Source organism: Xanthobacter sp. (assembly GCF_041911315.1).
In the GTDB taxonomy this organism is placed as follows: domain Bacteria; phylum Pseudomonadota; class Alphaproteobacteria; order Rhizobiales; family Xanthobacteraceae; genus Xanthobacter; species Xanthobacter aminoxidans.
This window is the reverse complement of record NZ_JAYRPE010000093.1, coordinates 1-55,078: the sequence shown is the minus strand read 5'-3', so window position 1 is coordinate 55,078 and position 55,078 is coordinate 1. Positions and strand designations below refer to the sequence as shown.

The following is a 55,078-nucleotide window of genomic DNA, read 5'->3' as shown; positions in this document are numbered from 1 at the left end:
CGGCATGGCCGCGCAGATCCCGGTGAAGGGCGATGCGGAAGCCAACGCCGCCGCCTTCGCCAAGGTGAAGGCCGACAAGGAGCGCGAGGCCAATTCGGGCTGCGACGGCACCTGGGTGGCCCATCCGGACCTCGTGCCGGTGGCCATAGAGGTGTTCAACCGCCTGATGCCCGCCGCCAACCAGCGCGACGCCAAGCCGAGCGACGTGGCCGTCACCCGCGACGACCTGCTGGAGGTGCATCAGGGCACCCGCTCGGAAGCCGGCCTGCGCGAGAACATCCGCGTCGGCGTGCAGTACATCGAGGCGTGGCTGCGCGGTCGCGGCGCGGTGCCGCTCTACAATCTCATGGAGGATGCGGCCACCGCCGAGATCAGCCGTGCGCAGGTGTGGCAGTGGATCCACCTCGGCGCCACGCTGGACGACGGCCGGGCGGTGACGCCCGAGCTGTTCCGCGCTCTGCTGGACGACGAGATGGCGAACCTGCGCTCGGTGCTCGGCCCGGAGGTCTACGATTCCGGCCGCTTCCCCGAGGCCATCAAGCTGTTCTCCGACATGACGCTGGCCGACAGCTTCGAGGAATTCCTCACGCTGCCCGCCTACCGCCTGATCGCCTGAGGGCTTTCCCTTCCGGCACCCGCACCACCGTCATCGCCCGCCTCGTGCGGGCGATGACACTTGCGTGCCCCCCGTCCGCGTGTCCGTGTCGCAGGCCATCGCAGCGCAACGACGCGCAAGCCGCCGCACCGCGCCCTCCCGCGCAAAACCCGTTCCGCATTGCAGCAACGATTCCTGCTGCGCGGGAAACGGCAGGGCTTGCGCCGTCCCTCCACATGATTAAACAATCCCTCCATTGACTTGCGTGCGGGGAAACAACCGCGGCGTTCCCTGAGCTTCCTCTGAAGCTTAGGGGCGAAGCCACCCGCTTATGTTTCCCTTTGGCACGGAGCTGACCCATGGCGGATTCCGCCTCTATTCCCCCCATTCTCCACATCATCACGCCGCTCGCGCATGTGAGCCCGTTCGACGTGAACATGGCGGCCGACGCCGGCTATCTCACCATCGCGCAATACTCGCGGGTGAAGCCGGAGGAAGTCCGCGACCTGACGCAGGACATGATGTTCTCGCGCGCCCCGCAGGCGGCACCGCGCACCGGCCTGTTCATCGGCGGCAAGGATGCGGCGCTGGCCTTCGACATGGCCAATGAGGCGAAGGCCTCCATTTTCCCGCCCTTCGAGATTTCCATCTTCCCCGATCCGGCCGGCTCCTTCACCACCGCCGCCGCCATGATCGCCAAGGTGGAGCAGGCCCTGGTGAAGGTCCGCGCCGACGGCCTCAAGGGCGCGAAGGTGCAGATCTACGGCGCCACCGGCGTGGTGGGCTCGGTGGCCGCCGTGATCGCCGCCAGCGCGGGCGCGGACGTGACCCTCGTCAGCCATCGCGAGGTGGCCGCTGTGGAAGAGAAGGCGCGGGACATCAAGACCCGCTTCGGCCTCGACGTCTCCTGCACCGCCGCCGTGACGGATGCGGACAAGGCGGCGCTGGTGCCCTCCGCCGAAGTCATCCTCGCCACCGGCAAGGCGGGCGTGCAGATCCTCAACGCCGCGCACCTCGAAGCGGCGAAGAACCTCATCGTCGCGGCGGATGTGAACGCCGTGCCCCCCGCCGGCATCGCCGGCATCGGCGCCCACGATGCGGCGGCCCAGTTGCCCCACGGCATCGGCATCGGCGCGCTCGCCATCGGCAATCTCAAATACGCGGTCCAGCACACCCTGCTGAAGCGCATGTGCGAGACCACCACCCCGCTCTTCATCGACCTTCCGGTGGTGTTCGAGCTGGCGAGAACCCTGGACGCCTGAGCCCCATGCGCACGATCATCTCTTCTCCCCGCCGGCTCCGCGCCTGCTGCGCGGGGATCGCCGCCGTTTGCCCCGCGCGAGAGGTGCGGCCATGACAAAATCTCACGCCCTCGCCGCCGACATGCCCCTTCCCGGCGGCATCAGCCTCGCCCATCAGGTGGCGCCCCTCGTGGAGGCGCTGGTGGCCGACGCCACGCAGCTGCGGCTCGCTGTCTCCACCGGCCCGCTGGGCTGCCGCATCGTCGATGCCGGCATCGACGTGCCCGGCTCGCTGGAGGCCGGACGGCGCATCGCCGAAATCTGCCTCGGCGGCCTCGGCAAGGTGGCCCTCGTGCCCGGCGGGCGCTTCTCGCCCTTCGACACTTTGGTGAGCGTCACCACCACCGATCCTGTCACCGCGTGCCTCGCCAGCCAGTATGCCGGCTGGAGCCTCGCCCACGGCGACTTCTTCGCCCTCGGCTCCGGCCCCGGCCGGGCCATGGCGGCGGTGGAGCCGCTGTTCGCGGAACTCGGCTGCCGCGACCATGGCGATCATGTCGCTCTGGTGCTGGAGACCGGCGTCGCCCCGCCCGCCGAGGTGGTGCAGGAGGTGGCGAGCCGCTGCGGCGTGGCGCCCACGGCCGTCACCTTCATCCTCACCCCCACCTCGTCGCTGGCCGGCACGGTGCAGATCGTCGCCCGCGTGCTGGAAGTGGCGCTGCACAAGGCGCACGCGCTCCATTTCCCGCTGGAGCACATCGTGGACGGCATCGGCTCCGCCCCCGTGGCGCCGCCCTCGCCGGATTTTCTCACCGCCATGGGCCGCACCAACGATGCGGTGCTCTATGGCGGCGACGTGCAGCTCTTCGTGCGCGGCTCGTCCGAGGCCGCGCAGGATCTCGCCAAGCGCCTGCCCTCGCTCGCCTCGCGCGATTATGGCCGGCCGTTCGGCGAGATCTTCGCGGGCTATGACTGCGACTTCTACAAGGTGGACCCGCTGCTGTTCTCCCCCGCCCGCGTGACCGTGACGGCCATGGAGCAGGGCACGAGCTTCACCGCCGGCGGCTTCGACGCCAACCTCATCGCCCGCTCCTTCGGGGTGTGAGGTGGCCGGCTTCGTGATCTTTGCCGAGCGGGTGGACTGGCACACCCGCTCGCTGGTGGCTGCCCTGAAGGCGCGGGGCGTAAAGCCCCGCATCGTCTCGCTGCGCGCCTGCGGCTTCGCCGTGGGCGAGACGGCGCACGGCCTGCTGCTGCCCGGATTCGGCGACGATCTGCCGGAGGCCTGCTTCGTGCGCTCGGTGCCCGCCGGCACGCTGGAGCAGATTACCCACCGGCTCGGCGTGCTGCACGCGCTGGCCGCGCTGGGGGTGCGGGTCATGAACGATGCCCGCGCCATCGAGCGCTGCGTGGACAAGAGCGCCACCACCTTCCTGCTCGCCCATGCCGGCCTGCCCACCCCGCGCACCCTTGTGCTGGAAGAGGCCGCCACCGCGCGCATGCTGGTGGACTCGGCTCCGGGCGACAGCGTGCTGAAGCCCCTCTTCGGCGCGCAGGGTCGCGGGCTGGAGCGCATTCCCCCCAAGGGCGCGCTGCCGGAGCCCGAGGCGGTGGGCGGGGTCTATTACCTGCAGGATTTCGTGGCGGCGCCGGCCCAGGGCGGGCCGGATGCAATCCACGAGGATTTCCGCGTGTTCGTGGTGGGCAGCCGCGCCGAGGCGGCCATGGCCCGCCGGGCCAAGGGCTGGATCACCAACATCCACCAGGGCGCCACCGGCGCCGAGGTGGCGGCCGAGGGGCTTCTGGCGGATTATGCGGTGCGCGCGGCCGCGGCCGTGGGCGCCAGCTATGCCGGGGTCGACCTCATCCGAGACGCGGAGGGGCGGCTGAAGGTGCTGGAGGTGAATTCCATGCCGGCCTGGCACGGCCTGTTCGACGCCACCGGCCGCAACATGGCCGAGCCGCTGGCCGCCTGCCTCGTGGGCGAGACGGTGAGCGCCTGACCGGCGCCGGAGACCGACATGCGCGTTCTGGTGCTCGAGTATGTGACCGGCGGCGGCATGCGCCGCGAGACGCTGCCGCCGAGCCTCGCGGCCGAGGCGGCGCTGATCCGCGATGCCATGCTGGCCGACCTCGCCGCGCTACCGTCGCCGCCCGAGATTCTCACCACCTGCGACGAGCGCCTCCCCCTTGAAGGCGCGATCCCGGTGGGGCTCCACGCCAGCGCCTGGGTGCTGTGGCGGACGCTGGCCGACGACGCCGACCTCATCTGGCCGGTGGCGCCGGAGACGGGGGGCATCCTCGCCGATCTCGTGCGCATGCTCGCGGCGACGGGCAAGCCGGTGCTGGCCTCCACCCCCGAGGCCATCCTCATCGCCACCAGCAAGCTGGAAACCGCCCGCCGCCTGGCGCTGGCGGGCGTGCCGCACGTTCCGACCTATCCGCTGGCCGAGGCGCCCGAGATTCCCGGCGCCCGAATCACCAAGCCGGACGACGGCGCCGGCTGCGACGCCACCTTCCTCTGGCCCCCCGGCGTACCCGCCACCCCGGAGGCGACGGAGGGCGTGGTGATCCAGCCCTATGTGGAAGGAGACGCGGCGAGCCTCACCGTTCTGGCGGTGGCGGGCGAGGCGCACCTCCTCACCGTAAACCGCCAGCACATCACCGTGCGCGACGGCCGCCTCTCCCTCTCCGGCCTGACCGTGGGTGCGCAGGCGGACGACGGCCGGCTGGCGTCCCTGGCGCGGGAGGTGGTCGCCGCCTGCCCGGGCCTCGACGGCTTCATCGGCATCGACATCATCCTGACCGCGGCGGGACCGGTGGTGGTGGAGATCAATCCCCGCCTCACCACTGCCTATGCCGGCCTCCGGCAGGCGCTGGGCCGCAACCCGGCCACCCTCCTCCCCGCCCTTGCGGCAGGGGCCGGCGAGGCGCCCCTTCATCCCGCGCCCGTGGAGCTGGCCCTGGCATGAGCGACCTCCTGATCGGCTGGGACGTGGGCGGCGCCCATCTCAAGCGGGCAGTCCTGGGACCGGACGGCGCGCTGGTATCCATCCACCTGGCGCCCTGTGCCCTCTGGCAGGGTCTCGACCGACTGCGGGAGGCGATGGCGACCATGCCCCCCACGTCGGGTCGCTCCGTGGTGACGATGACGGGCGAACTTGTCGACCTGTGGCCTGACAGGGCAACTGGCGTCATCGATATTGCCACCGAACTGGGGGGGTTACTGGGGCCTGACACCCGCATTTATGCGGGCAGAGCCGGCTTTGTCAGTCTCTCGGAAGCTCATCTGAATACCACCGACATCGCTTCAGCCAACTGGCACGCCACCGCCGCGGCGCTGGCCGCCATTGCGGGCGATGGCATCCTCGCGGACATCGGCTCGACCACCACCGATCTCATTCCCTTTGCCGGCTCGCAACTTTGCTTTCGCGGCTATTCGGATGCCGCGCGGCTGGAGACCGGGGAGCTGGTCTATACCGGCGCGGCCCGCACACCGGTGATGGCGCTGGCGCAGGCCCTGCCGTTTCGCGGGCGGCTCGTTCCCCTCATGGCGGAGTATTTTGCCACCACGGCCGACGTGCATCGGCTGACCGGCGAATTGCCCGATGGGGCCGACCTCCACCCCGCCGCCGATGGCGGCGACAAGACGTGCGACGCCAGTGCCCGCCGGCTTTTGCGGATGGTGGGGCGCGATCTCGGCCCCTCAACCATGGAGGAAGCAAAGGCCCTCGCGGCGGCGGCGGCGGAGGTGCAGATGCACCGCCTCCACATGGCCCTGGCCCAGGTCTCGTCCGCCGGAGGTGTCGCGCCCGATGCCCCTCTGATCGGGGCCGGTGTGGGTCGTTTCCTGGTGGGGCGGCTGGCGCAACGAACGGGGCGCCCCTACCGTCATGCCGGACTGCTGCTCGCCGGCGACACCCGCCTCGCGGGCCTAGCGGCCGACTGCGCCCCGGCCGTGGCCGTGGCGCGTCTCGCATTCAATTAGCCGGCTATAGCGTCACTTGCTGCCGTCGGGCTTGAACTGGGCGAGGAAGGCGATGAGGTCCGCCCGCTCCGACTCGCTCTTGACCCCCGCGAAGGCCATTTTCCCCTTCGGTGCCAGATGCTTGGGGTTCTCGATATAGTCGTTGAGGGTGGCCACGTCCCAGACCTTGCCGGCGGCGGCGCCGTCCTTGATATCCTGGGAATAGGCGTAGCCCTCGAAATGCCCCCACTTGGCGCCGACGATGCCGTTCAGCGGCGGGCCGACCTTCACCTTGGCATCCGGGCCAATGGCATGGCAGGCCATGCATTTCTTGAAAACGGTCTCGCCCTTGGCCACGTCCGGATCGGCATAGGCCGAGCCGGTGGCGGCGGCGAGGAGGAGAGCGGAAACGAACAATGTGCGCATCGGGGCGTTCCTCTTCTGGTTTCTTGATCTGATATTTCGCCGGCTCAGCTCAGGACGAGAATTTCGCCTTCCCCGCCGGCCAACCGGTTGCCGACAAGGCGCACAGCCCGGCCGGACAGTTCTCCTCCGAACAGCGCGGCCAGCTCCGGCACGCGCCGCGCCAGCAGCCTCAAGGCCACGAAATCCTGCGGTCCCGCCTCGGCAAAGCCAGGGGCCAGAGCCTCCGGCGCCGAGGAAACGAGGATGGAGCCGCGCTTCATGCCACGTCCGGCGCCGGGACCGAGCCGACCCGCCACAGCAAGTGTGCCGGCTAACAGACCATCCGCCGCACCCGCCCCGGCATCGCCGGCCACCAGGATCAGGCCACCGCGCAACCGCGCGCCGAGGCCATCCCCCACCCGGCCGGCAATGGAGACGACACCGCCGCGCATGCCCTGCCGCTCACCCGGCCTCGGACCGCCGACATTCTTGCCGGCATTGCCGAAAACCTCGATCCGTCCGCCGGTTAGGCCAGCCGCCAGGCCGTCGCCGGCGTCGCCGGAGATCACCAGACGCCCACCGCTCATGCCCGACCCGGCGGCCGCGCCGACGCTGCCCTCCACGCGGATCTCACCTGCGGCAAGGCCCGCGCCCACATGGTCGAGCCGGGGGTCGCCGGAAAGAACCAGCGCATCGCCTTCGCTGGCGGCGACTTCAAACAGGTCCCCGACCAGAGCGACGCCCGTGCCGAAGGGAACCGTGCGTGCGGCGACCTCGGCTGCGTTCGCACCTGCAAATGCAGCAGGCAGAAGGCCCGATGCATCAACCCGCGCGGTGAGCGGGGCCTTCAATGTCAGGCGGAAGCCACTCATCGTCCCGCCTCCTGCGCCATCAATTGATGCAGCTTGAAATGGAAGGGCCCGAGGTTGCCGCCGTAATTGCCGGCATCCACTGCCACCACGCCGCCCGCGGCGCCAAGGCCGCACACCGCCGTGATGCCCGCGCGCATGCTGTCCGCCACCTCGCCCTCACTGAGTCCGTCGATGACGATTTCCAGCACGCTCTCGACTTCAGCCGGCAAAGCAGTCTTGGCGATGCCCCGCAGCGTCGGGCAGTAAGCGTCATTGGAGGAGGCGATCAGGCCGGCATATTTGGAGCCGACCTTGGAGCCGGACCGCACCACCCCGCCCGGGAAGGGCATGATGGCCCCCCGCACCTGCCCCATGGCCGCCACCGCCGCCTCCGCCGCCGCCAGCGCCGCCGGGCGCGAGCGGGCGAGGATGAGGAAATTGCCGCCGCCCACCGCCGCCGTCGTGGAGCCGACGATCTCGTCGCAGACGAACTCGCCTTCCATCACGGGAATGCGCCAGATCCTGCTGCCGCCGAGGTTTTTCGACATCTGGTGGCCGTCGCCGAAATAGCGCAGCGCCTTACCGAGCGGGACGGCGGAGCCGCCTTCCAGGCCGGAATAGAGCGCCGAGGTGGGCGAGGTGAGCACGCATTGCCCGGCCCGGAGCGGCACGATCTTCTTCAGGTCCTTCAGCGACATGGCGAAGATGAGCACGGCATAGCCGGGCCGTCCGTCCGGGGTCTCTTCGGCCGGAATCTCGCGTTCGATAGCCGCCTCACAACCGCAGCCGATCACCGAGGTGGCAAACCCGGTGAGGCTCGCCGCAGCGGTGTGCGCCCAGCGCGGCGTATCGGCGGTGATGATGAGACGCGTTCCCGCCATGGGAAACGCTTCGGCGAAGCTGTCGCGGATTTCGACGCCGTTGATGAGAAGGGGGGCTGGTGCGCTCACGGCTTCAGCTCCACGATTTCAGGGCCTTGGCCGCCACGAATCTCCCCGTCGGCGATCTGGTAATGGCTGGATTTCAGGCCGACCGCCTCGTCGAACCAGCGCTCCAGCCTCTTGTCCATCAAGGGGTCGGAGGGGGGATGCACCGCATAGGTGCGCCCCTCGGTGAGGGCGACGATCTCGCCGTTCACCACCACCACCTCGCCGTCCTTCATCACGATGCGCGGGTGGGCGAACATGGCTTCCCGGTCCGGCTGATCCTCATAAAGCACCACATCCGCCCGCGCGCCGGGGCCGAGATGGCCGCGATCCTTGAGGCCCAGGGTGCGGGCCGGCGCGGCGCGGGTGACGACGGCGATCTCCTCCAGCGTGTATTCGCGGGAAATGCTTTCGAGCCGGGTATGGGACCGCGCCGCCTTGTGAATCTGCCTGAGGTGATGGTCCCGGAAGGGCTTGTCCATCAACAGGCGGATGAGGTGCGGGTAGGAAGTGAAAGGACCGCCGTTGGGATGGTCGGTTGTGAGATAGACTCGCCAGGGATCCTCAATGAGGAGGAACAGCTCCAGACCGATCGCCCATTGCAGCGCGTTCACGAAGGACGTGTCGCGATAGTTGAACGGCACCACGCCGCAGGCCGCGTCCATCTCGATATCCATGCCGATCCACTTCTTGGGATCGGCGATGGAGTGGTTGCGGTACTGGGACATGAGGTCGGCCGAGGCGGTCACGGTCTGGCCGAACATGATCTGCCCCACGTCCACCGAGATGTGCGGCATGGCGTTCACCGCCTCCGCGATCTCGGCCGCGCCGGAGGAGAAGTGCCGGTCGCCCTCGGTTCCATAGGAGTGGAACTGGATGTGGGTGAGATGGAGGGGGAAGCCCTCCGTCGCGCCCATGGTGGCGAGCGTGGTCTTCACGTTGCCGGGAATGCCGAGGTTGCAGCCGTGCAGGTGGATCGGGTGGGGCACGCCCAGCTCCGTCACCGCCCGCTGCAGCGTGTTGAGGATGCGGCGGGGCGTCAGCTCGTAGAACGGGCCGGCCTCGTCCAGATCCAGGTTGCGGCCGTTGAACTTGAAGGCGTTGATGCCGCCGGGATTGACGATCTTGATGGCGCAGCTCTGGGTCGCCTTGAGCATCCAGGCCACGTAGTCATTGATCGCCTGCTGGCCTTCGCCCATTGCGATGAGGCGCAGCAGGAAGTCGTCGTTGCCGAGCACCAGAAAGCCGCCGGTGTCGATGTTCGGGATGTCCGCCATCTCGAGATGCGCATGGCGGGCATTGGCGCCCACGACCGCGGGCTCGAACACCGCCGTGTAGCCCATCTGCGAATAGCGACAGCCGGTGGCGTGGGTGGTCGGCGCCGCGCGCCCGCCACCGCAGCCGCAGAAATCGCCGAACGGCTCGGGGAACAGCGCCCGGTCCTCGTTCATGAGGAGGCGGCCGAGGTTCACCTTGCCGCCGGCGATGTGGCTGTGGAGGTCGATGCCGCCGGCGAGCACGATGCAGCCGGAGGCGTTCACCACCTCCTCGCTGCCGCCCGGCCCCGGATCGGCGATGATGCGCCCATCTTCAAGCACCACGTCGCGGACCTGATCGATGATGCCGTTGGCGGGATCGAACACCCGCCCCCCGGTAACGCGCTTTCTCATGCGCCCCTCCCGAAATTGGCGAGGATGGCGGAGGCCGCCTCGGCGAGGCTCGGAAGCTCGGCCGGGCGCAGGCCCTGGAGCGGCAGGCAGACGACGGAATCCATGCGGAAGACATGCCCCGGATGATCGACGCCGGGCGTTCCGACGGGGATGAACACGTCCGGCTCGCGGGCAAACGACGTGTCGGGATGGGCGAGGGCGATCACCGGACCGGCACTGAATTCGGGCGGTGGATCAGGGCGGAAGGCGCTGGCATGGAGCAGCAGGTCGCCGTCCTTCAGGGCCGCGGCCGTGGCGTAGAGATCGGGCGCATGGCGCGCTGTTCCGACGCCGATCGCCGTGCGTAGGGGATAGCCGAAGCGCCAGAGCGCGAGCTGGTGCGCGCCGGTGACGTTGTCGCGGCCGCCCAGCGGCAACACCGCCGCGCGGGTGGTCGGCGACAGCAGGTCCACGGCCTCCGAGGCCGAGCCGGCGACTGCGGCGGCATCCGCCTGCGGCAGGGTCGCGGCGTTCCAGGTGAAGACGCTGTAGCGCGCGGCGCGGAGCAGGTCGTCAAGCTCCGCCAGCGAGGCACCGGCCGTGCCCGGCAGCACGTCCACGGCACCGATATCGCGTCCCGCCAGGGCCGACGCCAGCAGCGCGGCGGCGGTGGCAACCTGTTCGGGCGGCAGCAGGATCTCGCTCAGCTCGTGGCCGGCGAGGACCTTGCGCGAAGCGTCGGACAACGGCGCTCCGATCATCACCACACGCCGGCCGGAGGGCGCGAACAGGGGGGCCGCGTCGCCGCCCTCCCCCGTACGCACCGGCATGATGCGCTCGAACAGGCGGTGGAAGCTCGCGGTAGGGTCGTCGCCGAACACCACCAGCAGGTCGCAGCGGTTGCGCACCTCGGCGAGGGTCGCGGCGATCCAGCCGCGGCGGGCGAGGCGGTCGAGATTGGCGAACAGGCCGCCCGAGGCGGAATGGTCGATGCTCGCCCCCGCCACCATGGCGATATCGTAGAGCCGCCGCAGCCCTTCGAGATCGGCGCCGAGGCCGGAGAAGACGGAGGACCGAGCCGCCTTCAGATGGGCGGCCGCGGCGGAGGCCGCCTCGGCGAGGCTGGCCGGCGCGCCATTGATGCGTGGCGAGGGCGGAGGCGCATCGCCACGCGCCAGCAGGCGGGCGGCATCGGCGCAGGCCTTGCGCGGTGTCACCACGCGGCCGGCGACGGCCACCTCAATGTCGTCGCAGCCGAGGCCGCAGAAGCCACACACCACGTCTCGCACGATGCGGGGAGCACCGGCTTCGGTCGTTTCACCCGATGACATGAGGCTCACCCCTGCGCGGAAGAGAGGCCGCGCGGCAAGGCCGGCAGACAAAGGGCGCGCGGCGGCGCGAAGCCGGCTCCAGAACGTGGGACAAGTGGAGAGAGAACGGAACTCAAGCGGTAACTGGCCATGGCTTTGCCTTGGGGATTGACGGACCCAATCAAGACGCCGCGGCGGTTGCCCGCTTGTCGTTGCAGTGCGCTTCGGAAAAATCCGTGCGCCATGCGTCTGTTCTTGGCGGGGAAGCTAACACAGTGAAGCGGGGCCGAAAACCCGTCACATGTGCGGCGCCTGCGAGAATGATTTGTGCGACGCGAAATCGCTCTACTTAAAGCAGGTGATTTCTGCTTCTGCCTGCGCCCGGCGCAGTTCTGCAATCGTGTCGTCATATTGGGGCGTGTTGCGGAAGATATTGGCCGCCTGCCCCACGCCCTGCCGCATGGAAAGGATCGTCTCGGCCGCGACATAGTGATCGTAAGGCAGGATCGAGGCGAGGGTGTCCACGGAGCAGGAACAGCGGGCCATGGCCTCCCGGGTCTGGCCGTTGGCCGCCATGCAGCCGAACACGTAATCGACGCGGGCGGAGGTGGGGTAGTCGTTGTCGCTGGCAGTCGCCGCAGCCGCAGCCCCGCCGAGGGCGAGCAGCAGGGCGCCGGCCTCAATGGCTCGTCGGATCATAGGCGATGCTCTCCTCCCACAGGGTGCCCCCTGGCGCGTCGGCCTTGATGTCCATGCGCACGATCTGGCCCGGCACGTCCGGCGACACCTCGAACGTATAGGCGAGGGTATCGAGCCCCCGCATCCGCACGGCATTGGGATCGCCCTTGAACGGCGTCACCGTGACGCGCCAGCCCTTCACCGTCTGGCCGCCGACGGTGAGATCAGCCGCCGTCACGGTGGCTGCGTCGCGCAAGGCGGTGCGGATGGCGGTCTTGAAATAGCGCGGATTGCCCTTGAGCCGACCGGCAAGGTCCCCGAGGTGGTTCTCCAGGAACAGGAGCAGCATGGGATTGGTCGTCACGCCCTCGAACGGGCCGGCGGCGTGGTGGCGCTCGGGCGTGAAGAAATCGACCCTGACGTCGCGGGCGTCGCCGCTGCTGCTGGCGCTCGCCGCGATCATCAGCACCACGCGATCCTCGAAGCTCGCGCCGAGTTCCGGATCGGCCACCTTGCGGGAATATTTATAGGTGAGCGTCTGGCCCGCCTTGGTGTTGGCCAGCTGCGGGGCCTCGAACAACAGCGTCGCCGCATCCGGGGTAGCTGGCTGGGATGCGGCCGGCGCCTCGGCCGCGCTCGCCGCCTGGGGCATGACGAGGGCGCCGCCCGAGAACAGGGCGGCCATGAGGACGAGCCAGAGGCCCAACGCGTGACGCAGGCTCACGATGCGGCTCCTTCGGACGCCTTCCCGGGCGCTCCGCCGATGGTGCGATAGATGTAGTCCGGCGCGACCGCCGCGGCCTCCTCCGTCGCCAGCGCCTCGACACGGGCATGGAAGGGCGAGAGCGAGCAGGCCGGGTCGGTCGCTGCCGCATCGCCGGCCAGCGCCATGGCCTGGCAGCGGCAGCCGCCGAAATCCATCTCGCGCCGGTCGCAGCTGCGGCAGGGCTCGCGCATCCAGTCGGTGCCGCGGAAGGCGTTGAACGCCGGCGAGGACCGCCAGATGTCGCCCAGGGCACGGTCGCGCACGGACCAGAATTCGAGGTTCGGGATGCTTTCCGCCGCATGGCAGGGCAGCACCCGGCCGGTGGGGGTGACATTCAGCGTCCGCCGCCCCCAGCCGCCGGAGCAGGGCTTGGGATAGCGGGCGTAATAGTCCGGGATCACCATGTCGATGACGAGGATGCCCTCAAGGCGCCGGCGCGCCTCCTCCACCAGGGCCACCGAGTGATCCACCTCGGGACGGGCGGGCATCAGCGCGGCGCGGTTCACATAGGCCCAGCCATAATACTGCGTGTGCGCCACCTCCAGCCGGCGGGCCTTCAGCGCCACGGCGAGGGCAATGATGTCCTCCACCTCGTGGATGTTGCCGCGATGGATGACGGCATTGAGCGTCAGCGGCAGGCCGAGGTCCGTGACCTTCCGGGCAAATTCCAGCTTCGCCGCATGGCCGCCCTTGTAGCCGCCGATGCGATCCCCGGTCTCGGCACTCGCGCCCTGCACGGAGAGCTGCACGTGGTCGAGCCCGGCCTCCGACAGCGCGTCGATCATGCCGGAGGCACGGCCGATGCCGGAGGTGATGAGATTGGTGTAGAGCCCCTCGGCGGCGCAATGGGCGGTCAGCTCCACGAGGTCCGGGCGGGCGGTCGGTTCGCCGCCGGAGAGATGGACATGGAGAATGCCCAGCGCGGCGGACTCGCTCAGCACCCGCTTCCAGGTGGCGGTGTCGAGCTCCGCCTCGCGGCGCTCCAGCTCCAGCGGATTCGAGCAATAGGGGCAGCGGAGCGGGCAGCGATGGGTCAGCTCGGCGAGGATGCCGATGGGATGGCCGACCGGAGGCGCCGCCACGGGCTGCGGGGGCTGCCTCGTCTCCATCTCGGCCACGGTTTCGCTCATGTCTCGATCACCCGGCGCGCGATCAGGCCGCCGATCATATCCTTGACGTCATCGGCGATGACCTCGCGCTTCTCGTCGTAACGGGCGGCGAGGGCGTCCACGATCTCGGCGCAGGTGCGCTTTCCGTCCACCAGCTCCAGCACGGCGGCGGCGGTCTCGTCGATGTCGAACGCCCGCTCCGGCGCCAGAAGCACATGGCGGGCGCGCACCTGATCGTATTTGAGCTTCACGCCCCGCGGCAGGCGCGGGACGTCGGTTTCCTCGGCGCGCATCTCATTCCCCGACGATGGCGACGCCCGGTCGCCAGGCACCCGGCGCGGGCCAGCCCGGCGCCACATAGGCGAGATAGAGCGCGTCGAGCTGCGCCCACAGCACCTCGGTCTTGAAGGTGAGGGCGCGGATGACGGCGCGCTGCTCGGCGGCCGTGCGGGCGTGCTGCTTCACATAGTCGAGGGCGAAATCGGCATCCTTCGGCGCCTGGTCGAGGCGGCGGCGGAAATAGGCGACGACTTTCTCGTTGATGAAGTCGTAGTGCTCCAGCATGCCGGAGATGCGCTCGGCATGGATGCCCGGCGCGAACAGCTCGGTGAGGGAAGAAGCCACCGCCTCCAGCAGCGTATTCTCGGCGACGAAGCGCACATAGGCCTCCACCGCGAACTTGGTGGCGGGCAGGGCGCCTTCTTTCGAGACGACGTAGGCCCGGTCGAGGCCGAGGCCGTCGGTGAGCACCAGCCAGCGCTCGATGCCGCCCGAATCCTCGCCGAAACCGTCGTGGTCGGTGATGCGGTGCAGCCACTCCCGGCGCAGCTCGCGGTCGTCGCAGCGCGCCATCAAGGCCGCATCCTTGCGGGGGATGGCGGACTGGTAGCAGTAGCGGTTGAGCGCCCAGGCGCGCACCTGATCCCGGTTCAGCCGGCCGGAATGCAGCAGCTTATGGAAGGGGTGGAGGTTGTGATAGCGCGTCGCGCCCACGGCGCGCAGCGCGGCCTCCAGCCCCTCCGGCGACAGGGGCTCCTGCGGCGAGGGCAGGGCAGGGAAATCGGTGGGAAGGTCAGCGGCCTCGGCCAGCACCCGGACGGCGGCTTGCGCGCTCATAGGGAGAACTCCATTCCGTCCCGGGCGACCGTCCAGCCAGCCGCTTCCACGGCGCGGTGCTCCTCGGAGCCATCGATCAGCGCGGGATTGGTGTTGTTGATATGGATGAACACCCGGCGCGCCACCGGCAGGTCGGCGAGCAGCGCCACCGTGCCGTCCGCGCCGGACATGGACAGGTGCCCCATGCGGGCGCCCGTCTTGGTGCCGATCCCGGCCGCGATCATCTCGTCGTCGCGGTAGAGCGTGCCATCGAAGAACAGCAGGTCGGCGCCGGAGATGCGCTGACGCAGCGCGTCCGTCACGGCAGCGCAGCCGGGCACGTAGACGAGGCGGCTGCCGGCCGAGGTGATCGTCACGCCCACCGTCGAGCCTGATTCCTCGCCGATGACGAGGGAGGCATCCTCGCGCCAGAGCGGCACCTTGCCGGGCACGGTGAAGAATTCCATGGTCAGCCCCGGAACCGGCGAGAACGGGACTTCGAACGAAACCGGCTCCCGGCGCACCAGCGCCTTGGAAACCACGTCGAAGACCTGATTCTGTTCGATCAGCGCGAGCGTGTCGGCCGTGCCGTACACCTCGAACGCCTGCTGCTCTCGCAGCGTCAGCAAACCGGCTATGTGGTCCACGTCACCATTGGTGAGGACGACGGCGCGAATGGGGCTGTCGCGGCCATCCACCCGGGGCTGAAGTGCCCGGGTCGCGGCGATCTGGGCCCGAAGATCGGGCGAAGCGTTGAGGAGTACCCACGAGGCGCCGTCCTCCGAGACGGCGATGCTCGACTGGGTTCGGGGCGTGACCCGTGGATCACCCTTCCAAGCCAGTTGGCACACCGGACAGCGGCAGTTCCACTGGGGAACGCCGCCGCCGGCCGCTGAACCGAGAACGATCACCTGCATGATGCGACGGACGCTCCTGCCAATCGTTCGCGGCTCCCGACCTCCGTCGATCAGAAATCGGCCGGCAGGTAAGCGGTGACTTCCATGCCGACGCAGACTTCGCAAACCTGAGGCTTGTTCCAGCGCATGATGCTTTCCTCCTGAGTTCTCTCATGACCTTCATAAGAAGATCATAAGAAATTGAAGTAACGAGGTTTTTCGCTACAACGGAGTCAAATATTGGCAGCCGAATCGGTTCCCGCAAGTGAAATCTTTTGCTGCATTGCAATACTTCTAGAGCTCATCAATGAGCTGACGGTGCGGAGAGGTCGAGCATGAAGCCGCGCCCCCGCACGGTCGCCACCTGGGGGCCGCCGGCGCGCCCCACCGGCGCGAGCTTGGTGCGCAGGTAGCCCACATAGACGTCCACCACGTTGAGCGAGGCGCCGCCCTGGCTGGCCCAGAGCCGGTCGAAGATCTCGCCCCGGGCGATGGGACGATTCGGGCTGGCCATGAGCAGGGCCAGGAGATCGGCCTCGCGCTCGGTGAGCCGCACATGCACCTCGCCGAACTTCGCGGTGCGGGTGGAGGGGTCGAGCACCAGCCGCCCTGCCATGACGCGGTCGGAATGGCTTTCGCCGAGGCGATGCAGAAGATGGGTGCGCAGCCGCGCCACCAGCTCGCCGAAGACGAACGGCTTGACGATGTAGTCGTCCGCCCCGGCGCCGAGGCCTTCCGCGCGATCGTGTACCTCGTCCTTGGCGCTGAGGAACAGGATGGGGCCGGAATGGCCGGCGCCGCGCAGCGCCCGGCACACGTCGATGCCGGAGCCGTCCGGCAGCATCATGTCGAGCACCACGGCGCAGGGATTGTACTGGCGCGCCGTCTCGAGGGCCTCGTCGGCCCGTCCCACGACGGTCACGTCGAACCCCTCGGCGGAGAGGCCGCGGCTCAGCATGGCGCCGATGTCGCTGTCGTCTTCCACCACCAGGATGTTCATGGTTCCTCCTGTGCCCGTTCGGGCTGTCCCGGACCGCGTCGCGGCCCGCAGGGCCTGTCGGAAATGCCGGCGTTGGGTTGCCGGTCAGATCGCGGGGCCGGGCTCTGCCGCGGGTTCGCTCGCCCCGGCCGCTGCGGCCTGCGGCAATGCGATCACCACCCGGGTGCCTCCCGCCTCGCCGTCCTCCAGTGTGATACGTCCGCCGTGCCGCGTCACCACCCAATCGGCGAGCGCCAGCCCCAGGCCGAAGCCCGAGGCATCGCCGAGCCGGCCGCCGCGTGCGAAACGCTCGAACAATCGGGCTCGGGCCTCGGGCGGAATGCCGCATCCATCGTCCGTGATGCTGATGATGTCGACCGCATGCCCCTCCGCATCGGCCCCGTGCCCGACCGAAACGGTGACGCGGGTGAGGGGGCGACCGTGACGCAGGGCGTTGTCGATCAGGCCTTCCACCACCTGCCGGAGCCATTCGCGATCCGCATGCACGACGAGGCCCGGCTCCGGTGCGTGAAGCACCAGCGCGACGCCCTGTCGCCGCGCCACCGGCTCCAGCCCCGCCACGGCATCGGCCAGAAGGGGCGCGAGGGGGGTGTCCTGGAATACCAGCTCGATCTCGCCGCTCTCGGAACGGGCGACCCGCAGCAGATCCTCCACCCGGCGGTGGAGCATGCCGGCGCGCTTGCGGATGGTGGTGAGCACCGCGCGGCTCACCGATTCCGGGATGGCCGGCGCCCGCTGGGTCACGTCGCATTCGCCGATGATGACGGTGAGCGGCGTGCGCAATTCGTGGCTCACATCGGTGAAGAAGCGGCGCCGGGACGCATCGATGGCGCCAAGACGGGCGTTTGCCTCGGTGAGGTCCGCGGTGCGGTCCGCCACCGTCTTCTCCAGTCCCGCCCGGTCCTGCGCCACCTTTCGCTCGCGGCGCGCCAGGAGGGCGGCCATGCGGTTGAAGCGGGCCATCAGCACGCCCAGCTCGTCCCGCTGGCCGATGGCGAGGCGGGCGGAGAGATCGCCGCGGCCGATGGCGGCGGCCGCGCGGTCGATCTCCTTGAGCCGGCCGAGCAACGGCTGGGCCAGCGCGCGATACAGCACCAGCGCCGCGGCGAACACCGCCAGCGCAATGGCCACCGCGCCGATCCGCAGCCGATCCGCCAGCGCCACCGCCTCCTCCCGCGCAGCCGTGACACCGCGCCGCTCGCTTTCCACCAGCAGGGAGAGCGTCGGACCGGCCGAGGCGGCGAAGGCGTTGAGGGAGCCGCGCACTCGGTCGCCCCGACGCACGGTATCCGGATCGCGGGTCGCGGCGGTGATCTGCCGGTCGAGGGAAATGAAATCCGCCCTGAGACGGGCCAGCAGGCGTTCCTGCGGCCTGAGGCCGCTCGACGCGTCGGGCGCCGCCTGGACCGCCTTCACGGTCGAAGCTTCGAGCAGGGCCGAAACGCGCGAACGCGCATCCTCAAGCCGGCCGGCGCCCGCGGTGGGGCTTTCGGTGGCGGCAATGGCGGCAAGGCCGTACTCGGAGAGGCGGGCGGAAATCTCGGTCAGCACATCGAGCCGCTGCTGGGCCGACACCGCCGCCTCCAGCGCCCCGTCCACGGCGCGCAGGGCGATCAGCACGCTGAAGCCCGCAAGCACCGCGAGAATCGCTGTGGCGCCCGCCAGCGCGGCCAGCTTGAAACGGATGGATCGCATCGCCGCGCCCGGAATGCCTCCCGCGCCCCCGCGGCGCCACCACTGGCGCCGCTCCGGCGCGGCGGAGCCTGCCACAATGACGGGCGCGGGCAAAAGGAAAAGGACCGCACGAAAAAGCCCGCCGCCGCAGGCGTCTGGCGCTGCGGCGGCGGGCTCTGTCGAAGATCAGGTCAGGGCGAGGCTCAGGCCTGGCCGGCCTGGAGGCGCTCGGCTTCCGCCTGCAGACGCTGCTGGTAGAGCGCGGCGAAGTCGACCGGATCGATCATCAGGGGCGGGAAGCCGCCGTTGCGCACCGCGTCGGCGATGATCTGGCGGGCGAACGGGAAGAGCAGGCGCGGGCACTCGATGAGCACCACCGGCTGCAGGCTCTGCTCCGGAATGTTGAGGATGCGGAACACGCCGGCATAGACCAGCTCGAAGGCGAACAGGGTGTTGCCTTCGATGCTGGCGCCGCCGTCGATCTTCAGCTCGACCTCAAACTCGCCATTGCCGCCCGGCTTGGCGTTGACGTGGATCTGGATGTTGACGTCGGGCTGGCTCGGAGGAGCGGCGAGGGAGCGCGGCGCATTGGGATTCTCGAAGGAGAAATCCTTGATATATTGCGCGAGCACATTCAGCGACGGCGCCGCATTCGGGTTGGGGCCGCCATTCTGCGAGGCCATGCGCATCTCCATCCGTGGGGTGTTGGGTCGGCCCCGCGGGCACGACCGGAAAGCGCGGCGCTGCTAGCATGCTTTCCGCGGTGGGTGCAAGGTTGCGAACGGGTGAGGTAGGCCGATCCTCAACCGGAAGGATGCCTTGCGCCGTGTTTGGAGACGGGACCATGGACGAGGACAAGACGGAGCCGCGCAAGCCCCTGAGCGAGGCAGCCAAGCGCGCGCTGGCGGAGGCCGAGGCCCGTCGTGCGGCCATCGACGCCGCGCAGAAGGACCGGCCGAAGGAGATCAACGGCCGCGACGGCCCGGAGCCCGTGCGTTACGGCGACTGGGAAGTCGGCGGCATCGCCACCGACTTCTGAGGCCGCCTCAGCCGACCAGCGCGAGGCCGATGAGGCCGGCGATGCCCACCGCGATGCGCCACCAGCCGAATGGCGCATAGCCGTGCTTCGACACGAAGTCGAGCAGCGACTTCACCACCACCACCGCCGCGCAGAACGCCGCCACGAAGCCGATGACGATGAGCAGGCCATCGTCCATCGAGAGGTTGCCGCGGTTCTTGTAGAGGTCGTAGGCGAACGCGCCGAACATGGTGGGCAAGGCGAGGAAGAACGAGAATTCCGCCGCCGCCCGCTTGTCCACACCCATCAGCATGGCGCCGACGATGGTCGAGCCGGAGCGCGACATGCCCGGGATCATGGCCAGGCACTGGAAGAAGCCGATGATGAGCGCGATGTGCCAGGGCAGGCCCATGGCGTTGTTGTAGCGCGGCGCCGGCACCACCTTGTCGATGAACAGGAGGATGATGCCGCCGAAGATCAGCGTGCCGCAGATCAGCACCGGCGTCTCGAACAGCACGCTCTTGATGAAGCCGTGCGCCGCCGCGCCGATCACGGCCGCCGGCAGGAAGGCGATGAGGACGCCGATGACGAAGCGCCGCGCCCCCGGATTTGTGGGCAGCTGCTGGGCGACGCGCAGGAAGCGCTGGAAATAGACGGTGAGGATGGCAAGCACCGCGCCGAGCTGGATCAGCACCTCGAAAGTGTGGCCATTGCTCTCGAAGCCGAGGAAATGCCCCGCCAGCAGGATGTGGGCGGTGGAAGAGACGGGGATGAATTCCGTCAGCCCTTCCAGCAGGCCGAGAACGAGCGCTTCGAGCATGTCGCCGAGAGTCATGGGTGAGAAAATCCGGGAGGCGGGAACAAGACGGGCGCCATCCTCTCCGCTTGCCTTCGCGGGTGCAACGTGGTGCGCCGCAACGGAAGGGGAGGGCCGAGGCCGCCGGCGCTTTTCAGGCCAAGCTGTGGCCGCGTCGCAACAGCCTGGCAAATAACCTCAGGGCAAGGGATTGCTGCCTGCACCGCGTCGTTAACGATCCGCTCACCATGATCGAAATGCGAAATGCGACAGCGACAGGGCGTCGGCACGCGCTGCAGCAGGGAGGAACCAATCGGAAAGGTTCGGCTTCTAATCATAGGACACGCCGGGTGCCTCGCCCCCTCCCTTCGACCCCCGGCGAAATCGGCCCATGTACCTGCATCATCATCCCTTCTGCCCACATTCCCGATTCGTCCGCCTGCTGCTCGCCGAGTACGGCCTGGAGCCGGAGCTGGTGGAGGAGCGCGTGTGGGAGCGACGGCCGGGATTCCTCGCGCTCAATCCGTCGGGCGAGACGCCGGTGATCGTGGAGGAGATGGCGGCCTCGGTGCCGGGCGCCTTCATCATCGCCGAATATCTCGATGAAACCCGGGGCCTCGCCCTCGGCACCCACCGGCTTCTTCCGGAGGACCCCGCCGGCCGCGTGGAGGTGCGCCGGCTGACCCAGTGGTTCAACGAGAAGATGTATGTCGAATCGACCGAGCCGCTGGTGCGCGAGCGCATCCACAAGCGCTACATGACGCGCGAGCAAGGCGGCGGTTCGCCGGATGCGACCTCGCTGCGTATGGCGCGTGCCAATCTGCGCTATCATCTGAAGTACATCGGCTGGCTGGCCAAGGCGCGCAAATGGCTCGCCGGCGAGAAGCTGAGCCAGGCCGACCTTGCCGCCGCCGCGCATCTCTCGGTGGCCGACTATCTGGGCGATGTACCGTGGGACGAGGACGAGCACGCGAGGGACTGGTACGCGAGGATCAAGTCGCGCCCGACCTTCCGCGCCCTGCTCACCGAGAGCATCCCGGGGATGCCCCCCTCCAAGACATACGCGGACCTCGATTTCTGACCGACGCGGGCGGGCTGGAGGAGATCGTCCGCCGCCTCGGCCGTGAGGAAGGGTTCGATGCCGTGGGCATCGCCCGGCCCGAGGCCGCCCGGCCCGCCGGAGAGAAGCTCCGTGCCTGGGTCGCGGACGGCGCATACGGCGACATGGGCTGGATGGCCGAGACGCTGGACCGCCGCGCCGATCCCCTGACGCTGTGGCCGGACATGCGCAGCGTCATCCTGCTCGGCCTCAATTACGGTCCCGCCGAAGACCCCCGCGCGGTGCTCGCGCAGAAGAGCGCCGGCGCCATCTCGGTCTATGCCCGGGCCGAGGACTATCACGACATCATCAAGCCGAAGCTCAAGCGCGTCGCCCGCGCGCTGCTGGCGGAGGCCGGACGGCGCGGTGTCACATCAGACGTGAAGGTGTTCGTGGATACCGCACCGCTCATGGAAAAGCCGCTCGCCGCCGCCGCCGGGCTGGGCTGGCAGGGGCGGCACACCAATCTGGTCTCGCGGGAATTCGGCTCCTGGTTGTTCCTCGGCGCCATCGCCACCACGCTGGAGCTTCAGCCCGACGCGCCGGAGAAGGACCATTGCGGCTCTTGCCGCGCCTGTCTCGACGCCTGCCCGACCGCAGCGTTTCCCGCGCCCTACGTCATCGATGCGCGGCGCTGCATCTCCTACCTCACCATCGAGCACAAGGGGCCGATCCCGGCCGAGCTGCGCCCGCTCATGGGCAACCGCATCTATGGCTGCGACGACTGCCTCGCCGCCTGCCCCTGGAACAAGTTCGCGCAAATGGGCCAGGAGGCGAAGCTCGCCGCCCGCGCTGAGAACGACGCCCCGCCGCTTGCCGAGCTGGTAGCGCTGGACGACGCCGCCTTCCGCGCCCGCTTCCCCAAAAGCCCGATCAAACGGATCGGCCGCGACCGCTTCGTGCGCAACGTGCTGATCGCCATCGGCAATTCGGGAGATGCCGACCTGCTGCCGCAGGTAGAGGCGCGGCTGGCGGATGAATCCGCCCTGGTTAGAGGTGCTGCGGTGTGGGCGTTGGGGCGGCTTTCGGATGCCGCAGCGGTCACACGGCAGGCCACGCGACGGGTACCTGTGGAGACCGATCCAGCGGTCCTCGCCGAGTGGAGGGCAGCCGCATCAGCCGACTAAGACCCGCCGCCCATTTCCATCGGCCCGGTTTGCCGGTAGGATCAAAGCCTCACGGAACCATCAAGGGGGCGACAAGAGCTGGCGTCACGATCGCGTCGCGCCCACACGCGAAGATCGACGGCGACAGAACAGGCGACATGCACGAGCCCCGCAAGCTTTATGTGAAGTCCTTCGGCTGCCAGATGAACGTCTACGATTCCCATCGTATGGCGGACACGCTGGCACGCGAGGGATATGTGGAGACGCAGGACCCGGCCGAGGCCGACCTTGTGATCCTCAACACCTGCCATATCCGCGAGAAGGCCGCCGAGAAGGTCTATTCCGAACTCGGGCGCCTGAGGAAGCAGAAGCAGGAAGCCGGCTCCGACACCATGATCGCCGTCGCCGGCTGCGTCGCCCAGGCCGAGGGCGCGGAAATCATGCGCCGCGCGCCGGTGGTGGACGTGGTGGTCGGCCCCCAGAGCTACCATCGCCTGCCCGAGCTGCTCGCCGAGGCGAAGACCGGCAAGCGGGTGGTGGACACCGAATTTCCCGCAGACGACAAGTTCGACCACCTGCCCGCGCCCACCCGCGCCGCCACGCGCTCGCGCGGTCCGGCGGCGTTCGTGACGGTGCAGGAGGGCTGCGATAAGTTCTGCACCTTCTGCGTGGTGCCCTACACCCGCGGCGCCGAAGTCTCCCGCCCGGTCACGAAGATCCTCGACGAGGCCGCCCGCCTCCTCGACCAGGGCGTGCGCGAGATCACCCTCATCGGCCAGAACGTCAACGCCTTCCATGGCGAGGGGCCGGACGGCAAGGTCTGGAGCCTCGCCCGGCTGATGGAGCGGCTCGCTGAGATGGAGGGGCTGGCGCGCCTGCGCTACACCACCTCCCATCCGCGCGACATGGGCGAAGACCTCATCGCCGCCCACCGCGACCTGCCGCAGCTGATGCCCTATCTGCACCTGCCGGTGCAGTCCGGCTCCGACCGCATCCTCGCGGCCATGAACCGCAAGCACGGCCGCGAGCTGTTCCTCTCGCTCATCGAGAAGATGCGCACCGCGCGGCCGGACCTCGCCCTCTCTTCCGACTTCATCGTCGGCTTCCCCGGCGAGACGGACCGCGACTTCGAGGACACGCTCGATCTGGTGCGCGAGGTCGGCTTCGCCAGTGCCTATTCCTTCAAGTACAGCGCGCGCCCCGGTACCCCCGCCGCCGAGCACGAGGGACAGGTGCCGGAGGAGGTGATGGCCGAGCGCCTCGCGGAGCTGCATCGCCTGCTCGAAGCCTCAAAGACGGCCTTCGACGCCGCCTGTCGTGGCCGCACCTTCGACATCCTGCTGGAAAAGGCCGGCCGGCAGCCGGGCCAGCTCATCGGCCGCTCGCCTTATCTCCAGAGCGTGGTGGTGAACGATCCGCCCGCCGGCATCGGCGAGCTGCTCACCGTCACCATCACCGATGTCGGCCCGAACAGCCTTGCCGGCGTTCCGGCCGAGACGCCCCTTTCCCCCGCTTTGTCCCGGCCGCTTGCGGCCATGGAGGCCTGAGCTTGCGCAGATCCGGCAGCGACAACCGTGATCGTCCCCTGGCGGCCGCAGCGCCGCAGGCTTCCCCCGGTCCCGCCCGCGCGGCGGTCACGGCCCCGTGGGCCGATCCGGACGAGCCTCCGGCGGCCCATGTGGTGCTGGCCTTCGACGACAACCGGCTCGCCACCCAGCTGTTCGGCCATTACGGCCGCAACCTCGCCCTCATCGAGCGCAAGCTGGGGGTGAAGGCGGATTCGCGCGGCAATCACGTGACGCTGGAAGGCGAGCGCGATGCCTGCGAGCAGGCCCGCGCCGTGCTGGAGCACCTCTACGAGGCGCTGCGCAAGGGCCGCGACATCAGCCAGGGCGACGTGGACGGCGCCATCCGCGAGGTCACCTCGCAGGGCTCCCTGTTCGATTTCGACCCGGCCGAGCAGCGCCAGTCGTTCGACGAGATCCATCTGCGCCGCCGCCCGGTACGCGCCCGCACCGCCGCGCAGGATGCCTATATCCGCGCGCTGAAGCGGCACACCCTCGTGTTCGGCAACGGCCCCGCCGGCACCGGCAAGACCTGGATCGCGGTCGCCTACGCCGTCCATCTGCTGGAACGGCGGATGGTGGACAAGATCATCCTCTCCCGCCCGGCCGTTGAGGCCGGCGAGCGCCTCGGCTTCCTGCCCGGCGACATGAAGGAAAAGGTCGATCCCTATCTGCGGCCCATCTACGACGCGCTCTACGACCTGATGGACCGCCCGTTCGTGGAGCGGGCCCTGCAGTCCGGCGAGATCGAGATCGCCCCGCTCGCCTTCATGCGCGGGCGTACCCTCTCCAACGCCGCAGTGATCCTGGACGAGGCGCAGAACGCCACGTCCATGCAGATGAAGATGTTCCTCACGCGCCTCGGCGAGAACTCCCACATGATCGTCACCGGCGACCCGAGCCAGACCGACCTGCCCGGCGGGCAGATCTCCGGTCTCGCCGAGGCGGTGCGGCTGCTGGAGGGCGTCGAGGGCGTCGGCATCTGCCATTTCAAGGCCGAGGACGTGGTGCGCCACGAACTGGTGCAACGCATCGTCTCGGCCTACGAAAAGCTCGACGCGGCCAAGATCGAGGCCGCCTCCGCCCGCCTCGCCGGCAAGGCGGGGAGCTGAGCGATGGCCGCGCCCGCCCCGCTTCCGCAGGCTCCCGAGATCGACGCGGATATCGACGTCGCCGTGGAGGCCGAAGGCTGGTCCGTCATCGCGGATGCCGAGGCCGTGGCCATCCGGGCCTGCCGGGCGGCGCTGGCTGCCTGCGCCGAGGACGTGCCCGAGCCGTGCGAGGTGGCCATCACCCTCACCGACGACGCGCGCATCCGCGTGCTCAACCGCGACTGGCGGGACATGGACAAGGCGACCAACGTCCTGTCCTTCCCCCAGCCGGACCTGCCGGACGACATCGACGCCCCCCAGCCCCTCGGCGACATCATCGTCGCGCTGGAAACGCTCAGCCGCGAGGCCGAGACGGAGGGCAAGGCGCCGGCCGACCATCTCGCCCATCTGGTGGTGCACGGAACGTTGCATCTCATGGGCTACGACCATCTCGAAGACAACGAAGCAGAGGAAATGGAGGCGCTTGAGCGCGACATCCTCGCGGGCCTTGGGATCGCCGATCCCTATGGCCTGCCCCAGGACTGACGTGCAGGCGGCTTGATAACGACCATGTCCAACATCGACCAGCCGACCGAGACCAGCTCTTCGGAGCCGCAAAGTTTTCTCGATCGATTGCGTGCCCTCCTCGGCACGTTCCGCCCGCACGGCTCCCTGCGCACCGACCTCGTGGAGGTGCTCGCCGCGGCGGAGACACCCGAGGAGGAGGGGGAGTTCACCCCATCCGAGCGCAAGATGCTGCGCAACATCCTGCACCTGCGGGAGGTGGGCATCGGCGACATCATGGTGCCCCGCGCCGAGATCGTCGCCGTGCGCAAGGACGCGCCGCTGGGCGAGCTGCTGAAGCTGTTCGTGACCGTCGGCCATTCCCGGCTCGTCGTCTACGACGACACGCTGGATGACCCCGTCGGCATGGTCCACATCCGCGACCTCATCGCCTTCCTCGCCGGCGACCTCGCCTCGGAATCGGGTAAGATCGACCTCGGCAAGGTCAATCTCGACGCGACCCTGGAGACCGCCGGCCTCATCCGCCGCATCCTCTATGTGCCGCCCTCCATGCCGGCGGTGGACCTGCTCGTCTCCATGCAGGCGGCGCGCACCCACCTCGCCCTCGTCATCGACGAATATGGCGGCACCGACGGCCTCGTCTCCATCGAGGACGTGGTGGAGGAGATCGTCGGCGAGATCGAGGACGAGCACGACGAGGCGGCTGAGACGCTGCTCACACGCCAGCCCGACGGCAGCTATCTCGCCGATGCCCGTACGCCGCTGGAGGCCGCGGTGGAAGTGCTCGGCACCGGGTTCGCTTCGGAAGAGGCGATGGAGGAGGTGGACAGCGTCGGCGGCCTCGTGGTGCGCATCGCCTCCCGCGTGCCCAAGGCCGGCGAGGTGATTTCCCTGCCGGGTGGCTTCGACGTGGACGTGGTGGACGCCGATCCCCGCAGGCTGAAAAAGCTGCGCATCATCCCGCCCCGGGATCTCGACGGCTCCGCCGCCGGGCACGCTGCGTCCGACGCCTGACCTTCCGCGTGACTTTTCCCTCCAAGGTCGCCCCCCGCCGCGGCGTGCCCACGACAGGCCTGTCGTGGCGCGGGCGCATCCTGATGCTGCGCTTCCTCACCGGCTGGCGCCGGCGCTTCGTCGCGTGGACGGCGGGGGCGGTCGGCGCCCTCGCCATGCCGCCCTTCGATCTGTGGCCAGTGCTGGCGCTCAGCTTTCCGGTCCTCGTGCTGCTCCTCGACGGGTGCCGTGGCGATCTCAAGACCCGTCTCGTGGCGGCCGCGGGGGTCGGCTGGTGGTTCGGCTTCGGCTATTTCCTCGCCTCCCTCTGGTGGATCGGCGCGGCTTTCCTCGTGGAGGCGGACGTGTTCGGCTGGCTGCTGCCGTTCGCGGTGGTCTCCATGCCGGCGGGGCTGGCGCTGTTCACGGCGTTCGGAACGGTGGTGGCGCGGCTCCTGTGGTCGAAGGGCGGCCTCAGGCTGTTCGCGCTCACCTTCGGCCTGACGCTGGCGGAATGGCTGCGTGGCCATGTGCTCACCGGCTTTCCCTGGAACACCTATGGCTATGCGGTCTCCGACGATCTGCTGCTGATGCAGGCGGCATCCGTGGTCGGCGTCTGGGGCCTCACCTTCTTCTGCGTGCTCCTGCTGTCCACGCCGGTCCTGCTCCTGAACCCCGGCCGCCGGGGTCTTGCCGCCGTCGGCGCGGCGGCGCTGGTCATCGCGGGGACGGCGCTGTGGGGTGGCTACCGGCTGTCCGTGACGCCGCTTGAGACCGTGCCCGGCGTGGCGCTCCGGGTGATGCAGCCGAACCTCTCGCAGGACAAGAAGTTCGCCTATGATCGGCGCGAGCAGATCCTGAAAGACTATCTCGCGCTGAGTGCACGGAAGAGTGAGACCTATCCGGGCGGGCTCGCTGATGTCACGGTGCTGATCTGGCCGGAATCGTCCTTTCCCTTCATCTATGAGCGTGAACCCTGGGCGGCCGAGACCATTGCTGCGGCCCTGCCGCCCAACGTGACGCTGGTGACGGGCGCCGTCCGCCACGACTTCCCTCCGCCTGGCCAGCGGTCGCCGTTCTTCAACTCGATCAGGGTGATGGACCATCGCGGGCGGGTGCTGACCAACACCGACAAGGTTCATCTGGTGCCATTCGGAGAGTATCTGCCGTTCCAGGCGGAGCTTGAGGCCCTTGGCCTGGAACAACTTACGCGTGTGCGAGGTGGTTTCTCTTCCGGCGCGGAACTCCGCGCGCTCCAGATCCCCGGACTGCCGCTCGCCTCTCCGCTTGTATGTTACGAAATTATCTTTCCTGGAAAGGTAGTTCCCCAGGGTCCACGCCCGGCCTGGTTGCTCAATCTCACGAATGACGCGTGGTTTGGCCTGACCCCCGGTCCCTACCAGCATTTCGCGCAGGCCCGCATGCGCGCTGTAGAGGAAGGGCTTCCGCTGGTCCGCGCGGCGAACACGGGGATTTCTGCAATCGTTGATCCTATGGGACGTATTGTCGCATCTCGTGACCTCGGGCAGGAGGGTCTGGTGGATGGTCCCCTGCCAAAGCCGCTGCAAACGGTTTCCGTTGCAGCCAAGCTTGACCGTATATTGGTCCCCGGGCTTCTGGCAGCTGCTCTGGCGCTAGCTTCCGTACCGCTTTGCGGTTGCAATACACGCAGAGGTTGATCGACGCGTTCCGATTGTATGCCTATGTTCGCCGGCAATCAGGGCAGCCTTCGCGCAGCGAAGTATTGAGTAATCTTTTCCGACATAGCCGGAGAGACCATGGTCAAGAAGGCGCCGAACCCTATTGATAAGCACGTTGGCTCGCGTGTCCGCATGAGGCGGATGATGGTGGGAATGAGCCAGGAGAAGCTGGGCGAGCATCTGGGCATCACCTTTCAGCAGATTCAGAAGTACGAGAAGGGTACGAATCGCATCGGCGCGAGCCGGCTTCAGCAGATTTCGACCACCCTTGGTGTTCCCGTCGCCTTCTTCTTCGAAGGTGCCCCCACTGTCGGACCCGAGGGCGAAGGTTTCTCCGAGGAGCAGTCCCCGGCCTACGTCTCCGACTTCCTCGCCACGTCCGACGGACTGACGCTCACCCGGAACTTCATGCGGATTTCCGACGCCCGCGTGCGTCGGCGCATCGTCGATCTGGTGATCGCCATCGCCGGTGAAACCGAGGCGTGAAGCGTTCGTTTTGGCGAACGTTTTCGCGCTGACGACCTTGACCGCCCGCCGCTGCGTTGCCACAAAGGGCGGCCGCACCGCGGCGCGGGCGCAAAAGGGGCCGTCACATGGCGCGTCAATCGTATCTGTTCACGAGTGAATCGGTTTCCGAAGGGCATCCGGACAAGGTCTGCGACCGGATTTCGGACGAAGTGGTGGACACTTTCTTCCGCACTGCGGAAACCGAGGGCTGGGACCCGAGCCAGATCCGCGTTGCGTGTGAGACGCTCGCCACCACCAACAAGGTGGTGATCGCTGGCGAGACCCGTGGTCCGTCCTCGATCACCCGGGACCTCCTGTCCCACGCCGCGCGCCTTGCCATCAAGGACATCGGCTACGAGCAGGCCGGCTTCCACTGGGAGACGGCCGACATCGACGTCCTGCTGCACGCCCAGTCGGCGGACATCGCGCAGGGCGTGGACATCGCCGGCAACAAGGACGAGGGCGCCGGCGACCAGGGCATCATGTTCGGCTATGCCGTGCGCGAGACCCCGGAGCTGATGCCCGCTCCCATCTATTATGCCCACAAGATCCTGAAAGTGCTGGCGGAAGCTCGCCACTCCGGCGAGACCCACGCGCTCGGCCCCGATGCCAAGAGCCAGGTCACCGTCCAGTACGAGAACGGCAAGCCGGTCGGCGTCACCCAGATCGTGCTGTCGACCCAGCACCTGGATGAGCACCTCACGTCCCATGACGTGAAGTCCATCGTCGAGCCCTACATCAAGAAGACCCTGCCGGACGGCTGGGTGACCGACGCCACGGTCTGGCACGTCAACCCCACCGGCAAGTTCGTCATCGGCGGCCCCGATGGCGACTGCGGCCTCACCGGCCGCAAGATCATCGTGGACACCTACGGCGGTGCCGCGCCCCACGGCGGCGGCGCCTTCTCCGGCAAGGACCCGACCAAGGTGGACCGCTCGGCCGCCTATGCCGCGCGCTACCTCGCGAAGAACGTGGTCGCCGCCGATCTCGCCGACCGCGCCACCATCCAGCTCGCCTATGCCATCGGCGTGTCCGATCCGCTGGCGGTCTATGTGGACCTGCACGGCACCGGAAAGGTGGACGAGGCGAAGCTTGAAAAGGTGCTGCGAGAGGTGATGAACCTGCGCCCCCGCGGCATCCGCGAGCATCTCGGCCTCACCAAGCCCATCTATGCCCGCACCTCTGCCTATGGCCATTTCGGCCGCGCGCCGGAAGCGGACGGCGGCTTCTCCTGGGAGAAGACCGATCTCGTGGACGCGCTCAAGGCTGCGGTGGCCTGAGCCCTCAGGGGCTGCCACCGTCGCATCTTGACCCATCTGTGTTGACCCACCGGCCGGATTGCCCTGCAGTCCGGCCGGTGCCTTTTTCAGCATGACCCCATGAGCCAGCAGCCGAGCGAACACCAAATCCAGTCCGCGCCCCTCCCCGCCGCCGCCACGGACTTTGAGGCGCGTGGCGCCTTCTATGGCCGGCGCATCGGCAAGACGCTGCGTGGGCTGCAGCAGGACGCCCTCACGCATCTGCTGCCGCGCTACAAGGTCGATCTCGACGCGGCGTCCGTTCCCGCCAGCCTCTTTCCCGAACCGAGGCAGGGATATTGGCTGGAAATCGGCTGCGGCTGCGGCGAGCACCTGATCGACCACGCGGCCCGACGGCCCGAGATGGGCTTCATCGGGGCCGAGCCCTTCCTCAACGGCCTTGCCAGGATGCTGGTGGATCTCGACGCCCGCGGTCTCGCCAACGTGCGGGTCTTCGACCTCGACGCGGCGCTGCTGCTCGACCGGCTGCCCACGGCAAGCCTCGATGGCGTCGATCTTTTCTATCCCGATCCGTGGCCGAAGAAGCGGCATTGGAAGCGGCGCTTCGTGCGTCCCGACAATCTCGACCGGCTGGCCCGTGTCATCCGCCCCGGCGGCGTGTTCCGCTTCGCGTCCGACGTGCCGCATTATGTGGGCTGGACCCTTGCCCATGTGCGTGCGCACGGCGCCTTCACATGGACGGCGCAGCGGGCCGACGACTGGCGCAAGCCCTATCCGTTCTGGCCCGGCACGCGATACGAGGCCAAGGCCATCACGCAGGGCCGCGTACCCACCTACCTCACCTTCGTGCGGCGCTAGAACCTGCGCTCAAGCGCCCGCCGCGTGGAGCGCGGATAGCCCCTCGCGGTAGGTGGGATAGCGCAGCGTCACCCCCAGTTCTTCCTTGAGCCGGGCATTGCCGACGCGCTTGTTGCCGGACCAGAAGGAAAGGGCCATGGGGCTCATCTCCCGCGCCGCCTCATCGAAGGGAATCGCCGGCGGTGGGTCCATCCCCAGCAGCTCCGTAGCATAGGCGATGGGATCGCCGGGCGGGGCGGGCAGATCATCGGTGACGTTGAGGATGCCGTCGTAACGGTGCGCGATCGCCGCCCGGATCGTGCAGACGATATCGTCCACATGGATGCGGTTGAACACCTGCCCCGGCTTGTCGATGCGCCGGGCCTCGCCCGCGCGCAGCTGAACCATCGCGTTGCGCCCGGGTCCATATATGCCGGCAAGGCGCAGCACCGCGACCCGGACGCCGTGCCTGCGGCCGAAGGCCTGCCAATCCGCTTCCGCTTTCAGCCGTCGTTCGAGGCGCGCGCTGCCCGCGCGCGGCGGGGTCGCCTCGTCCACCCAGGCCCCGTCGTGGTTCCCGTAGACCCCGAGCGTGGTGAGATAGACCACCTGCCGCAGGCGGCCGGCGGCGAGGGTTTCCGCGGCGCAACACAGGATAGGGTCGCCCCGATCGTCCGGTGGAGCGGACGCCAGCAGAATCTGGACATCGCCCAGAGCCGCCGCGAGACCATCCCCAAGCGTCCTGCCATCGAAGGCGAAAGCCTCCACGTCGGGCGGAAAGGTGGAGAGGCGGGCCGTGTTCCGCGCTGTGCCGATGACGCGGCCAAACGCCGCGCGATCCTCGGCCAACAGGTGCCGGGCGCAATAGCCGAAGCCGATGGCGGCGAGCGAGATCATGACCGGTTGATGCCGGAGGTGCGGGCGTCCGGCAAGGGGCCCGACGCGTCAGCATCTGCCGCCCGGCCGGCGAGGGCGCTGGCGCACAGCCGGCGCACCGTCGCCTCGCTCTCGCGCGTCACGCTTTTGCGGTCGTGGGCGGCATCGAGCCGCACCGGCGCGCCGAAGGTGACTTCCACATCGATGGCGCCGTGGCGCAGCACGTCCATCAGATGCGGGGCCAGCTCCATATCGCCGAACCAAGCGGCCACGGGCCGATGGCTGCGGCCCATGGGCAGGCCCTGAAGCCGGACATAGGACACGGCGAGGGGCTGCACCACCACCTCCGCCCCGGCGGCGAAGGCCTCGCGCGCAGCGCCCACCAGGGCGGTGCGGAATGGCAGCACGCGGTTGCCGTCGCTCGACGTGCCCTCGGCGAACAGCACCACGGGGTCGCCATCGGCGAGGCGATCGGCAATCTCCCGGTTCACCGCGCCGGTGGCATGGCGGCGCTGGCGATCCACGAAGACGGTGCGCTGGAACTTGGCGAGAAGGCCGATGAGCGGCCAGCCGGATACCTCGCTCTTGGCCACGAAGAACAAAGGCGTGAGCGAGCCGACCACGGGGATGTCGAGCCAGGAGGCGTGATTGGCGAGGATCAGCAGCGGACGGTCCGCAGCCGGCGTGCCGCGGACATGGACCCGCACGCCGATGAGCCGCAGCAGGATGCGGTGATAGAGCCGCGGAATGTGGCGGCGGGCATCGAGACCGAGCTTCAGCGAGATCCACTGAAGGGGAATGCCGACCAGCGTCACCCCGCCGACCACGCTGAGCACGCCGGCAAGCCGCAGGCGGTCCATCAGGCGCGAAAGGGCGGGCTGCTCCGGCCCGAGGGGCGGCAACAAATGACCGTCGCTGGAAGCGGGCGCCGACGGTCGCCCGCCGGGAGGCGTCACTGCTTCTCGTCCTCGTCGAGCGGCACCGCATAGAGCTCGAGGCGGTGGCCACGGAGCTTGAAGCCGAGTTCGCGAGCGATCTGCTCCTGCAGCGCCTCGATCTGCTCGGAGCGGAATTCGATGACCTGACCGGACCTGAGATCGATCAGGTGGTCATGGTGCTCGTCGGGCATCTGCTCGTAGCGGGCCCGGCCGTCGCCGAAATCGTGCCGCTCGATGATGCCGGCGTCCTCCAGCATCTTCACGGTGCGATAGACCGTGGAGATGGAGATGTTGTCGTCGATGGCCACGGCGCGGCGGTGCAGCTCTTCCACGTCGGGATGATCCTGCGCGCCGGACAGCACGCGGGCGATGACCCGGCGCTGCTCGGTCATCCGCATGCCCTTGGCGAGGCAGGCTTCCTCAATGAGGCTGATCTTTCCGCTCAAGCGGGACCTCCGCGACGACCCAGGGACATTCCTCTGCCTTATCGCGCCGCCGCTTCCGCGCCGCAAGGGGGCGGACAAAGGCTTGCCAAGGCTCACTTGCCGAAGCTCAAAAGTCGCGGCGCAGCAGCAGCGCGTCGGCGCCGCCCGCATAATAGCCCCTGCGCCGGCCCACCTCGCCATAGCCAAGGCGCGCATAAAGCGTACGGGCGGCTGCATTGCCTTCCTCCACCTCCAGGAAAGAGGTGGAGACGCCTTCGGCGGCGAGGCGGGCCAGGTGGAAGGAGACCAGCGCCCGGCCAACGCCCCGGCGGCGGCGGTCGGTGACGACGGCGACGGTCAGGATTTCCGATTCGGGCGTCACGCAGTGGGACAGGATAAAGCCCACCGGCGGCTTGCGGGGGCCAAGCGTCGCCACATGGGCGCGCACGGCGCGGTCGGCAAGCAGCCGCTCGAACTCGTCGGCGTCCCAGCCGCGCGCGAAGGCGCGGGCGTGGATGGCGGTAAGATGGGGGATATCCGCCGCGGTCGCGGCCCGCAGCAGTGGCGGGCGGGGCGGGAACAGACGGTCGAGCAGGCGTTTCATCGGCGGGCGATGCGGGCCTTGTCCTGCGGCTTGGCATCGGGGGGCCGCAGGTAGAGCGGGCGCGGCGCGGCCGCTTCGGGATCGGCGACGGAACCGAGACGGGCAACCCATGCCACGTCGGGGGCCGGCGTATCGTCGACCAGCTCCGGCAGTTTTTCAGACGGCGGCCAGGCATCGGCCACGAGATTGGCCCCGGAGCCAACGATCCGCACCGCACCGATGGCCACGGAGCGCGCCGCCTCCCGCACGCTGGTGATGCGCGGGGCGATCAACGTGCGTCCGCCGACACCAAACATCTGGAGGAACACATGGCCGTGGCGGGCATCGATGGCGGACACCACCGGCACGGCATCGTCATGGGCAAGATAGGGTGCGGCGAGGGCGGCCAGCGTCGTCACGCCCACCACCGGCCGATTAGAGGTGAGGCCGAAGCCGCGGGCGGCGGACAGGCCCACCCGAAGCCCGGTGAAGCTGCCGGGTCCCACCGTGACGGCAATGCGGGCGAGGTGCTCGAAATCGATGCCGGCGGAGCTCATCACCTGCTCCACCAAGGGGATCAGCGTCTCCGCATGTCCCCGCTCCATGAGCAGCGAATCGCCCGAGACGATGCTGTCCGTCTCGGTGTCGAGCACCGCGGCGGAGCAGGCGGCAAGCGCCGTGTCTATGGCGAGGACATACATGAACGCGGGCACCCCGATCGCCGCCACGATCAACCGAAACCGTGGCGGGGGGAAGCGACCCGGCACGCTCACTTTCGGGAAAGGTTAATGAGACCGTTCCCGAATACCGTCAAACCGGGTCCGCGTCGTCAGACAGCCCGGACTTCCGCCACTTCCGGCACAAAATGCTTCAACAGGTTCTCGATGCCGTTCTTTAGCGTGGCCGTCGAGGAGGGGCAGCCCGAGCAGGAGCCCTTCATGTTGAGGAAAACCACACCATTCTCGAAGCCGCGGAAGGTGATGTCGCCGCCATCATTGGCGACCGCCGGGCGCACGCGCGTCTCCAGCAGCTCCTTGATGGTGGCGACGATCTCGCCGTCCTTGGCGTCGAAGAACTCATCGCCGTCGCTGACATCCGGCTTCACGCCCTCGGACAGGACCGGAGCGCCGGACATGAAGTGCTCCATGATGGCGCCGAGAATGGCCGGCTTGATCTGCGGCCACTCGCTGTCAGCCTTGGTCACGGTCACGAAGTCCGAGCCGAGCATCACCGCCGACACGCCGCGCACGTCGAACAGGCGCTGGGCGAGCGGGGAGAGATCGGCATCCTCGGCCGAGCGCAGATCGAGAACGCCCTCGCCCAGCACCGAACGGCCGGGCAGGAACTTCAGGGTCGCCGGGTTCGGCGTGGTTTCCGTCTGGATGAACATGGCCAATCCTCAAAAGAAACGGTGCGGGGAAAACCCGCCGGTTTCTCTCAAGATAGGGAGGACGCCGCGAAACGGGAAGGGAGCTATCCGGGATCGTCCCGAATTGACACGCCCCGCTCCAGCTTCACCGAACAGGGGCGGAACGAAAGGCGCGCGAATCACACGCCGGTTTCGGTTGGCCATTTGTTCCGCGGGGACAGGGCCGGGCTGACCCGGCCCCTTTTGAGGGAATGAACGCTCGTGAACGAGCGCTCAGGTGTTCCGCTCAGGTATTCATGGAGTCGAAGAAGTCCTGGTTGGTCTTCGTCTGCCGCAGCTTGTCGAGCAGGAACTCGATGGCGTCCACGGTGCCCATCGGATTCAGGATGCGGCGCAGGACATACATCTTCTTGAGCGTGTCGGCGGGAACCAGCAGCTCTTCCTTGCGGGTGCCGGACCGGGTGATGTCGATGGCCGGGAACACGCGCTTGTCGGAGACCTTGCGGTCCAGGATGACTTCCGAATTGCCGGTGCCCTTGAATTCTTCGAAGATCACCTCGTCCATGCGCGAGCCGGTCTCGATGAGGGCGGTCGCGATGATGGTGAGGGAGCCGCCTTCCTCGATGTTGCGCGCCGCGCCGAAGAAGCGCTTGGGCCGCTGGAGGGCGTTGGCGTCCACGCCGCCGGTCAGCACCTTGCCGGAGGACGGCACCACGGTGTTGTAGGCGCGGCCGAGGCGGGTGATGGAATCCAGGAGGATCACCACGTCGCGGCCATGCTCGACCAAGCGCTTGGCCTTCTCGATGACCATCTCGGCCACCTGCACGTGGCGCACGGCCGGCTCGTCGAAGGTGGAGGAGACCACCTCGCCCTTCACCGAGCGCTGCATGTCGGTCACTTCCTCGGGCCGCTCGTCGATGAGCAGCACGATCAGGAAGCATTCCGGATGGTTGGCGGTGATGGACTTGGCGATGTTCTGCAGGAGCACCGTCTTGCCGGTACGGGGCGGCGCCACGATCAGGCCACGCTGGCCTTTGCCGATGGGCGCCACGATGTCGATGATGCGCGGCGAGAAGTCTTTCTTGCTGCCGGTCGGCTCATCGTGCTCAAGCTTCAGCCGCTCGTCGGGATAGAGCGGCGTCAGATTGTCGAAATTGATCTTGTGCCGCGACTTCTCAGGGTCCTCGAAATTGATCGTGTTGACCTTGAGCAGCGCGAAATACCGTTCGCCCTCCTTGGGGCTCCGGATCTGCCCTTCGACCGTGTCGCCGGTGCGCAGGCCGAAGCGGCGGATCTGGGAGGGGGAGACGTAGATGTCGTCCGGACCGGGCAGATAATTGGCCTCGGGAGAGCGCAGGAAGGCAAATCCATCCTGCAGCACCTCGACGACGCCCTCGCCGATGATCTCCGTCTCGGTGGCGGCCAGCTGCTTGAGGATCGCGAACATCAGCTCCTGCTTGCGGAGCGTGCTGGCGTTTTCCACCTCATTCTCCTCGGCGAAGGCGAGGAGCTCGACGGGGGTCTTGGACTTGAGGTCTTGAAGTTTCACTTCCCGCATAAGGGAAAGCCTCGATGGGTATTGGGGGGCCGGGTGCCGATCGGTCAGGATCGGGGTCGGCTCGTGGGGGGAAGGACGGGATCGCAGGTCTTCAGGGGAAGCCGGGGGCACGCAGCTCGCCGCCTGACGCGCCGGCCGGACCAAGACGGCTCCACCAGGACAGCGTCTTCAAGACGACGCCACGAGCGGATGCCGGACCGAAAGGAAGCGCGTTCGCCTGCGTTTGGGAAAGCACGCGCAAGATAGGCGTGCCTTCAGGGGTGCGCAAGTCCCCCTAAAGGCGTGGGTCGGATCAAAACGGTTTGACCACCACCAGAATGACGATGGCGATCATCAGCAGCGTCGGCACCTCGTTGGCGATACGGTAGAAGCGCGCCGGCCGGGTGTTCCTGTCCTCGGCGAATTCGCGCACCCAGCGCACCAGGAAACCGTGCATGGCGGACATGGCCAGCACCAGTGCGAACTTGGCGTGAAACCAGCCCGCCTTGTACCAGCCGCCCTCGTACACGAGCCACAGGCCGGCCAGCCAGGTGACGATCATCGCCGGGTTGATGATGGCCTTGAGCAGGCGGCGCTCCATGACCTTGAAGGTCTCCGACTGCACCGAGCCGATCTCGGCGGCGCAGTGGTAGACCATGAGGCGCGGCAGATAGAGCATCCCCGCCATCCACGCGATGACGGCGATGATATGCAGCGCCTTGATCCACTCATAGAGCATTGAAACAAAGGCCTTATCTGTCCCGGTCAGCGGGCGCGGCGCACCAGCTCGACGAACTTTTCCACATGCTCCAGCGGCGTCTCCGGACGGATGCCGTGGCCGAGGTTGAAGATGTGGCGCACCCCGTCGAAATCGGCACGGATGCGCTCCACCTCCTCCTCCAGCGCGGCACCGCCGGCGATCAGCCGCAGCGGATCGAGATTGCCCTGGAGCGCCACGTCGTCGGAAAGCCGCTGGCGTGCCGCACGGCGATCAGCGGACCAGTCGAGACCGATGCCGTCGATGCCCACGTCGGCGAGCGCCTCCAGCGCCTCAAGGGTCGCCCCCTTGGGAAAGGCGATGATCCGGACATAAGGATGCTTCGCCTTGAGCCCCGCGACGATGCGGCGCAGGGGTTCAGCGCACCAGCGCTCGAAAGAGGCCGGGTCGAGCACGCCCGCCCAGGTGTCGAAAATCTGCACCGCGTCGGCACCGGCTTCCACCTGTCCCGACAGATGGGTGATGGAGGCCTCCACCAGCCGATCGATCAGCTCCTGGAACAGCTCCGGCTCACGCAAGGCGAGGAGGCGCGCCGGCGCCTGATCGTCCGTGCCCTGCCCCGCCACCATGTAGGTCGCCACCGTCCACGGTGCGCCGCAGAAGCCGATCAGCGCCGTCTCGGTGGGAAGCTGGGCTCGCACGTCGGCGATGGCCTCATAGACCGGCCCCACCTTGGCCGGATCGAGCGTATCCGACAGTGCAGACAGCGCGGCGCGATCCGCAACCGGTGTCAGGCGCGGACCTTCGCCGGCCTCGAAGCGCAATCCCGTGCCGAGCGCATGGGGGATGACGAGGATGTCCGAGAAGATGATGGCCGCATCGAAGCCGTAGCGGCGGATGGGCTGGAGCGTCACCTCGGCGGCGAGGCGCGGCGTGTAGCACAGGGTCAGGAAGTCGCCGGCCTCCGCCCGCACGGCACGGTACTCCGGCAAATAGCGTCCGGCCTGACGCATCATCCAGAGCGGAGGCGGGTCCTGGATCGTGCCGTCGAGAACCGAAAGGAAGCGCGATCGCGTGGCTGGAGAGCGGTCCATCCCGTTCCTTCAATCAAAGAGAGATATTTTTAAAAGAGAGAGTCTTTGTTGTCTTAACGGTTGATTAACCAGTTGCCGGCTCGTCGACAACCGATCCACAGCGGAACCCATAGCCGACACGCGACTTGCCGCGGATGCGAAGCCGGCGAAAGGCAGGTTAACAAAGGATTAACGCACCCCCTGCGGAAACCCGTCCACATCGACGCACAGGGCGGGATGGGAATCTCTCCCGCAGGGTGATCGTGTGGATGGATTTCGGACTTATCCAGAGGCCGCCCTTGCAAGGGGCCAGAACGCGTGCCTTCCTCAACAGCCTTCCACAGGAGCGGTGGACAAAGTGACTCAGTCGAAGCCTGGCGAGGCCTATTTCCACCTCCACCTCGTGTCGGACGCCACGGGCGAAACCCTGATCAACGTTGGCCGGGCGGCCAGCGCGCAATATGCGAACGTGCTGCCCATCGAACACGTCTACCCGCTGGTTCGTTCCATGAAGCAGCTGGAGCGGGTGCTGATCGAGGTGGAGTCCAATCCCGGCATCGTCCTCTTCACTCTGGTGGACAAGGACATCCGCAGCCGTCTGCGCTCGCGCTGCGAAGAGCTGGGCCTGCCGCATCTCTCGGTGATGGCGCCCGTGGTCCGGCTGTTCCAGTCCTATCTCGGTGGTGAGCCGACGCCGCGGGTGGGTGGCCAGCACGCGCTGGATGCCAGCTATTTCAAGCGCATCGACGCCCTCAACTTCACCGTCATGCATGACGACGGGCATCTCACCGAAGACCTCGAGCATGCCGACGTGGTGCTGCTCGGCGTCTCCCGCACCTCCAAGACGCCGACCTCCATCTATCTCGCGAACCGGGGGATCAAGGCGGCGAATATCCCCCTCGTGCCCAACGTCCCGCTGCCGCCGAACATCGAGAAGCTGAAGAAGCCGCTGGTGGTGGGCCTCGTCGCCAGCCCGGAACGCATCGTCGAGATCCGCCAGAACCGGTTGCTGGGGCTCAATGCCGTGGAGACGGGATCATCGACCTATACCGACCGTGAGGCGGTTTCCGAGGAATTGGCCTTCTCCCGCCGCCTGTGCGCGCGCAACGGATGGCCGCTGATCGATGTCACGCGTCGCTCCATCGAGGAAACCGCGGCCAACATCCTCAGCCTCTACAGCGATCACCGGCGCCGCTCCATCGCTGAAACCTGAGGCCGCCAAAGCTGAGGCGTGGCGCCCGATCGGGCTGCGCTTTGGTTTGCATCGCGGACGCAGGCGTGAGATCAGCGCAGTGCGTCATTTTTTGACGGCAGCGCAACAGAGGAGAGACGATCGTGTGGCGTGGCGAACAGCCGCTCGTGCTCGCGTCCAAAAGCGCGACCCGGTTGACCCTTCTCGTGCATGCGGGCTTGCCCGTGGAAACCGTGGCTGCCGACGTGGACGAACGCGCCCTCCAGGACGCCGCCGGTGAAATGGATCCGGCCGGCATCGCCCTTCTGCTCGCGCGGGCGAAAGCGTTGTCGGGATCGAAGGCCGCGCAGGGGCGGCTCGTGCTGGGTGCCGACCAGACCTTGGCGCTGGGGCCGAAAATCTACCACAAGCCGGTCTCGGTCGAGGCTGCCCGCAAGCAACTGCTGGAACTCGCAGGCCAGACCCATGCGCTGCATTCGGCGGTCGCCGTGGCGTGCGACGGAGAGGTGCTGTTCGATACGGTGGTGAGTGCTTTTCTCACCATGCGCCCGCTCACCGAAGAGACCTTGAGCGCCTATTTTGCGGCGGCCGGTCCCCGGGTTCTGACCTCGGTCGGCGCCTATCAGCTGGAATCGGTGGGGGTGCATCTCTTCACCCGGGTGGATGGAGATCACTTCACCATTCTCGGCCTGCCGCTGCTGCAGCTTCTGCCCTTCTTCCGCGAGCAGGGGCTGCTGCCATGACGGTTCGGGCCTGTGTCACCGGCCAGCCCGTCACCTATTCCCGCTCGCCGCTGCTGCACGGCTATTGGCTGAAGGCCTATGGCATCGATGGCGCCTACGAGCGCGAGGAGGTGCCGCCGGAGACGGCGGCGGATTTCTACCGGAGCCTCGCCGCGCGCGGCTATGCCGGCTGCAACGTCACGCTGCCCAACAAGGAGATCGCCTTTTCCGTCCTCGACGAGGCGGATGAGAGCGCGGCCGCCTTGGGTGCGGCCAATACCCTCTGGCTGGAGGGCGGCAAGCTCCACGGGGCGAGCACGGACGGCTATGGCTTCATCGCCAATCTCGATGCCTCCGCTCCCGGCTGGGACGGCGCCCGCAACTGCGCGCTGGTGATCGGCGCCGGCGGGGCTTCGCGCGCGGTGGTCCATGCGCTGGTCGGCCGAGGCTTCGACCGGGTGGTGCTGGCCAATCGTACGCTGGAGCGGGCCGAGACGGTGGCATCCCTCTTCGGGCCGCGCGTGCGCCCGCTCGCCTTCGACCGCATCGCCGAGGTGATGGGCGAGGCGGATATCCTCGTGAACTGCACCTCGCTGGGCATGAAGGGATCGGACCCGCTGACGCTCGATCTTGGCCGGCTGCGCCCCGAGGCGGTGGTGAGCGACATTGTCTATGTGCCGCTCATGACGCCGTTGCTCAAAGCTGCGTCCGCCGCTGGCTTCCGCACCGTCGACGGGTTGGGCATGCTGCTGCACCAGGGCGTACCCGGTTTCCGCCGCTGGTTCGGCGTGACACCCGAGGTCACGCCGGAGCTGCGGGCGGTTCTGGTGGAAGACCTTCGCGCCAAGGGGCAGCTGGAGGCCTGAAAGATGTGGGTGCTCGGCCTTACGGGCTCCATCGGCATGGGAAAGTCAGCCACCGCGCAGATGTTCCGGGCGCTGGGCGTGCCGGTGCATGATGCCGATGCTTCGGTCCACACGCTCTATCGGGGTGCGGCGGTGGCACCGGTCGAGGCGGCTTTTCCCGGCGTGGCCCGTGACGGTGTCATTGATCGTGCGGCGCTGGGCGCCCAGGTGCTCGGTGACGCGGAGGCGATGAAGCGGCTGGAAGCCATCGTCCATCCTTTGGTGCGTGAAGCCGAGACGGCTTTTCTCACCAAGGCGCGGGCGAGCGGAGCGCGTCTGGCTGTTCTGGACATTCCGCTTTTGTTCGAGACGGGCGGAGACAGACGGGTGGATGCCGTAGCTGTGGTCAGCGCGTCGAAAGCTGTGCAACGCGAGCGCGTGCTCGCCCGCGCGGGCATGACGGACGAGAAATTCGCGACCATTCTCGCCAAGCAGATGCCGGACGGCGAGAAGCGTCGCCGCGCCCATTTCGTCATCGATACCGGGCGTGGTTTTGCCGCCGCCGAACATCAGGTGGCCGGCATCGTGCGCGCTTTGTCGGGGCCGGGCCGGCGGAAGGGGTGAGGGGAAGCCATGCGCGAGATCGTGCTCGACACCGAGACCACGGGCCTCGAGGCCTATGGCGGCGATCGGCTGGTGGAAATCGGCTGCGTCGAGATGGTCAATCGCATCCTCACCGGCAACGTCTTCCACGTCTATATCAACCCCCAGCGGGACATGCCGCAGGAGGCGTTCAACGTGCACGGCTTGTCGGCGGAATTTCTGTCCGACAAGCCGATCTTCTCGCAAGTTGCTGATGAATTCCTGGAGTTCATCCAGGAAGATACTTTGGTCATCCACAACGCGGCGTTCGACATCGGCTTCCTGAATGCCGAGCTGGAGCGCCTCGGCCGCCCGTCCATCGCCCGCGACCGGGTGATCGACACGCTGGCGCTGGCTCGCCGCAAGCATCCCGGCGGCGGCAATCGTCTCGACGACCTGATGAACCGCTATGGCATCGATTCGTCGCGTCGGGTGAAGCATGGCGCGCTTCTCGATGCCGAGCTTCTGGCCGAGGTCTATAGCGAACTGCTCGGCGGACGGCAGGCGACCCTCATCGGCCTGGTGGAGGAAAGCACCGAGGCGCCGCGCCTGGTGGTCGAGGCGCGCGCCGCACACCCCCGCCCCGTTCCGCTACCCGCGCGAATCAGTGCGGCCGAATCGGAGGCTCATGCCGCCTTCGTCGCGGCACTGGGTGAGAAGGCGATCTGGCTGAAATATGCCGACACGCCCGCAGCGGAGAAGACGGCGAGCTGAGTCGGTGACGTCTGCAGCCAGAGATGATTTTTACAACCGAATTTCAATCAAAAGTTGATCGATTGGGAAGGCCTCTGGCGGCGAAATTGCCATCGGTCCGGCTCGTTGGTCATCCGGTTTTTCCCACCCGCTGGTGACTCTCCCAGGCGATTTTAGAGGGCGGGGTCTTCCGGTGGCGCCTCGCAATGGGGCTTTCAGCCCAAAATCGCCGCCACTGCCGCCTTTATCCCGTCCGGCTCGGTCACGGGCAGTGAACAGCGCTCTCCGACGCACACGAAGGCCGCTCCCCCCTCAGGGGCGGACGCGATCCGGGCTGCCGTGACGCTTCCGACAGGCGCCGCCACCCCTTCGGCGCGCACCACGACCCGGAGCGGGAACGGGACCTTGAGCGCAGCCTGGGCCAGCGCCTCCCCTTTCGCACCGGTGGTGACGATCTCGGCGAGGCCGAGACGCGTGGCGATGGCGTTCAGGGTGGCGCCATGGGCGAGCACGTTGCGCGCGGCCGCGCCCGACAGGCCGGTGAGAATGCGGTCCGCACGCATGCGCAGACTGTCATCCCCGGTGAGGGCCGCAAGCCGGATGAGGGCATCGGCGGCGACCGCATTGTAGTTCGGCACTGCCTCGTCATGGGTCGCCGAGGGCCGCACGATGAGGCTGTCCCCGTCGTCCGCGGTGAGGAAGTAGGTCCCCGTGGCGGGGTCCAGGTGGTGCTTTTCCAGCGCATCGAGGAAGGTTGCCGCCAGTCGGAAGGGCGCCTTGTCCCCCGTCGCCTCGGCCAGCGCGATGCCGGCGCGGGCCATGGCCGCGAGGTCGGAGGCGAGGCCCGGCATCACCATCTTGTCCCCGCACCAGGAGTGCGCGAGCCGGCTGTCCTTCACCATGTGCGCCGTCACCGCGCCGAAGGCCGTGCGCGCGAGACCGATCCATTCCTCCTCGCCCAGGAAGGCACCGGCGCGGGCGAGCGCGGCGATCATCAGGCCGTTCCAGTCGGCCAGCACCTTGTCGTCCCGCCCCGGCCGCACCCGCCCCGCCCGGCGCGCGAGCAGCTTTTCGCGCAGGGGCACGAGCCGCGCCTCGTCCTCGGGGGAAATCACGCCGGCATCGGTGCGGTTGAGGATGTTTCCTTCCTCCCAGTTGCCGGCCTTCGTCACGTCGTAGATGCGGGCGAAGAAGGTGGCGTCCTCAGCCCCCAGCACTTCCTCGATCTCCGCCAGAGACCAGACGTAGAAGCGCCCCTCGTGGCCTTCCGAATCGGCATCGAGGCTCGCCGTGAAGGCGCCGGAGCGGGCCAGCATCTCTCGCTTCAGCCAGCCGACCGTCTCGCGGGCACGCCTGAGGAACAGGGTGTCGCCGGTGTCGGCATAGGCGAGCGCCAGCAGCTCCAGCAGCAGCGCGTTGTCGTAGAGCATCTTCTCGAAGTGTGGGACGAACCAGATCTCGTCCACCGAATAGCGGGCGAAGCCGCCGCCGAGATGATCGTAGATGCCGCCCTCGCACATGCGGTTCAGCGTGAGCGCGACCAGCGCCTTCATGGCATCGTCGCGATTGCGGGTGCCGGCGCGCCAGAGGAGTTCGAGCAGGCCCGACTGGGGGAATTTCGGCGCGCCCTTCAGGCCGCCATGCACTGGATCGATCAAGGGCACGAGGCGCCGGGCGGCATCGTCGAGATCGTCCATGCCGATGGCGACGCCTTCCGTCGGCTGGGCCGCCTTCTTCAGCCGGGCGAGGATCGCCTGCGTGTTCTTCTCCACCTTCTCCGGGCTCTCGGAGAAGACGGATGAGACCTGCTGCAACACCTCGGTGAAGCCGGGCCGGCCATAGCTCGCCTTGGGGGGAAAATAGGTACCGCCCCAGAACGGCCGGCCTTCGGGATCGAGGAACATGGTGAGCGGCCACCCCCCGCTCTGCCCCAGCTGCTGGAGCGCGGACATGTAGATCTGGTCCACGTCCGGCCGCTCCTCCCGGTCCACCTTGATGTTCACGAACAGCGCGTTCATCAGGGCAGCGATTTCGGGATTCTCGAAGCTCTCGTGGGCCATCACATGGCACCAGTGGCAGGCCGCATAGCCGACCGACAGGAGGACGGGCCTGCCGGTGGCGCGCGCCTCGGCGAACGCCGCCTCCCCCCAGGGCCACCAATGCACCGGATTGTCCTTGTGCTGGAGCAGATAGGGGCTCGTCTCGCGGGACAGGCGATTGAGGCTCATGTCGGAAATCCTTCGGCTTCGGCCGGCTTTGAAGGCAACGTGATCGCAGGATAAAGGTTCGGGCGAAGAAACGGGGTGCGGGGCATCTGGTTCAGGACGCCGTGCAAATCCGCAGCCACTCGTCTGGAGGATCAGGCCATGTCCGGTGAAACCACCAGCGATACCATCTTCGCTCTGTCGTCCGGGCGTCTGCCGGCTGGCGTCGCCGTGCTCCGCCTTTCGGGGCCGGAGGCCGGCGCCGCGGCGCTGGCGCTCTCAGGCGCCCTGCCCCCGCCGCGCGTGGCCCGCTATTCCGCCCTTCATCATCCCGCGACGGGCGAGGAGCTGGATCGCGGACTGGTGCTCTTCTTCCCAGGCCCGGCGAGCGCCACGGGGGAGGATGTGGTGGAGCTGCATCTTCATGGCGGGCGCGCAGTGGTGGCGGCGGTGCTGCGCGCCCTCGGTTCGCTTCCCGGTCTCCGTCCGGCGGACGCCGGCGAATTCACCCGGCGTGCCCACGTCAACGGCAAGCTGGACCTTGCCGAGGTGGAAGGCCTCGCCGATCTCATCGCCGCCGAGACAGAGGCGCAGCGCCGGCAGGCCATGGCGCTCGCCTCCGGCACTCTCTCCCGCCGCGTGACGGCCTGGCGGGAGGGCCTGGTCTCCGCCCTCGCCCTTCTGGAAGCGGGCATCGACTTTTCCGACGAAGCGGATGTGGCGGAGGATGTGGCCCGGCCGGCGCTGGACCTCATCGGCGGTCTCCATCGCGAATTGCTTGCGGCGCTGGCGGATGCGGCGCGTGGCGAGCGGGTGCGGGATGGACTCGTGGTGGCCATCGCCGGCCCGCCCAATGCGGGAAAATCCTCTCTGCTGAACCGCCTCGCTGGGCGTGATGCCGCCATCGTCTCCCCCATCGCCGGGACGACGCGCGACGTTCTGGAGGTGCATCTGGAACTCGCGGGCCAGGCGGTGACGCTGCTCGACACGGCCGGCCTGCGCGAGACGGTAGACGCTGTGGAAGCCGAGGGCGTGCGCCGGGCGCTCGCCCGTGCGGAGGTCGCGGACGCGGTGCTCTGGCTCAGCGATGAGGGGACTCCGCCGCCCGCCGCCTTCGCCGCCGCCGTATGCGTGCGGACGAAGATCGACCGGGGCGGGCCTGTGCCACACGGCTTCATCGGCCTCTCCACCGTCAACGGAGACGGGGTCGAGGATGTTGTTGCGGCCATTGCGGCGCGGGCCGAGGCGCTGTGCGGCCGAGAGCCGGCGCTGGTGACGCGGGAGCGCCAGCGTCTCGCCCTGGAAGATGCGGCCCGCCATCTGGAGCGGGCCATGGACGGGCATCGCGCGCATGAGGAGCTGCGAGCCGAGGATGTCCGCCTCGCGGTGCGGGCGCTCGACCAGACCATCGGCCGGGTGGATGTGGAGGACGTGCTCGATCGCCTCTTCAGCACCTTCTGCATCGGCAAATGAGCGCCGGGCCGGCGTGTTTCACGTGAAACATTCCGCCCAGCCTTGACGGCGCCCAAGAAGGGGCGTTTCCAGAGGGGCAATATCCCTCTGTCCCGGACCACCATGAACGGAACGACCCACCCGCTCGCCTTCGATGTCATCGTCGTGGGCGGCGGACATGCCGGATGCGAAGCCGCCGCCGCCGCGGCGCGGGTCGGCGCGCGCACTGCGCTTGTCACCCACGCGCAGGCCACCATCGGCGCCATGTCCTGCAACCCCGCCATCGGCGGCCTGGGCAAGGGCCATCTGGTGCGCGAGATCGATGCGCTGGATGGGTTGATGGGCCGGGTCGCGGACCAGGGCGGCATCCAGTTTCGCGTTCTCAATCGCCGGAAGGGCCCGGCCGTGCGGGGGCCGCGCGCGCAGGCGGACCGCAAGCTTTATGCCCGCGCCATGCAGCAGGCTCTGGCCGAACAGCCGGGACTGGACGTGGTGGAAGGCGAGGCCGACGACCTTCTCGTGAAGGATGGTCGCGTGGCGGGGCTGCGGCTCGCCGACGGGCGGGAGATCGCCTGCGGCGCGGTGGTGCTCACCACGGGCACCTTCCTCAACGGCTTGATCCATCTCGGCGAGGACAGCTATCCCGCCGGGCGCATGGGCGAAAAGCCGGCGCTCGGCCTCTCCCCTGCCCTCTCGCGTCTCGGCTTCGCGCTCGGCCGCCTCAAGACCGGTACGCCGGCAAGGCTCGATGGCCGGACCATCGATTGGGCGAGCCTGGAGATGCAGGCCGGCGACGATCCACCCGAGCCCTTCTCCGCGCTCACCACGCGGCTGCCCAACCCCCAGGTGGAATGCGGCATCACCCGCACCACCGATGTGACCCACGAGCTGATCCGGCAGAACCTCTCCCGCTCGGCCATGTATTCCGGGCGCATCGGCAGCACCGGGCCGCGCTATTGCCCCTCCATCGAGGACAAGATCGTTCGCTTCGGCGATCGCGACGGCCACCAGATCTTCCTGGAGCCGGAGGGGTTGGACGATCCCACCGTCTATCCCAATGGCCTGTCCACCTCCCTGCCGGCCGATGTGCAGATCGCCTTTCTGCGCACCATCCCCGGTCTGGAGCAGGTGGCGGTGATGCGGCCCGGCTATGCCATCGAGTACGATCATGTGGACCCGCGCGAGCTTGCGCCGACGCTGGAGACGAAGCGCGTGGCGGGCCTCTTCCTCGCCGGCCAGATCAACGGCACCACGGGGTATGAGGAGGCCGCCGCGCAGGGCCTGCTCGCCGGGCTGAATGCGGCCCGCCGCGCGGACGGATCGGACGGCGTCGTGCTCGACCGGGCCGAGGCCTATCTGGGCGTGATGGTGGACGACCTCGTGACACGCGGTGTCAGCGAGCCCTATCGCATGTTCACCTCCCGCGCCGAATATCGGCTGACCCTGCGGGCCGACAATGCCGACCAGCGCCTGACCGCCCGCGGTGCTGCGCTGGGGCTGGTCGGCGCCGAGCGGCTGGCGCATTTCAACGCGCGCACGCACACGCTGGAGGCGGCGCGCGCCCTCACCCGTGACCTGTCCCTCACGCCGACGGAAGGCGCGCGACACGGCCTTGCCTTGAACCGCGACGGCCAGCGCCGGAGCGCCTTCGACCTTCTCGCCTACCCCGACATCGACATGGCGCGGCTCGCGATGATCTGGCCGGAACTCTCCGCGCTGCCGCCGACAATCGCCGAGCAGGTCGAGATCGACGCGAAGTATGCTGTCTATCTGGAACGGCAGGCCGCGGACATCCACACGCTGCGGAAGGACGAGGCGCTCGCTCTGCCGGAAGAGCTGTCCTATGCCGATCTGCCGGGTCTCTCGAACGAGCTGAAGCAGAAGCTGGAGCGGGTGCGCCCGCGCACCGTCGGACAGGCGGGGCGCATGGAGGGAATGACCCCGGCCGCGCTCGCGCTCATCGCCACCCATGCGCGTCGGGCGGGCGGACGCTCCGCATGATCGGTTCGTTCGGGCTGTGGATCACGGGGATGGAGGTGCGCCGATGAAGGGGGCTGGCGCGGGAGGCGACGACGCGGCGCGTGCTGCTGTCGAGCGGCTGGTTTCACGTGAAACATTCCGCCGCCTCGACCTCATCGCCGAGCTGCTGCGCAAGTGGCAGAAGACCATCAATCTCGTTGCCCCTGCGACCGTGCCGGAGGTGTGGAGCCGGCACATCGCTGATTCGTTGCAATTGATTAACCATGTTCCGGCGGACGCGATCAGGTGGGTGGATCTGGGATCGGGTGGCGGATTCCCCGGTCTCGTGGTTGCCGCCGTTCTGGCGGAGCGGCCGGGCGCGGATGTCCATCTGGTGGAGAGCGACACCCGCAAGTCCGCCTTCCTGCGCGAGGCGGCGCGGGTGGCGGAGCTGCCGGTGCGGGTTCACGCCCAGCGAATCGAGCAGGTCGCGCAGGCACTTGCGCCGGAAACGCAAGTGGTGTCCGCGCGTGCGCTGGCGCCTCTTCCCAAGCTTCTGGAGTTGGCGGAGCCGTTCCTTTCCGCCGGTGCGCTCGGGGTGTTTCCCAAGGGCCGCGACGCCGAACGCGAATTGACCGAAGCCCGCAAAGGCTGGACACTCGATTGCGATCTTCGCGCCAGCGTCAGCGACCGAGAGGCGCGGGTTCTTCTCGTGAGGAGCGCCAGGCGCAGCAGCAAATAGCCACCCCGCCGGGAAGGCGCGCCGACAAGGCCGGCGCCGCCAGGTGGACGTTCTCATCCGCGGGGTCGCGCCCTGCGGAACCAGATCCAAGGGGACCACGGGCCATGAGCCAGGCTGATTATTCCTCGGGAGCCGATCTTTCCCTGCCGGCCGGCGCGCCGCGCGTGCTGGCGCTCGCCAATCAGAAGGGCGGCGTGGGCAAGACCACGACAGCGATCAATCTCGGCACCGCGCTGGCGGCCATCGGCGAGACCGTGCTGGTTGTGGACCTTGACCCCCAGGGCAACGCCTCCACGGGTCTCGGCATCGATCGCCGCTCCCGCAACGTCTCCACCTATGACGTGCTGGTGGGTGAAGCCACCATGCGCGAGACGGTGATGCCGACCGGCGTGCCGCAGCTCTATGTGGCGCCCTCCACCCTCGACCTGTCCGGGCTGGAGCTGGAGATCGCCGCCGAGCGCGATCGCGCCTATCGCCTGCGGGACGCACTCCGGGCGCTCGCGGCCGATCCCGAGGCGCCGCGCTTTTCCTATGTGCTGGTGGACTGCCCCCCGTCCCTGTCGCTCCTCACCGTCAACGCCATGGCGGCGGCGGACGCGATCGTGGTGCCGTTGCAGTGCGAGTTCTTCGCGCTGGAAGGTCTCTCCCAGCTGATGAAGACGGTGGAGCAGGTGCGGGTGGGGCTGAACCCCAGCCTCACCATCCACGGTATCGTGCTGACCATGTATGACGGGCGCAACAACCTGTCGGAGCAGGTGGTGCAGGACGTGCGGCAGTTCATGGGTGACAAGGTCTACGAGACCATCATTCCCCGGAACGTGCGCGTCTCGGAAGCGCCCTCCTACGGCAAGCCGGTTCTGCTATACGATCTCAAGTGCTTGGGGTCACAGGCTTATTTGCGGCTCGCGTCGGAGGTGATCCAGCGCGAACGGGCGGCACGGGCAGCGGCAGCGGCCTGAGGGAAGACCAGAGGGACCGGACGAAGATGGCGGATGAACAGCGCTCCCGGCTGGGGCGGGGGCTTGCCGCGCTGATCGGCGAGATGGGGGAGCCGCAGGCGGCACCGACGCGCAGCTCGGGCACGCGTGGCGGCCCGCGACGGGTGCCCATCGAGCAGGTGAAGGCGAACCCGCGCAACCCGCGCCGCGCCTTTCTGGAGGAGGGTCTGGAGGATCTCACCGCCTCCATCCGCGAGAAGGGCATCATCCAGCCCATCGTGGTGCGGCCGCTGAAGGGATCGGACGCCTTCGAGATCGTCGCCGGCGAACGCCGCTGGCGGGCGGCCCAGCGGGCGAGCCTGCACGAGGTGCCGGTGGTGGTGCTGGACCTCAGCGATCGCGAGGCGCTCGAAATCGCGATCATCGAGAACGTCCAGCGCGCCGACCTCAATCCGGTGGAAGAGGCGCAGGGCTACGAAGCCTTGATGGACGAGTTCGAATACAACCAGAACGAGCTTTCCAAGGTCATCGGGAAAAGCCGCAGCCACATCGCCAACACGCTGCGGCTGCTGAAGCTGCCGGAAGCTGTGAAGGGGCATCTGGCAGAGGGGCGGCTCAGTGCCGGCCATGCGCGGGCCCTCCTCGCCGTTTCCGATCCCGAGAAGGTGGCTCGTGAGGTCATCGCCAAGGGCCTGACGGTGCGGGATGTGGAGGCCCTGTCCAAGGCGAAGACGCCCCCTGCTCCGGTCACGGGGCGCAGTTCGCCGGCCCCTGCCACCGAGCGCAAGAGCGCGGACACCCGCGCGCTGGAGAAGCGGCTGGCCGATGCCCTGGGATTGGCCGTCAGTCTTGAGGGCAAGGGCGAGGCGGGTGAGCTGCGCATCCGCTATGCGAGCCTCGACCAGCTCGATGAGATCTGCCGCAAGCTCGGCCTGGATTGACGTTTACAGGATTGGACAAAGAAAAAGGCCGGGCATCTGCCCGGCCTTGTTTCGTTGAGATCCCGGCCGCGTCTTCTTGTGAGGACGCGGCCAAATCTGAAAAAATCAGGCAGCAGCCTTGCGACGGGTGGTCTTCTTCGCAGGGGCGACGGGCGCCTTCTTGCGGGTCTGGCCGAGGCCCATGTTCTTGGCGAGTTCGGAGCGGGCCGCAGCATAGGCCGGGGCGACCATGGGATAATCCTTCGGCAGGCCCCACTTCTCGCGGTAAGCTTCGGGGGTCATGCCGTAGCTGGTGCGCAGGTGCCGCTTCAGAGACTTGAACTTCTTCCCGTCTTCCAGGCAGATGATGTATTCCGGCGTCACCGACTTCTTCAGCGGGACGGCCGGCTTCTGCTCTTCCACCTGCGGCGCGGCCGGGGTGCCGAGCTGGCCGAGGGCGCGATAGACGGACTCGATGAGACCGGGAAGCTCGGTGGCCGCGACGCTGTTGTTGCTCACATACGCGGCGACGATGTCCGCAGTGAAGTCGATGAAGCTCGGCGACGGAGTATTGGACGCGGAGTCGCTCACGGGAGTCCCTTTCTGTTCTTCGCTATGGCGCGCGGACAATGCGGGAAGCGGCTGGAATGCGACCGGTTCAGGATGAGCCTCGGACACATGCTCCGCCGGGGCTGACGCCGCATCGGCTGACTAAGTTTCACGGTTAATCTATAGCACCTCGTCTTATAAATACAATCGGGTCTCAAAAGTTCTTCAAAAACCAGCAATAGAGCGGGTTTGCGGCTGTCGAGGAGGCGCCGTCGCGCGTTCATCGCGACGAGATGATCCTTGGCAGATCAGCGAATCGATAGGCCGACAGATGAAAACAACGGACCCTGGAAGTGTTCCCGGCTCGCCGGCGCGCAAGGCCGTGCGTCCATAGCCGGGGAGATACTAGGGGGAGGTCGCCACGCCGTGTTCTTCTACGGCGTCCGCGACAAGTACATGCGTCGATTTGTACAACTATCGGCTGCGATGGAGGCCGAGGTTTCCCCCACGTCGGCCCCCTGCCCCGACTGCTTTGGCGAAACGAACCGCGGTCTTGAGCTTGTCGCTAGCGTGGGGCCCCACGTCCTGCCGTTTACGCTGGCGCGGCGGGGCGAACCGCGTTAGGTGGGGCGGGTCCGCTCCGGCCAACGGGCGGCTTCAGGTCTGCGGTTCGGCACGGTTCTCCGGAGCGGCGCCGAACGCCCGAGGGTCTCCCGCGAGATGGGGACGAGGATGCCATGCCACGCGCCGTCGCCGGCCCCGAGATCGAGCGTCTGATCCAGCTTCTGGCCCGGCTGCCCGGCCTCGGCCCGCGTTCGGCGCGCCGGGTGGCACTGCATCTCATCAAGAAGCGCGAGGCGCTGATGGCGCCGCTGGCGACCGCCCTGGGCGACGCGATCAGCAAGATCGTCACCTGCCATACCTGCGGGAATGTGGACGTGACCGACCCCTGCACGGTCTGCACCGATCCCACACGGGACGCACGCATGCTGGTGGTGGTGGCTGACGTGGGCGACCTCTGGGCACTGGAGCGCGCCGGCGTCCTCAACGCTCGCTATCATGTGCTGGGAGGCGTTCTGTCGCCGCTGGACGGGGTGGGGCCGGACGACCTCAACATCGCAAGCCTTGTCACCCGCGTGCACGATCAGGACGTCACGGAAGTCATCCTGGCACTGGGCGCCACGGTGGACGGGCAGACGACCGCCCATTACCTGACCGATGTGCTGCGCGACACCGGAGCCCGTGTCACGCGCCTTGCCCAGGGTGTGCCCGTGGGCGGCGAACTCGATTATCTCGACGAGGGAACACTCTCCGCCGCCATCCGCGCACGCACGCAGATGTGATCGGCGGGCGGGCAGTCGTCCCCAGCTTTCACTGCAGCATCCGCTCGAAATTGATGACGAAGAGCTTCGGGTCGGGGCGCTTGTTCACCTGGATGTTCGACAGGGACACCTGCGTGTCATAGCCCTGCGGGTCGGTAACGACCCACTGCTTGAGGGCCGAGGTCTTGGCATCGAACAGGATCAGGAGCCGGTAGGTGCCGAACATGGGCACGGTTTCCTGCATCACCACCGTCACGAAGCGGTCGTCCTGGAAGATGCCGGTCACGTGCGGTTCGGTCCCGAGGTCGATGCGTTCCGCGAGCAGGAAACGCAGCGGCGTCTGCGACAGGGGCGTGATGTCCTGGGTGTTGAGATTGCGGTCGCGCACGGCCACCGACTGGCCGTTGGAGATCAGCTCCACCGGGCTCGGCGCATCGTATTCGAAGCGCACGCGGCCGGGCTTCTGCATGTAGAAGTCGCCGGTGCGCTTGGAGCCGTCCGGATCGATCTGGGTGAAGGTGCCGGTCATGGACTGCACGGAATTGAAGTAGTTGGTGACGCGGTCCACCGTCGCCTTCGGCGCGCGGCCATCGGCCGGCTGCGCCGCAGCCACGGGGGCGGCGCTCTTCATCTGGCCCTGCGTGCGCAGGAGGTCGGCAGGGGGCTGCACCGTTTGCGCGACGGCCGGGCCGGCCGCGGCCAGTCCCAGCGCCAGCAGCAGGCCGGCGGCGGCGGCGCGGCGCGCCTTCTCCGACAGGGCGCGGGTCTCGCGCTTCGGGCTGCGGGCAAATCGGGTGGCGGCGGAGCGGATGAGCATCATGGGCATCTCTGGCGCAGGGCGTGTCGCTGGCAGGAAGATCATTCCCGACGCTCCGATCCCGCCCCGCGCGGGCTGATCGGATGAACAGGGGTCTAGAGCATTTCCGGCGAATTCCGGTTCGCCGGAAATGCTCTAGGCTTCTGACGATACGCATTTTCTTCACGCGAACCGGAATCCACTTCGCTTGAAAATGCTCTAATACGCAACTTGCGGCCGGGCTATGGCGAACCTGTGGCCTTGCCGACGCCCGGAGAAACCGCCCAGCGCCGCTTCTGTTCCGGTTGGGCCGAAGCTTCAACCGGAACCGGGAACCGCTCAGGCGGGAAAACGACGCGGCACGCTCACTCGGCTGCCTGCTCGGGCAGCAGGATCTCGCGCTTGCCGGCGTGGTTGGGCGAGCCGACGAGGCCCTCGTTCTCCATGCGCTCGACCAGCGAAGCCGCGCGATTATAGCCGATCTGGAGCCGGCGCTGGATATAGGAGGTGGAGCATTTGCGGTCGCGCATCACCACCGCCACCGCCTGGGAATAGAGGTCCATGCCCTCGTCGCCCATGCCGCCCTTGTCGAACACGGCGCCGTCGCCGTCCTCGTCCTCCGCATCCTCGGCGGTCACTGCCTCCACATAAGCTGGGGCGCCCTGGGCCTTGAGGTGCTTCACCACGCTCTCCACCTCCTCGTCGGAGACGAAGGGGCCGTGGACGCGGCTGATGCGGCCGCCGCCGGCCATGTAGAGCATGTCGCCCTGGCCCAGCAGCTGCTCGGCGCCCATCTCGCCGAGGATGGTGCGGCTGTCGATCTTCGAGGTCACCTGGAAGGAGATGCGGGTGGGGAAGTTCGCCTTGATGGTACCGGTGATGACGTCCACCGAGGGGCGCTGCGTCGCCATCACCAGATGGATGCCGGCGGCGCGGGCCATCTGGGCGAGGCGCTGGATGGCGCCCTCGATGTCCTTGCCGGCGACGAGCATCAGGTCTGCCATCTCGTCGACGATGACGACGATGTAGGGCAGGGGCTCGAGGTTCATCTCCTCGCGCTCGTAGATGGCTTCGCCGGTCTCGTGGTCGAAGCCGGTCTGCACCGTGCGGGCGATGGATTCGCCCTTCTCGCTGGCGTCCCTCACCCGGGCGTTGAAGCCGTCGATGTTGCGCACGCCCAGCTTCGACATCTTCTTGTAGCGGTCTTCCATCTCCTTCACCGCCCACTTCAGCGCCACCACCGCTTTCTTCGGATCGGTGACGACGGGGGCAAGAAGATGGGGGATGCCGTCATAGACGGAGAGCTCCAGCATCTTGGGATCGACCATGATGAGCCGGCACTGTTCCGGCTTCAGCCGGTAAAGCAGGGACAGGATCATCGTATTGATGGCCACAGACTTGCCCGAGCCGGTGGTGCCGGCCACGAGCAGATGCGGCATGCGGGCGAGGTCGACGATCACCGGATCGCCGCCGATGGTCTTGCCCAGCGCGATGGCGAGCTTGTGCCCGGTGTCGCCGAAATCCTTGGTGGCGATCAGCTCACGCAGCAGCACCTTCTCGCGCTTCTGGTTCGGCAGCTCGATGCCGATGGCATTGCGGCCCGGCACCACGGCGACGCGGGCGGAGATGGCGCTCATGGAGCGGGCGATGTCGTCGGCGAGGCCGATGACGCGGGAGGATTTGATGCCGGGCGCCGGCTCCAGCTCGTAAAGAGTCACCACCGGACCGGGGCGCATCTGGCCGATCTCGCCGCGCACGCCGAAATCCTGCAGGGTCGTCTCCAGCTCGCGCGCGGTCTCCGACAGTGCCTCCGGGCTCATGGCCGGGGCCTTGGCGGGGGGGGCGGGCGTCAGCAGGTCGAGGGAGGGGTGCTGGTAGCCGGCGCGGCGGCCACCGCGCCGGGCCGCGCGGCGGCGGGCGGCGGG

Annotated in this window: 57 protein-coding genes (1 of these 57 cut by a window edge); 28 read left to right on the top strand and 29 right to left on the bottom strand. The window is 68.1% G+C overall.

The genetic code is table 11. From position 1 onward, the window contains the following. The 6 genes from aceB to ACE3QW_RS25345 all read left to right on the top strand — a co-directional run. A protein-coding gene (gene aceB, locus ACE3QW_RS25370; RefSeq protein ID WP_374254875.1) for a malate synthase A crosses the window boundary here: on the top strand, positions 1–616 show its final stretch. Its footprint begins 995 nt before the window's first position; 616 of the gene's 1,611 nt are visible here — the last part of the coding sequence; its start codon lies off the left edge, out of view; the stop codon is at positions 614–616. A 338-nt stretch (positions 617–954) separates the two neighbouring features. Beyond that, the gene (locus ACE3QW_RS25365) at positions 955–1,857 is read left to right on the top strand and encodes an NAD(P)-dependent methylenetetrahydromethanopterin dehydrogenase (RefSeq protein WP_250165521.1); all 903 of its coding nucleotides are present in this window, start codon (positions 955–957) and stop codon (positions 1,855–1,857) included. Positions 1,858–1,948: 91 nt separating this feature from the next. After that, a complete protein-coding gene (gene mch, locus ACE3QW_RS25360; protein ID WP_374254873.1) occupies positions 1,949–2,941 on the top strand; it encodes a methenyltetrahydromethanopterin cyclohydrolase in 993 nt (330 codons plus the stop codon). 1 nt (position 2,942) lies between these two features. Beyond that, the gene (locus ACE3QW_RS25355; RefSeq protein WP_374254871.1) at positions 2,943–3,839 is read left to right on the top strand and encodes a RimK family alpha-L-glutamate ligase; all 897 of its coding nucleotides are present in this window, start codon (positions 2,943–2,945) and stop codon (positions 3,837–3,839) included. An 18-nt stretch (positions 3,840–3,857) separates the two neighbouring features. Beyond that, positions 3,858–4,808: an ATP-grasp domain-containing protein gene (locus ACE3QW_RS25350; RefSeq protein ID WP_374254869.1), complete on the top strand. Its 951-nt coding sequence runs from the start codon at positions 3,858–3,860 to the stop codon at positions 4,806–4,808. Continuing rightward, positions 4,805–5,824: a hydantoinase/oxoprolinase family protein gene (locus ACE3QW_RS25345; protein ID WP_374254868.1), complete on the top strand. Its 1,020-nt coding sequence runs from the start codon at positions 4,805–4,807 to the stop codon at positions 5,822–5,824. Before ACE3QW_RS25350 ends, ACE3QW_RS25345 begins: the two co-directional genes overlap by 4 nt. A gap of 12 nt (positions 5,825–5,836) precedes the next feature. Here the strand turns inward: ACE3QW_RS25345 and ACE3QW_RS25340 are convergent, their stop codons facing one another. From ACE3QW_RS25340 to secB, 15 genes are all read right to left on the bottom strand, one after another. Continuing rightward, positions 5,837–6,229, bottom strand: coding sequence for a cytochrome c family protein (locus tag ACE3QW_RS25340; RefSeq protein ID WP_024281394.1), 393 nt, complete (start codon positions 6,227–6,229; stop codon positions 5,837–5,839). 44 nt (positions 6,230–6,273) lie between these two features. Next, the gene (locus tag ACE3QW_RS25335) at positions 6,274–7,080 is read right to left on the bottom strand and encodes a formylmethanofuran dehydrogenase subunit C (RefSeq protein WP_374254866.1); all 807 of its coding nucleotides are present in this window, start codon (positions 7,078–7,080) and stop codon (positions 6,274–6,276) included. Next, complete coding sequence (gene fhcD / locus ACE3QW_RS25330; RefSeq protein ID WP_374254864.1) at positions 7,077–8,009, bottom strand: formylmethanofuran--tetrahydromethanopterin N-formyltransferase; 933 nt, start codon at positions 8,007–8,009, stop codon at positions 7,077–7,079. The genes ACE3QW_RS25335 and fhcD overlap by 4 nt, the downstream gene beginning before the upstream one ends. Next, positions 8,006–9,655, bottom strand: coding sequence for a formylmethanofuran dehydrogenase subunit A (locus tag ACE3QW_RS25325; RefSeq protein ID WP_029556354.1), 1,650 nt, complete (start codon positions 9,653–9,655; stop codon positions 8,006–8,008). The genes fhcD and ACE3QW_RS25325 overlap by 4 nt, the downstream gene beginning before the upstream one ends. Next, complete coding sequence (locus tag ACE3QW_RS25320) at positions 9,652–10,965, bottom strand: formylmethanofuran dehydrogenase (RefSeq protein WP_374254862.1); 1,314 nt, start codon at positions 10,963–10,965, stop codon at positions 9,652–9,654. Before ACE3QW_RS25320 ends, ACE3QW_RS25325 begins: the two co-directional genes overlap by 4 nt. A 324-nt stretch (positions 10,966–11,289) precedes the next feature. After that, positions 11,290–11,643 carry a hypothetical protein gene (locus tag ACE3QW_RS25315; protein WP_024281400.1) on the bottom strand — a complete coding sequence of 118 codons (354 nt, stop codon included), beginning with the start codon at positions 11,641–11,643 and terminating at the stop codon, positions 11,290–11,292. Continuing rightward, a complete protein-coding gene (locus ACE3QW_RS25310) occupies positions 11,624–12,346 on the bottom strand; it encodes a hypothetical protein (RefSeq protein WP_374254860.1) in 723 nt (240 codons plus the stop codon). Before ACE3QW_RS25310 ends, ACE3QW_RS25315 begins: the two co-directional genes overlap by 20 nt. Further along, complete coding sequence (gene pqqE / locus ACE3QW_RS25305; protein ID WP_374254926.1) at positions 12,343–13,497, bottom strand: pyrroloquinoline quinone biosynthesis protein PqqE; 1,155 nt, start codon at positions 13,495–13,497, stop codon at positions 12,343–12,345. Before pqqE ends, ACE3QW_RS25310 begins: the two co-directional genes overlap by 4 nt. A 17-nt stretch (positions 13,498–13,514) precedes the next feature. Continuing rightward, positions 13,515–13,790 carry a pyrroloquinoline quinone biosynthesis peptide chaperone PqqD gene (gene pqqD, locus ACE3QW_RS25300; RefSeq protein ID WP_029556350.1) on the bottom strand — a complete coding sequence of 92 codons (276 nt, stop codon included), beginning with the start codon at positions 13,788–13,790 and terminating at the stop codon, positions 13,515–13,517. 1 nt (position 13,791) lies between these two features. Further along, positions 13,792–14,613, bottom strand: coding sequence for a pyrroloquinoline-quinone synthase PqqC (gene pqqC / locus ACE3QW_RS25295; RefSeq protein WP_374254858.1), 822 nt, complete (start codon positions 14,611–14,613; stop codon positions 13,792–13,794). Beyond that, positions 14,610–15,509: a pyrroloquinoline quinone biosynthesis protein PqqB gene (pqqB, locus tag ACE3QW_RS25290; protein ID WP_237354886.1), complete on the bottom strand. Its 900-nt coding sequence runs from the start codon at positions 15,507–15,509 to the stop codon at positions 14,610–14,612. The genes pqqC and pqqB overlap by 4 nt, the downstream gene beginning before the upstream one ends. A 50-nt stretch (positions 15,510–15,559) precedes the next feature. Continuing rightward, positions 15,560–15,637 carry a pyrroloquinoline quinone precursor peptide PqqA gene (gene pqqA, locus ACE3QW_RS25285; protein ID WP_081437156.1) on the bottom strand — a complete coding sequence of 26 codons (78 nt, stop codon included), beginning with the start codon at positions 15,635–15,637 and terminating at the stop codon, positions 15,560–15,562. A gap of 155 nt (positions 15,638–15,792) precedes the next feature. Continuing rightward, positions 15,793–16,488 (bottom strand): response regulator transcription factor, encoded by a 696-nt coding sequence (locus ACE3QW_RS25280; RefSeq protein ID WP_024281406.1) that lies wholly within the window; start codon positions 16,486–16,488, stop codon positions 15,793–15,795. Positions 16,489–16,572: 84 nt separating this feature from the next. Next, positions 16,573–18,183 carry an ATP-binding protein gene (locus ACE3QW_RS25275; RefSeq protein WP_374254856.1) on the bottom strand — a complete coding sequence of 537 codons (1,611 nt, stop codon included), beginning with the start codon at positions 18,181–18,183 and terminating at the stop codon, positions 16,573–16,575. A gap of 182 nt (positions 18,184–18,365) precedes the next feature. Further along, a complete protein-coding gene (secB, locus tag ACE3QW_RS25270) occupies positions 18,366–18,845 on the bottom strand; it encodes a protein-export chaperone SecB (protein ID WP_024281408.1) in 480 nt (159 codons plus the stop codon). Positions 18,846–19,006: 161 nt separating this feature from the next. On the opposite strand from secB, the gene ACE3QW_RS25265 reads away from it, so the two are divergent. After that, positions 19,007–19,201: a DUF1674 domain-containing protein gene (locus ACE3QW_RS25265; RefSeq protein WP_024281409.1), complete on the top strand. Its 195-nt coding sequence runs from the start codon at positions 19,007–19,009 to the stop codon at positions 19,199–19,201. A 7-nt stretch (positions 19,202–19,208) separates the two neighbouring features. On the opposite strand, the gene ACE3QW_RS25260 is transcribed toward ACE3QW_RS25265, so the two are convergent. Continuing rightward, the gene (locus ACE3QW_RS25260; RefSeq protein WP_024281410.1) at positions 19,209–20,015 is read right to left on the bottom strand and encodes an undecaprenyl-diphosphate phosphatase; all 807 of its coding nucleotides are present in this window, start codon (positions 20,013–20,015) and stop codon (positions 19,209–19,211) included. A 352-nt stretch (positions 20,016–20,367) separates the two neighbouring features. On the opposite strand from ACE3QW_RS25260, the gene ACE3QW_RS25255 reads away from it, so the two are divergent. From ACE3QW_RS25255 to ACE3QW_RS25210, 10 genes are all read left to right on the top strand, one after another. Next, the gene (locus tag ACE3QW_RS25255) at positions 20,368–21,057 is read left to right on the top strand and encodes a glutathione S-transferase family protein (protein WP_024281411.1); all 690 of its coding nucleotides are present in this window, start codon (positions 20,368–20,370) and stop codon (positions 21,055–21,057) included. Next, the gene (gene queG, locus ACE3QW_RS25250) at positions 21,054–22,202 is read left to right on the top strand and encodes a tRNA epoxyqueuosine(34) reductase QueG (RefSeq protein WP_374254924.1); all 1,149 of its coding nucleotides are present in this window, start codon (positions 21,054–21,056) and stop codon (positions 22,200–22,202) included. Before ACE3QW_RS25255 ends, queG begins: the two co-directional genes overlap by 4 nt. A 137-nt stretch (positions 22,203–22,339) precedes the next feature. After that, positions 22,340–23,728 (top strand): tRNA (N6-isopentenyl adenosine(37)-C2)-methylthiotransferase MiaB, encoded by a 1,389-nt coding sequence (miaB, locus tag ACE3QW_RS25245; protein ID WP_374254854.1) that lies wholly within the window; start codon positions 22,340–22,342, stop codon positions 23,726–23,728. 131 nt (positions 23,729–23,859) lie between these two features. Beyond that, positions 23,860–24,858, top strand: coding sequence for a PhoH family protein (locus ACE3QW_RS25240; protein ID WP_245279435.1), 999 nt, complete (start codon positions 23,860–23,862; stop codon positions 24,856–24,858). Between the two features lie 3 nt (positions 24,859–24,861). Continuing rightward, a complete protein-coding gene (gene ybeY / locus ACE3QW_RS25235) occupies positions 24,862–25,383 on the top strand; it encodes an rRNA maturation RNase YbeY (RefSeq protein ID WP_374254852.1) in 522 nt (173 codons plus the stop codon). A gap of 24 nt (positions 25,384–25,407) precedes the next feature. Beyond that, complete coding sequence (locus ACE3QW_RS25230; RefSeq protein ID WP_024281416.1) at positions 25,408–26,376, top strand: hemolysin family protein; 969 nt, start codon at positions 25,408–25,410, stop codon at positions 26,374–26,376. Positions 26,377–26,384: 8 nt separating this feature from the next. After that, positions 26,385–28,034: an apolipoprotein N-acyltransferase gene (gene lnt / locus ACE3QW_RS25225; protein WP_374254850.1), complete on the top strand. Its 1,650-nt coding sequence runs from the start codon at positions 26,385–26,387 to the stop codon at positions 28,032–28,034. Positions 28,035–28,133: 99 nt separating this feature from the next. Then, on the top strand, positions 28,134–28,541 hold the full coding sequence (locus ACE3QW_RS25220; RefSeq protein WP_024281418.1) for a helix-turn-helix domain-containing protein: 408 nt from the start codon (positions 28,134–28,136) through the stop codon (positions 28,539–28,541). A 107-nt stretch (positions 28,542–28,648) separates the two neighbouring features. After that, positions 28,649–29,842 carry a methionine adenosyltransferase gene (gene metK / locus ACE3QW_RS25215; protein ID WP_029556340.1) on the top strand — a complete coding sequence of 398 codons (1,194 nt, stop codon included), beginning with the start codon at positions 28,649–28,651 and terminating at the stop codon, positions 29,840–29,842. A gap of 99 nt (positions 29,843–29,941) precedes the next feature. Next, the gene (locus tag ACE3QW_RS25210; RefSeq protein WP_374254847.1) at positions 29,942–30,679 is read left to right on the top strand and encodes a tRNA (guanosine(46)-N(7))-methyltransferase TrmB; all 738 of its coding nucleotides are present in this window, start codon (positions 29,942–29,944) and stop codon (positions 30,677–30,679) included. A 9-nt stretch (positions 30,680–30,688) separates the two neighbouring features. Here the strand turns inward: ACE3QW_RS25210 and ACE3QW_RS25205 are convergent, their stop codons facing one another. The 9 genes from ACE3QW_RS25205 to hemE all read right to left on the bottom strand — a co-directional run bounded on the left by ACE3QW_RS25205 (position 30,689) and on the right by hemE (position 38,198). Continuing rightward, on the bottom strand, positions 30,689–31,555 hold the full coding sequence (locus ACE3QW_RS25205) for an NAD-dependent epimerase/dehydratase family protein (RefSeq protein ID WP_374254846.1): 867 nt from the start codon (positions 31,553–31,555) through the stop codon (positions 30,689–30,691). Beyond that, a complete protein-coding gene (locus tag ACE3QW_RS25200; RefSeq protein WP_374254845.1) occupies positions 31,552–32,439 on the bottom strand; it encodes a lysophospholipid acyltransferase family protein in 888 nt (295 codons plus the stop codon). Before ACE3QW_RS25200 ends, ACE3QW_RS25205 begins: the two co-directional genes overlap by 4 nt. A 47-nt stretch (positions 32,440–32,486) precedes the next feature. After that, on the bottom strand, positions 32,487–32,870 hold the full coding sequence (locus ACE3QW_RS25195) for a transcriptional repressor (RefSeq protein ID WP_374254922.1): 384 nt from the start codon (positions 32,868–32,870) through the stop codon (positions 32,487–32,489). 154 nt (positions 32,871–33,024) lie between these two features. Continuing rightward, positions 33,025–33,501, bottom strand: coding sequence for a GNAT family N-acetyltransferase (locus ACE3QW_RS25190; RefSeq protein ID WP_374254843.1), 477 nt, complete (start codon positions 33,499–33,501; stop codon positions 33,025–33,027). Next, positions 33,498–34,181: a tRNA (adenosine(37)-N6)-threonylcarbamoyltransferase complex dimerization subunit type 1 TsaB gene (gene tsaB / locus ACE3QW_RS25185; RefSeq protein WP_374254920.1), complete on the bottom strand. Its 684-nt coding sequence runs from the start codon at positions 34,179–34,181 to the stop codon at positions 33,498–33,500. The genes ACE3QW_RS25190 and tsaB overlap by 4 nt, the downstream gene beginning before the upstream one ends. 128 nt (positions 34,182–34,309) lie before the next feature. Beyond that, complete coding sequence (locus ACE3QW_RS25180; protein ID WP_024281426.1) at positions 34,310–34,870, bottom strand: NifU family protein; 561 nt, start codon at positions 34,868–34,870, stop codon at positions 34,310–34,312. 265 nt (positions 34,871–35,135) lie between these two features. Continuing rightward, positions 35,136–36,407, bottom strand: a complete 1,272-nt coding sequence (gene rho / locus ACE3QW_RS25175) for a transcription termination factor Rho (RefSeq protein WP_024281427.1) — start codon at positions 36,405–36,407, stop codon at positions 35,136–35,138. A gap of 292 nt (positions 36,408–36,699) precedes the next feature. After that, complete coding sequence (gene hemJ, locus ACE3QW_RS25170) at positions 36,700–37,125, bottom strand: protoporphyrinogen oxidase HemJ (protein WP_374254840.1); 426 nt, start codon at positions 37,123–37,125, stop codon at positions 36,700–36,702. Between the two features lie 26 nt (positions 37,126–37,151). Next, positions 37,152–38,198 (bottom strand): uroporphyrinogen decarboxylase, encoded by a 1,047-nt coding sequence (hemE, locus tag ACE3QW_RS25165; RefSeq protein WP_374254838.1) that lies wholly within the window; start codon positions 38,196–38,198, stop codon positions 37,152–37,154. A 337-nt stretch (positions 38,199–38,535) separates the two neighbouring features. Here hemE and ACE3QW_RS25160 point away from each other — a divergent pair, with 337 nt between their 5' ends. From ACE3QW_RS25160 to dnaQ, 5 genes are all read left to right on the top strand, one after another. Further along, positions 38,536–39,390 carry a pyruvate, water dikinase regulatory protein gene (locus ACE3QW_RS25160; protein ID WP_250165499.1) on the top strand — a complete coding sequence of 285 codons (855 nt, stop codon included), beginning with the start codon at positions 38,536–38,538 and terminating at the stop codon, positions 39,388–39,390. Between the two features lie 122 nt (positions 39,391–39,512). Further along, on the top strand, positions 39,513–40,112 hold the full coding sequence (locus tag ACE3QW_RS25155; RefSeq protein WP_374254836.1) for a Maf family protein: 600 nt from the start codon (positions 39,513–39,515) through the stop codon (positions 40,110–40,112). Beyond that, positions 40,109–40,957 carry a shikimate dehydrogenase gene (locus tag ACE3QW_RS25150; RefSeq protein WP_374254835.1) on the top strand — a complete coding sequence of 283 codons (849 nt, stop codon included), beginning with the start codon at positions 40,109–40,111 and terminating at the stop codon, positions 40,955–40,957. The genes ACE3QW_RS25155 and ACE3QW_RS25150 overlap by 4 nt, the downstream gene beginning before the upstream one ends. A gap of 3 nt (positions 40,958–40,960) precedes the next feature. After that, positions 40,961–41,560, top strand: a complete 600-nt coding sequence (gene coaE / locus ACE3QW_RS25145) for a dephospho-CoA kinase (RefSeq protein ID WP_374254833.1) — start codon at positions 40,961–40,963, stop codon at positions 41,558–41,560. 9 nt (positions 41,561–41,569) lie between these two features. Further along, complete coding sequence (gene dnaQ, locus ACE3QW_RS25140) at positions 41,570–42,292, top strand: DNA polymerase III subunit epsilon (protein ID WP_374254831.1); 723 nt, start codon at positions 41,570–41,572, stop codon at positions 42,290–42,292. Positions 42,293–42,486: 194 nt separating this feature from the next. Here dnaQ and ACE3QW_RS25135 read toward each other — a convergent pair whose 3' ends face one another. Then, complete coding sequence (locus tag ACE3QW_RS25135; protein ID WP_374254829.1) at positions 42,487–44,499, bottom strand: thioredoxin domain-containing protein; 2,013 nt, start codon at positions 44,497–44,499, stop codon at positions 42,487–42,489. A 138-nt stretch (positions 44,500–44,637) separates the two neighbouring features. On the opposite strand from ACE3QW_RS25135, the gene mnmE reads away from it, so the two are divergent. From mnmE to ACE3QW_RS25110, 5 genes are all read left to right on the top strand, one after another. Continuing rightward, on the top strand, positions 44,638–45,948 hold the full coding sequence (gene mnmE, locus ACE3QW_RS25130) for a tRNA uridine-5-carboxymethylaminomethyl(34) synthesis GTPase MnmE (RefSeq protein ID WP_374254827.1): 1,311 nt from the start codon (positions 44,638–44,640) through the stop codon (positions 45,946–45,948). A gap of 102 nt (positions 45,949–46,050) precedes the next feature. Further along, positions 46,051–47,928, top strand: a complete 1,878-nt coding sequence (gene mnmG / locus ACE3QW_RS25125; RefSeq protein WP_374254825.1) for a tRNA uridine-5-carboxymethylaminomethyl(34) synthesis enzyme MnmG — start codon at positions 46,051–46,053, stop codon at positions 47,926–47,928. A 43-nt stretch (positions 47,929–47,971) separates the two neighbouring features. Then, a complete protein-coding gene (gene rsmG, locus ACE3QW_RS25120; protein ID WP_374254823.1) occupies positions 47,972–48,628 on the top strand; it encodes a 16S rRNA (guanine(527)-N(7))-methyltransferase RsmG in 657 nt (218 codons plus the stop codon). Positions 48,629–48,732: 104 nt separating this feature from the next. After that, positions 48,733–49,587 carry a ParA family protein gene (locus ACE3QW_RS25115; RefSeq protein WP_024281439.1) on the top strand — a complete coding sequence of 285 codons (855 nt, stop codon included), beginning with the start codon at positions 48,733–48,735 and terminating at the stop codon, positions 49,585–49,587. A gap of 26 nt (positions 49,588–49,613) precedes the next feature. Further along, a complete protein-coding gene (locus tag ACE3QW_RS25110; protein WP_374254822.1) occupies positions 49,614–50,507 on the top strand; it encodes a ParB/RepB/Spo0J family partition protein in 894 nt (297 codons plus the stop codon). A 105-nt stretch (positions 50,508–50,612) separates the two neighbouring features. On the opposite strand, the gene ACE3QW_RS25105 is transcribed toward ACE3QW_RS25110, so the two are convergent. Next, on the bottom strand, positions 50,613–51,077 hold the full coding sequence (locus ACE3QW_RS25105; RefSeq protein WP_024281441.1) for a MucR family transcriptional regulator: 465 nt from the start codon (positions 51,075–51,077) through the stop codon (positions 50,613–50,615). Between the two features lie 695 nt (positions 51,078–51,772). Here ACE3QW_RS25105 and recR point away from each other — a divergent pair. Beyond that, on the top strand, positions 51,773–52,378 hold the full coding sequence (gene recR / locus ACE3QW_RS25100; protein WP_029556322.1) for a recombination mediator RecR: 606 nt from the start codon (positions 51,773–51,775) through the stop codon (positions 52,376–52,378). A gap of 28 nt (positions 52,379–52,406) precedes the next feature. On the opposite strand, the gene ACE3QW_RS25095 is transcribed toward recR, so the two are convergent. Both ACE3QW_RS25095 and ACE3QW_RS25090 read right to left on the bottom strand, forming a co-directional pair. After that, positions 52,407–53,177 carry an outer-membrane lipoprotein carrier protein LolA gene (locus ACE3QW_RS25095; RefSeq protein ID WP_374254820.1) on the bottom strand — a complete coding sequence of 257 codons (771 nt, stop codon included), beginning with the start codon at positions 53,175–53,177 and terminating at the stop codon, positions 52,407–52,409. A 341-nt stretch (positions 53,178–53,518) separates the two neighbouring features. After that, a partial coding sequence (locus ACE3QW_RS25090) for a DNA translocase FtsK (RefSeq protein ID WP_374254818.1) occupies positions 53,519–55,078 on the bottom strand: 1,560 nt, incomplete at its 5' end.

What these genes read in the sequence shown, in the direction of transcription:
- ACE3QW_RS25220 (WP_024281418.1), top strand. Translation starts at nt 28,134, where the DNA reads ATGGTCAAGAAGGCGCCGAACCCTATTGATAAGCACGTTGGCTCGCGT.
- ACE3QW_RS25180 (WP_024281426.1), bottom strand. Translation starts at nt 34,870, where the DNA reads ATGTTCATCCAGACGGAAACCACGCCGAACCCGGCGACCCTGAAGTTC.
- pqqC (WP_374254858.1), bottom strand. Translation starts at nt 14,613, where the DNA reads ATGAGCGCGCAAGCCGCCGTCCGGGTGCTGGCCGAGGCCGCTGACCTT.
- tsaB (WP_374254920.1), bottom strand. Translation starts at nt 34,181, where the DNA reads ATGTATGTCCTCGCCATAGACACGGCGCTTGCCGCCTGCTCCGCCGCG.
- mch (WP_374254873.1), top strand. Translation starts at nt 1,949, where the DNA reads ATGACAAAATCTCACGCCCTCGCCGCCGACATGCCCCTTCCCGGCGGC.
- pqqA (WP_081437156.1), bottom strand. Translation starts at nt 15,637, where the DNA reads ATGCGCTGGAACAAGCCTCAGGTTTGCGAAGTCTGCGTCGGCATGGAA.
- ACE3QW_RS25365 (WP_250165521.1), top strand. Translation starts at nt 955, where the DNA reads ATGGCGGATTCCGCCTCTATTCCCCCCATTCTCCACATCATCACGCCG.
- pqqB (WP_237354886.1), bottom strand. Translation starts at nt 15,509, where the DNA reads ATGCAGGTGATCGTTCTCGGTTCAGCGGCCGGCGGCGGCGTTCCCCAG.
- pqqD (WP_029556350.1), bottom strand. Translation starts at nt 13,790, where the DNA reads ATGCGCGCCGAGGAAACCGACGTCCCGCGCCTGCCGCGGGGCGTGAAG.
- secB (WP_024281408.1), bottom strand. Translation starts at nt 18,845, where the DNA reads ATGGCCTCGCAGAATGGCGGCCCCAACCCGAATGCGGCGCCGTCGCTG.
- dnaQ (WP_374254831.1), top strand. Translation starts at nt 41,570, where the DNA reads ATGCGCGAGATCGTGCTCGACACCGAGACCACGGGCCTCGAGGCCTAT.
- ACE3QW_RS25190 (WP_374254843.1), bottom strand. Translation starts at nt 33,501, where the DNA reads ATGAAACGCCTGCTCGACCGTCTGTTCCCGCCCCGCCCGCCACTGCTG.
- ACE3QW_RS25210 (WP_374254847.1), top strand. Translation starts at nt 29,942, where the DNA reads ATGAGCCAGCAGCCGAGCGAACACCAAATCCAGTCCGCGCCCCTCCCC.
- ACE3QW_RS25335 (WP_374254866.1), bottom strand. Translation starts at nt 7,080, where the DNA reads ATGAGTGGCTTCCGCCTGACATTGAAGGCCCCGCTCACCGCGCGGGTT.
- ybeY (WP_374254852.1), top strand. Translation starts at nt 24,862, where the DNA reads ATGGCCGCGCCCGCCCCGCTTCCGCAGGCTCCCGAGATCGACGCGGAT.
- ACE3QW_RS25265 (WP_024281409.1), top strand. Translation starts at nt 19,007, where the DNA reads ATGGACGAGGACAAGACGGAGCCGCGCAAGCCCCTGAGCGAGGCAGCC.
- ACE3QW_RS25275 (WP_374254856.1), bottom strand. Translation starts at nt 18,183, where the DNA reads ATGCGATCCATCCGTTTCAAGCTGGCCGCGCTGGCGGGCGCCACAGCG.
- ACE3QW_RS25150 (WP_374254835.1), top strand. Translation starts at nt 40,109, where the DNA reads ATGACGGTTCGGGCCTGTGTCACCGGCCAGCCCGTCACCTATTCCCGC.
- ACE3QW_RS25260 (WP_024281410.1), bottom strand. Translation starts at nt 20,015, where the DNA reads ATGACTCTCGGCGACATGCTCGAAGCGCTCGTTCTCGGCCTGCTGGAA.
- ACE3QW_RS25255 (WP_024281411.1), top strand. Translation starts at nt 20,368, where the DNA reads ATGTACCTGCATCATCATCCCTTCTGCCCACATTCCCGATTCGTCCGC.
- ACE3QW_RS25095 (WP_374254820.1), bottom strand. Translation starts at nt 53,177, where the DNA reads ATGATGCTCATCCGCTCCGCCGCCACCCGATTTGCCCGCAGCCCGAAG.
- ACE3QW_RS25230 (WP_024281416.1), top strand. Translation starts at nt 25,408, where the DNA reads ATGTCCAACATCGACCAGCCGACCGAGACCAGCTCTTCGGAGCCGCAA.
- ACE3QW_RS25315 (WP_024281400.1), bottom strand. Translation starts at nt 11,643, where the DNA reads ATGATCCGACGAGCCATTGAGGCCGGCGCCCTGCTGCTCGCCCTCGGC.
- coaE (WP_374254833.1), top strand. Translation starts at nt 40,961, where the DNA reads ATGTGGGTGCTCGGCCTTACGGGCTCCATCGGCATGGGAAAGTCAGCC.
- rho (WP_024281427.1), bottom strand. Translation starts at nt 36,407, where the DNA reads ATGCGGGAAGTGAAACTTCAAGACCTCAAGTCCAAGACCCCCGTCGAG.
- miaB (WP_374254854.1), top strand. Translation starts at nt 22,340, where the DNA reads ATGCACGAGCCCCGCAAGCTTTATGTGAAGTCCTTCGGCTGCCAGATG.
- ACE3QW_RS25195 (WP_374254922.1), bottom strand. Translation starts at nt 32,870, where the DNA reads ATGCGGATGACCGAGCAGCGCCGGGTCATCGCCCGCGTGCTGTCCGGC.
- ACE3QW_RS25110 (WP_374254822.1), top strand. Translation starts at nt 49,614, where the DNA reads ATGGCGGATGAACAGCGCTCCCGGCTGGGGCGGGGGCTTGCCGCGCTG.
- mnmG (WP_374254825.1), top strand. Translation starts at nt 46,051, where the DNA reads ATGAACGGAACGACCCACCCGCTCGCCTTCGATGTCATCGTCGTGGGC.
- ACE3QW_RS25205 (WP_374254846.1), bottom strand. Translation starts at nt 31,555, where the DNA reads ATGATCTCGCTCGCCGCCATCGGCTTCGGCTATTGCGCCCGGCACCTG.
- ACE3QW_RS25320 (WP_374254862.1), bottom strand. Translation starts at nt 10,965, where the DNA reads ATGTCATCGGGTGAAACGACCGAAGCCGGTGCTCCCCGCATCGTGCGA.
- rsmG (WP_374254823.1), top strand. Translation starts at nt 47,972, where the DNA reads ATGAAGGGGGCTGGCGCGGGAGGCGACGACGCGGCGCGTGCTGCTGTC.
- ACE3QW_RS25135 (WP_374254829.1), bottom strand. Translation starts at nt 44,499, where the DNA reads ATGAGCCTCAATCGCCTGTCCCGCGAGACGAGCCCCTATCTGCTCCAG.
- hemE (WP_374254838.1), bottom strand. Translation starts at nt 38,198, where the DNA reads ATGGACCGCTCTCCAGCCACGCGATCGCGCTTCCTTTCGGTTCTCGAC.
- metK (WP_029556340.1), top strand. Translation starts at nt 28,649, where the DNA reads ATGGCGCGTCAATCGTATCTGTTCACGAGTGAATCGGTTTCCGAAGGG.
- ACE3QW_RS25340 (WP_024281394.1), bottom strand. Translation starts at nt 6,229, where the DNA reads ATGCGCACATTGTTCGTTTCCGCTCTCCTCCTCGCCGCCGCCACCGGC.
- mnmE (WP_374254827.1), top strand. Translation starts at nt 44,638, where the DNA reads ATGTCCGGTGAAACCACCAGCGATACCATCTTCGCTCTGTCGTCCGGG.
- hemJ (WP_374254840.1), bottom strand. Translation starts at nt 37,125, where the DNA reads ATGCTCTATGAGTGGATCAAGGCGCTGCATATCATCGCCGTCATCGCG.
- pqqE (WP_374254926.1), bottom strand. Translation starts at nt 13,497, where the DNA reads ATGGAGACGAGGCAGCCCCCGCAGCCCGTGGCGGCGCCTCCGGTCGGC.
- ACE3QW_RS25350 (WP_374254869.1), top strand. Translation starts at nt 3,858, where the DNA reads ATGCGCGTTCTGGTGCTCGAGTATGTGACCGGCGGCGGCATGCGCCGC.
- ACE3QW_RS25280 (WP_024281406.1), bottom strand. Translation starts at nt 16,488, where the DNA reads ATGAACATCCTGGTGGTGGAAGACGACAGCGACATCGGCGCCATGCTG.
- ACE3QW_RS25115 (WP_024281439.1), top strand. Translation starts at nt 48,733, where the DNA reads ATGAGCCAGGCTGATTATTCCTCGGGAGCCGATCTTTCCCTGCCGGCC.
- ACE3QW_RS25325 (WP_029556354.1), bottom strand. Translation starts at nt 9,655, where the DNA reads ATGAGAAAGCGCGTTACCGGGGGGCGGGTGTTCGATCCCGCCAACGGC.
- recR (WP_029556322.1), top strand. Translation starts at nt 51,773, where the DNA reads ATGCCACGCGCCGTCGCCGGCCCCGAGATCGAGCGTCTGATCCAGCTT.
- ACE3QW_RS25345 (WP_374254868.1), top strand. Translation starts at nt 4,805, where the DNA reads ATGAGCGACCTCCTGATCGGCTGGGACGTGGGCGGCGCCCATCTCAAG.